This is a genomic window from Pseudomonas sp. LBUM1671 (assembly GCF_059695685.1).
Map to the genome: position 1 here is coordinate 4,856,949 of NZ_CP166782.1, position 56,587 is coordinate 4,913,535.

At 60.3% G+C, this 56,587-nt stretch carries 51 protein-coding genes and 1 pseudogene; 28 read left to right on the forward strand and 24 right to left on the reverse strand.

Features of this window, described 5'->3' with window-relative positions; translation table 11 throughout:
* Positions 1–97: 97 nt before the first annotated feature.
* Positions 98–1,528 (reverse strand): exodeoxyribonuclease I, encoded by a 1,431-nt coding sequence (gene sbcB, locus ACA060_RS22490; protein WP_497313265.1) that lies wholly within the window; start codon positions 1,526–1,528, stop codon positions 98–100.
* 182 nt (positions 1,529–1,710) lie between these two features.
* Here sbcB and ACA060_RS22495 point away from each other — a divergent pair, with 182 nt between their 5' ends.
* The 8 genes and pseudogenes from ACA060_RS22495 (at position 1,711) to ACA060_RS22530 (ending at position 9,596) form a co-directional block, all read left to right on the forward strand.
* Positions 1,711–2,436, forward strand: coding sequence for an RDD family protein (locus ACA060_RS22495; protein ID WP_497313267.1), 726 nt, complete (start codon positions 1,711–1,713; stop codon positions 2,434–2,436).
* On the forward strand, positions 2,433–3,410 hold the full coding sequence (locus ACA060_RS22500; protein ID WP_497313269.1) for a stage II sporulation protein M: 978 nt from the start codon (positions 2,433–2,435) through the stop codon (positions 3,408–3,410). The genes ACA060_RS22495 and ACA060_RS22500 overlap by 4 nt, the downstream gene beginning before the upstream one ends.
* Entirely contained in the window at positions 3,397–4,941 is a 1,545-nt protein-coding gene (locus ACA060_RS22505; protein ID WP_497313271.1) for a DUF4129 domain-containing protein, read from the forward strand. The genes ACA060_RS22500 and ACA060_RS22505 overlap by 14 nt, the downstream gene beginning before the upstream one ends.
* The gene (locus ACA060_RS22510; RefSeq protein ID WP_497313273.1) at positions 4,938–6,101 is read left to right on the forward strand and encodes a DUF4350 domain-containing protein; all 1,164 of its coding nucleotides are present in this window, start codon (positions 4,938–4,940) and stop codon (positions 6,099–6,101) included. Before ACA060_RS22505 ends, ACA060_RS22510 begins: the two co-directional genes overlap by 4 nt.
* Positions 6,098–7,099, forward strand: coding sequence for an AAA family ATPase (locus tag ACA060_RS22515; protein ID WP_109634332.1), 1,002 nt, complete (start codon positions 6,098–6,100; stop codon positions 7,097–7,099). Before ACA060_RS22510 ends, ACA060_RS22515 begins: the two co-directional genes overlap by 4 nt.
* Before the next feature lie 169 nt (positions 7,100–7,268).
* Entirely contained in the window at positions 7,269–8,600 is a 1,332-nt protein-coding gene (locus ACA060_RS22520; protein ID WP_497313275.1) for a DUF58 domain-containing protein, read from the forward strand.
* A 133-nt stretch (positions 8,601–8,733) separates the two neighbouring features.
* Positions 8,734–8,952 carry a hypothetical protein gene (locus ACA060_RS22525; protein WP_497313277.1) on the forward strand — a complete coding sequence of 73 codons (219 nt, stop codon included), beginning with the start codon at positions 8,734–8,736 and terminating at the stop codon, positions 8,950–8,952.
* Positions 8,953–9,212: 260 nt separating this feature from the next.
* Positions 9,213–9,596: pseudogene (locus ACA060_RS22530) on the forward strand (DUF6124 family protein).
* 154 nt (positions 9,597–9,750) lie between these two features.
* Here ACA060_RS22530 and ACA060_RS22535 read toward each other — a convergent pair.
* The 3 genes from ACA060_RS22535 to ACA060_RS22545 all read right to left on the reverse strand — a co-directional run bounded on the left by ACA060_RS22535 (position 9,751) and on the right by ACA060_RS22545 (position 11,148).
* Positions 9,751–10,110, reverse strand: coding sequence for a PilZ domain-containing protein (locus tag ACA060_RS22535; protein ID WP_109636196.1), 360 nt, complete (start codon positions 10,108–10,110; stop codon positions 9,751–9,753).
* Positions 10,111–10,347: 237 nt separating this feature from the next.
* On the reverse strand, positions 10,348–10,731 hold the full coding sequence (locus tag ACA060_RS22540; RefSeq protein WP_497313279.1) for a tetratricopeptide repeat protein: 384 nt from the start codon (positions 10,729–10,731) through the stop codon (positions 10,348–10,350).
* Between the two features lie 102 nt (positions 10,732–10,833).
* Positions 10,834–11,148 carry a hypothetical protein gene (locus ACA060_RS22545; protein WP_497313281.1) on the reverse strand — a complete coding sequence of 105 codons (315 nt, stop codon included), beginning with the start codon at positions 11,146–11,148 and terminating at the stop codon, positions 10,834–10,836.
* A 230-nt stretch (positions 11,149–11,378) separates the two neighbouring features.
* Between ACA060_RS22545 and pyk the strand changes: the two genes are divergently transcribed.
* Positions 11,379–12,830, forward strand: coding sequence for a pyruvate kinase (gene pyk, locus ACA060_RS22550; protein ID WP_109634346.1), 1,452 nt, complete (start codon positions 11,379–11,381; stop codon positions 12,828–12,830).
* Between the two features lie 137 nt (positions 12,831–12,967).
* Here pyk and ACA060_RS22555 read toward each other — a convergent pair whose 3' ends face one another.
* Genes ACA060_RS22555 through ACA060_RS22565 form a run of 3 tightly spaced genes read right to left on the reverse strand, consistent with a single transcriptional unit; the run spans position 12,968 to position 15,783 of the window.
* Complete coding sequence (locus tag ACA060_RS22555) at positions 12,968–13,717, reverse strand: enoyl-CoA hydratase-related protein (RefSeq protein WP_497313283.1); 750 nt, start codon at positions 13,715–13,717, stop codon at positions 12,968–12,970.
* 31 nt (positions 13,718–13,748) lie between these two features.
* Positions 13,749–14,684: an iron-sulfur-binding ferredoxin reductase gene (locus ACA060_RS22560; protein WP_109634349.1), complete on the reverse strand. Its 936-nt coding sequence runs from the start codon at positions 14,682–14,684 to the stop codon at positions 13,749–13,751.
* A complete protein-coding gene (locus ACA060_RS22565) occupies positions 14,677–15,783 on the reverse strand; it encodes a GGDEF domain-containing protein (RefSeq protein WP_497313285.1) in 1,107 nt (368 codons plus the stop codon). The genes ACA060_RS22560 and ACA060_RS22565 overlap by 8 nt, the downstream gene beginning before the upstream one ends.
* 493 nt (positions 15,784–16,276) lie before the next feature.
* On the opposite strand from ACA060_RS22565, the gene ACA060_RS22570 reads away from it, so the two are divergent.
* The 5 genes from ACA060_RS22570 to ACA060_RS22590 all read left to right on the forward strand — a co-directional run bounded on the left by ACA060_RS22570 (position 16,277) and on the right by ACA060_RS22590 (position 23,539).
* A complete protein-coding gene (locus tag ACA060_RS22570; RefSeq protein WP_109634353.1) occupies positions 16,277–17,800 on the forward strand; it encodes a fumarate hydratase in 1,524 nt (507 codons plus the stop codon).
* A 159-nt stretch (positions 17,801–17,959) separates the two neighbouring features.
* Complete coding sequence (locus ACA060_RS22575) at positions 17,960–19,726, forward strand: sensor histidine kinase (protein ID WP_497313288.1); 1,767 nt, start codon at positions 17,960–17,962, stop codon at positions 19,724–19,726.
* Positions 19,720–21,054 (forward strand): sigma-54-dependent transcriptional regulator, encoded by a 1,335-nt coding sequence (locus ACA060_RS22580; RefSeq protein ID WP_497313290.1) that lies wholly within the window; start codon positions 19,720–19,722, stop codon positions 21,052–21,054. The genes ACA060_RS22575 and ACA060_RS22580 overlap by 7 nt, the downstream gene beginning before the upstream one ends.
* A gap of 298 nt (positions 21,055–21,352) precedes the next feature.
* Positions 21,353–22,672, forward strand: coding sequence for an MFS transporter (locus ACA060_RS22585; protein WP_109634358.1), 1,320 nt, complete (start codon positions 21,353–21,355; stop codon positions 22,670–22,672).
* A 237-nt stretch (positions 22,673–22,909) separates the two neighbouring features.
* Positions 22,910–23,539 (forward strand): flavin reductase family protein, encoded by a 630-nt coding sequence (locus tag ACA060_RS22590; RefSeq protein ID WP_131063247.1) that lies wholly within the window; start codon positions 22,910–22,912, stop codon positions 23,537–23,539.
* Here ACA060_RS22590 and ACA060_RS22595 read toward each other — a convergent pair whose 3' ends face one another.
* Entirely contained in the window at positions 23,540–23,770 is a 231-nt protein-coding gene (locus tag ACA060_RS22595; RefSeq protein ID WP_109634362.1) for a hypothetical protein, read from the reverse strand.
* Between the two features lie 41 nt (positions 23,771–23,811).
* Positions 23,812–24,165, reverse strand: coding sequence for a putative quinol monooxygenase (locus ACA060_RS22600; protein WP_497313293.1), 354 nt, complete (start codon positions 24,163–24,165; stop codon positions 23,812–23,814).
* 335 nt (positions 24,166–24,500) lie between these two features.
* Between ACA060_RS22600 and ACA060_RS22605 the strand changes: the two genes are divergently transcribed.
* A complete protein-coding gene (locus ACA060_RS22605; RefSeq protein ID WP_497313295.1) occupies positions 24,501–25,430 on the forward strand; it encodes an AraC family transcriptional regulator in 930 nt (309 codons plus the stop codon).
* Between the two features lie 152 nt (positions 25,431–25,582).
* Here ACA060_RS22605 and ACA060_RS22610 read toward each other — a convergent pair whose 3' ends face one another.
* The 6 genes from ACA060_RS22610 to ACA060_RS22635 all read right to left on the reverse strand — a co-directional run bounded on the left by ACA060_RS22610 (position 25,583) and on the right by ACA060_RS22635 (position 32,998).
* Entirely contained in the window at positions 25,583–26,638 is a 1,056-nt protein-coding gene (locus ACA060_RS22610; protein ID WP_497313297.1) for an ABC transporter ATP-binding protein, read from the reverse strand.
* 15 nt (positions 26,639–26,653) lie between these two features.
* Positions 26,654–27,502 (reverse strand): ABC transporter permease, encoded by an 849-nt coding sequence (locus ACA060_RS22615; protein ID WP_094470951.1) that lies wholly within the window; start codon positions 27,500–27,502, stop codon positions 26,654–26,656.
* Positions 27,499–28,401 carry an ABC transporter permease gene (locus ACA060_RS22620; protein ID WP_497313299.1) on the reverse strand — a complete coding sequence of 301 codons (903 nt, stop codon included), beginning with the start codon at positions 28,399–28,401 and terminating at the stop codon, positions 27,499–27,501. Before ACA060_RS22620 ends, ACA060_RS22615 begins: the two co-directional genes overlap by 4 nt.
* A gap of 193 nt (positions 28,402–28,594) precedes the next feature.
* Positions 28,595–29,698 (reverse strand): extracellular solute-binding protein, encoded by a 1,104-nt coding sequence (locus ACA060_RS22625; protein ID WP_131063254.1) that lies wholly within the window; start codon positions 29,696–29,698, stop codon positions 28,595–28,597.
* Between the two features lie 217 nt (positions 29,699–29,915).
* Complete coding sequence (locus tag ACA060_RS22630) at positions 29,916–31,364, reverse strand: aldehyde dehydrogenase family protein (RefSeq protein ID WP_497313301.1); 1,449 nt, start codon at positions 31,362–31,364, stop codon at positions 29,916–29,918.
* Positions 31,361–32,998 carry a 5-guanidino-2-oxopentanoate decarboxylase gene (locus ACA060_RS22635; RefSeq protein ID WP_497313303.1) on the reverse strand — a complete coding sequence of 546 codons (1,638 nt, stop codon included), beginning with the start codon at positions 32,996–32,998 and terminating at the stop codon, positions 31,361–31,363. Before ACA060_RS22635 ends, ACA060_RS22630 begins: the two co-directional genes overlap by 4 nt.
* A 159-nt stretch (positions 32,999–33,157) precedes the next feature.
* Between ACA060_RS22635 and ACA060_RS22640 the strand changes: the two genes are divergently transcribed.
* Positions 33,158–34,039 carry a LysR substrate-binding domain-containing protein gene (locus ACA060_RS22640; RefSeq protein WP_109634376.1) on the forward strand — a complete coding sequence of 294 codons (882 nt, stop codon included), beginning with the start codon at positions 33,158–33,160 and terminating at the stop codon, positions 34,037–34,039.
* A 194-nt stretch (positions 34,040–34,233) separates the two neighbouring features.
* Here ACA060_RS22640 and ACA060_RS22645 read toward each other — a convergent pair whose 3' ends face one another.
* Together ACA060_RS22645 and ACA060_RS22650 are read right to left on the reverse strand one after the other, a co-directional pair.
* Positions 34,234–34,848 (reverse strand): NAD(P)-dependent oxidoreductase, encoded by a 615-nt coding sequence (locus ACA060_RS22645; protein WP_497313305.1) that lies wholly within the window; start codon positions 34,846–34,848, stop codon positions 34,234–34,236.
* A 221-nt stretch (positions 34,849–35,069) separates the two neighbouring features.
* Positions 35,070–35,957 carry an MBL fold metallo-hydrolase gene (locus tag ACA060_RS22650; protein ID WP_497313307.1) on the reverse strand — a complete coding sequence of 296 codons (888 nt, stop codon included), beginning with the start codon at positions 35,955–35,957 and terminating at the stop codon, positions 35,070–35,072.
* A 115-nt stretch (positions 35,958–36,072) separates the two neighbouring features.
* Here ACA060_RS22650 and ACA060_RS22655 point away from each other — a divergent pair, with 115 nt between their 5' ends.
* Positions 36,073–36,978, forward strand: a complete 906-nt coding sequence (locus ACA060_RS22655; protein ID WP_497313309.1) for a LysR family transcriptional regulator — start codon at positions 36,073–36,075, stop codon at positions 36,976–36,978.
* 219 nt (positions 36,979–37,197) lie between these two features.
* Positions 37,198–37,374 (forward strand): hypothetical protein, encoded by a 177-nt coding sequence (locus ACA060_RS22660; RefSeq protein WP_176457761.1) that lies wholly within the window; start codon positions 37,198–37,200, stop codon positions 37,372–37,374.
* A gap of 9 nt (positions 37,375–37,383) precedes the next feature.
* Here the strand turns inward: ACA060_RS22660 and ACA060_RS22665 are convergent, their stop codons facing one another.
* Positions 37,384–38,280 (reverse strand): helix-turn-helix domain-containing protein, encoded by an 897-nt coding sequence (locus ACA060_RS22665; RefSeq protein ID WP_497313311.1) that lies wholly within the window; start codon positions 38,278–38,280, stop codon positions 37,384–37,386.
* Between the two features lie 179 nt (positions 38,281–38,459).
* Here ACA060_RS22665 and pobA point away from each other — a divergent pair, with 179 nt between their 5' ends.
* Complete coding sequence (pobA, locus tag ACA060_RS22670) at positions 38,460–39,653, forward strand: 4-hydroxybenzoate 3-monooxygenase (RefSeq protein WP_497313313.1); 1,194 nt, start codon at positions 38,460–38,462, stop codon at positions 39,651–39,653.
* Between the two features lie 80 nt (positions 39,654–39,733).
* Positions 39,734–41,251, forward strand: a complete 1,518-nt coding sequence (locus ACA060_RS22675) for an MDR family MFS transporter (RefSeq protein ID WP_497313315.1) — start codon at positions 39,734–39,736, stop codon at positions 41,249–41,251.
* Positions 41,252–41,387: 136 nt separating this feature from the next.
* Here the strand turns inward: ACA060_RS22675 and ACA060_RS22680 are convergent, their stop codons facing one another.
* The 4 genes from ACA060_RS22680 to ACA060_RS22695 form a co-directional block, all read right to left on the reverse strand.
* Positions 41,388–42,236 carry a cache domain-containing protein gene (locus ACA060_RS22680; RefSeq protein ID WP_497313317.1) on the reverse strand — a complete coding sequence of 283 codons (849 nt, stop codon included), beginning with the start codon at positions 42,234–42,236 and terminating at the stop codon, positions 41,388–41,390.
* Between the two features lie 267 nt (positions 42,237–42,503).
* Positions 42,504–43,376, reverse strand: a complete 873-nt coding sequence (locus tag ACA060_RS22685; RefSeq protein ID WP_497313319.1) for an ATPase — start codon at positions 43,374–43,376, stop codon at positions 42,504–42,506.
* Between the two features lie 120 nt (positions 43,377–43,496).
* Complete coding sequence (locus tag ACA060_RS22690; RefSeq protein WP_497313321.1) at positions 43,497–44,489, reverse strand: NAD-dependent epimerase/dehydratase family protein; 993 nt, start codon at positions 44,487–44,489, stop codon at positions 43,497–43,499.
* Between the two features lie 54 nt (positions 44,490–44,543).
* Complete coding sequence (locus tag ACA060_RS22695) at positions 44,544–45,437, reverse strand: LysR family transcriptional regulator ArgP (RefSeq protein WP_109634394.1); 894 nt, start codon at positions 45,435–45,437, stop codon at positions 44,544–44,546.
* A 96-nt stretch (positions 45,438–45,533) separates the two neighbouring features.
* On the opposite strand from ACA060_RS22695, the gene ACA060_RS22700 reads away from it, so the two are divergent.
* The 3 genes from ACA060_RS22700 to ACA060_RS22710 all read left to right on the forward strand — a co-directional run bounded on the left by ACA060_RS22700 (position 45,534) and on the right by ACA060_RS22710 (position 47,317).
* Positions 45,534–45,935: an ACT domain-containing protein gene (locus ACA060_RS22700; RefSeq protein WP_497313323.1), complete on the forward strand. Its 402-nt coding sequence runs from the start codon at positions 45,534–45,536 to the stop codon at positions 45,933–45,935.
* A 6-nt stretch (positions 45,936–45,941) separates the two neighbouring features.
* Positions 45,942–46,544, forward strand: a complete 603-nt coding sequence (locus tag ACA060_RS22705; protein WP_109634398.1) for a LysE/ArgO family amino acid transporter — start codon at positions 45,942–45,944, stop codon at positions 46,542–46,544.
* A 176-nt stretch (positions 46,545–46,720) separates the two neighbouring features.
* Positions 46,721–47,317: a superoxide dismutase gene (locus ACA060_RS22710; RefSeq protein ID WP_010457614.1), complete on the forward strand. Its 597-nt coding sequence runs from the start codon at positions 46,721–46,723 to the stop codon at positions 47,315–47,317.
* Positions 47,318–47,374: 57 nt separating this feature from the next.
* On the opposite strand, the gene ACA060_RS22715 is transcribed toward ACA060_RS22710, so the two are convergent.
* The gene (locus ACA060_RS22715) at positions 47,375–47,749 is read right to left on the reverse strand and encodes a DUF6124 family protein (RefSeq protein WP_497313325.1); all 375 of its coding nucleotides are present in this window, start codon (positions 47,747–47,749) and stop codon (positions 47,375–47,377) included.
* An 864-nt stretch (positions 47,750–48,613) separates the two neighbouring features.
* Between ACA060_RS22715 and ACA060_RS22720 the strand changes: the two genes are divergently transcribed.
* The 3 genes from ACA060_RS22720 (at position 48,614) to ACA060_RS22730 (ending at position 52,613) form a co-directional block, all read left to right on the forward strand.
* A complete protein-coding gene (locus tag ACA060_RS22720; RefSeq protein WP_497313327.1) occupies positions 48,614–48,973 on the forward strand; it encodes a hypothetical protein in 360 nt (119 codons plus the stop codon).
* A 4-nt stretch (positions 48,974–48,977) separates the two neighbouring features.
* A complete protein-coding gene (locus ACA060_RS22725; RefSeq protein WP_497313329.1) occupies positions 48,978–51,029 on the forward strand; it encodes a putative bifunctional diguanylate cyclase/phosphodiesterase in 2,052 nt (683 codons plus the stop codon).
* A gap of 234 nt (positions 51,030–51,263) precedes the next feature.
* Positions 51,264–52,613, forward strand: coding sequence for an imelysin family protein (locus tag ACA060_RS22730; RefSeq protein WP_497313331.1), 1,350 nt, complete (start codon positions 51,264–51,266; stop codon positions 52,611–52,613).
* Between the two features lie 105 nt (positions 52,614–52,718).
* Here ACA060_RS22730 and ACA060_RS22735 read toward each other — a convergent pair whose 3' ends face one another.
* The gene (locus tag ACA060_RS22735) at positions 52,719–53,654 is read right to left on the reverse strand and encodes an IS110 family transposase (protein ID WP_497312732.1); all 936 of its coding nucleotides are present in this window, start codon (positions 53,652–53,654) and stop codon (positions 52,719–52,721) included.
* A gap of 407 nt (positions 53,655–54,061) precedes the next feature.
* Between ACA060_RS22735 and ACA060_RS22740 the strand changes: the two genes are divergently transcribed.
* Positions 54,062–55,489 carry a di-heme oxidoreductase family protein gene (locus ACA060_RS22740; RefSeq protein ID WP_497313333.1) on the forward strand — a complete coding sequence of 476 codons (1,428 nt, stop codon included), beginning with the start codon at positions 54,062–54,064 and terminating at the stop codon, positions 55,487–55,489.
* A gap of 26 nt (positions 55,490–55,515) precedes the next feature.
* The gene (locus ACA060_RS22745) at positions 55,516–56,580 is read left to right on the forward strand and encodes an imelysin family protein (protein ID WP_497313335.1); all 1,065 of its coding nucleotides are present in this window, start codon (positions 55,516–55,518) and stop codon (positions 56,578–56,580) included.
* The last annotated feature ends 7 nt before the right edge of the window (positions 56,581–56,587 follow it).

Here is a 56,587-nt window from a genome sequence, read left to right on the forward strand (position 1 = left end):
CCTAGAGGTCGTCAAAGAATTATCCGCGACAAAAAATAACGCCAGCTGATGCTGGCGTTTTTTTATGCCCGAAATACAGTCCGGGTATTTTTCGTTTTCAAAGACTCAAACGTTTGCGTAATCCCTGGACATAATTCTGCCATTCATTCAGCACCTCTCGCTGAAACGATGTAGCTGTAACGTTCAATTGGGCTGCGGCTTCTACGAAACTTTCAAGCGTATTGGGCGCCCCCCACTCAGGGGCCGACAAACGTTGCTGACAGAATAATCGCCAGCGCTCTTGCTCCTCGAAACTCAACGTATCGGGGAAGTTGCGCGCTCGATAACGAAACAATAATTCAGGTAAACGTTCGTCATCGAAAGGCCATTGCTGTTGTGATAATTGGGCAGGGTCGGCGGCCCTGACTTGCTCACATAGCCGACGATCCCGATCACCGATAAAACCATCGTATAACTGTTGTTCGGGATCCTGGCTCGGAGTGAAATCTTCGCCGGCATAAATTGCTAACACTTTATCCCGCCAAACTTGTTGTGCGTCACTTAGCCGCAGTACGCGATCCTGATAAAGCGCCATGTCCAGCCCCAGACGTTGCTGATCGTCAGGGCGAAGTACCGACAGCGGCGCCACCACCGGGCACTTGTTGATATGAATGAGTTTAAGCGGCACCGGTAGTTCGCCGTCGGCCAGGTCATCGCGGCGGGTGTACAGCCGCTGACGCAAGGTCTCCGCATCCAGATCAAGCAACCCCTGGGGATCCAGGTGCAGGTCACAGACAATCAACGCGTTCTTGTTACGCGGATGCCAGGCCAGTGGCAGCACGACCCCCACATAACTGCGAGCCGCCGAGAAACGCCCGGACACATGCACCATTGGCTGCAACAGCCGAATCTGATCCATCACCTTCTGTTTACTGCGCAACTGAAACAGCCAGTCATACAACTTCGGCTGCTTCTCGCGAATAAGACGTGCAAGGGCGATGGTGGCGCGAACGTCCGACAGCGCCTCGTGGGCATTGCCGTGGTCAATGCCATTGGCGGCGGTCAGCCGTTCGAGCTTGAGCGTCACCCGCCCTTCATCATCGGTTGGCCAGGCGAGGCCATCGGGACGCAAGGCATAGGCGGCACGCACCACATCAATCAGGTCCCAGCGGCTGTTGCCACCCTGCCACTCGCGGGCATACGGGTCGAAGAAGTTTCGGTACAGGCTGTAACGGGTCATCTCGTCATCGAAGCGCAGCGTGTTGTAACCCGCTCCGCAGGTGCCCGGCGCCGCCAGTTGAGCGTGCACCCGGGTCATGAAGTCGGCTTCGCTCAAACCGTGTTCGGCCAGTTGGCCCGGCGTAATGCCAGTGATCGCGCAGGCGGCCGGATGCGGCAGGATGTCGTCGCTGGGCTGGCAAAACAGGTTGACCGGCTCGTCTATTTCATTGAGATCGAAGTCGGTGCGAATCCCCGCTACTTGCAGCGGGCGGTCGCATCGGGGATTGATGCCAGTGGTTTCGTAGTCGTACCAGAAGATCGAGGTCACGGGCTGTTCCTGAACTGAAGATCGGCAAAGTCTAGGCGTTCACATCCCGCCCCGGCCAGTAACTTGTCATTCAATCACTTCTGGTTTCGCAACGTGCACTACATAGTTATGTCGTTTTCCCCCGAGAGGCTGCTAGCATCGGACGGACATCGAATCCCGAACAGGCCACATCAAGGTTGCCCATGCTCGAGACCACAGCACTGCCAAGGAAAGCGACGCTGTCCCCGCCACTGGACACGCGGTATCAAGTCGAAACGCCCGAAGGCATCGACTTGCCACTGCGCCCGGCCGGGTTGATGGTTCGTGCGCTGGCCTTTTCCATCGACCTCGGGTTACGCGGGCTGATACTCGGCGTTCTGTTTATCGTGTTGGCATTTCTCGGAAAACTCGGCGCCGGGCTGGGCTCGATCCTGCTGTTCGCGGTCAGCTGGTGGTACATGGTGCTGTTCGAGGTGCTCAATCAGGGCCGTTCGCCGGGCAAACAATGGATGGGGTTACGCGTGGTGCACGACGACGGCACGCCGATCGGCTGGTCCGCGTCGCTGTTGCGCAACCTGTTGCGATTCGTCGACCTGTTGCCATTTGGCTACTTCCTCGGCGCCATCAGTTGCCTGCAACACCCCTCCTTCAAACGCCTCGGCGACCTGGCCGCCGGCACGCTGGTGATCTACCGCGAACAACCGTTGACCCGACCGCAACTGCCCGACGTCCCGCCTCGGCGACCCGCCTTTGCCCTGACGCTGAGCGAGCAACGCGCCATCCTCGGGTTTGCCGAACGCCAAGGCGAACTGTCCGAAGCGCGAACCCATGAACTAGGGTCCATCCTTGCCCAACCGTTGCAGGTTCCCGCGCCACGCGCCGTGGCGGAACTCAACGGCATCGCCCGTGGCTTGTTGGGGCCCGCATGAAGCAAAGCCTTTTCGAAAATCGCCACAAGGCCGAATGGGAACAGTTTTCCCTGATGCTCGAACAACTGGAGCGAGGCAAGCACACCTCCCGGATCGCCAGTTTCCCGAAAGACTATCGGCGGCTCTGCCAACAACTGGCACTGGCGCAGGAACGCGGCTACAGCAGTTTCCTGATCGACTTTTTGCAGCAGCAAGCATTGCGCGGGCATCAACAGCTTTACCGGCATCGCAGTCGACTGGGCGCCAACCTACTGAGTTTCATCCTTGCCGGATTTCCGCGGCTGGTGCGCGAACAATGGCGCTTCGTGCTCGCTGCCGGCCTGATGTTTTTTGGCAGCCTGATCGGCTTCGCCCTGCTGGTGTATCTGTTCCCGGACCTGGTCTACAACCTGATTCCGGCCGAGCAAGTCAATGAAATGCAGAGCATGTACGACCCGGTCGCCGGTCACTTGGGGCGCTCGGCGGAACGCGCCGCCAGTGAAGACTGGGTGATGTTCGGTTACTACATCATGCACAACATCGGCATCGCCTTTCAGACCTTCGCCAGCGGTTTGCTGTTTGGTGTGGGCAGCGCGTTTTTCCTGTTGTTCAACGGTTTGATGATCGGTGCGGTAGCCGGGCACCTGACGCACATCGGTTTCGGCCAAACCTTCTGGTCGTTCGTGATCGGCCACGGTGCGTTTGAACTGAGCGCCATTGCCCTGGCCGGTGCCGCCGGCCTGCAACTGGGTTGGGCGTTGATCGCCCCGGGACGCCTGCCTCGCGCCGAAGCGTTGCGACTGGCGGCACGCAAAAGCGTGTTACTGATCTGCGGCGTCATGCTGTTTCTGCTGATTGCCGCGTTTATCGAAGCCTACTGGTCGTCGATGACCGCGCCGGCGCCCATGACCAAATACCTGGTCGGCGCGGCGCTCTGGTTGCTGGTGGCAACTTACTTGCTGTTTGCCGGACGAACCCGCCATGCGCCTGAGTGACGCCACGGTGGTGATTCGCCCGCGCACTTCCTGGGAAGCCATGGACCTGGGCGTGCTGTTGAGCCAGCGCCATCGACGGTTGCTGATGACCAGCTGGGCCATCATCACCTTGCCGATTTTCGCGCTGCTCAGCGTTTTCCTGTGGGATTCCCCCTCCCTCGCCGTGTTCATCTTCTGGTGGTTGAAACCGGCATTCGAGCGGCTGCCGCTGTACATCTTGTCCAAAGCCATGTTCGGTGAAACGCCCACCTTGAAACAGGCGCTGCGCGAATGGCCACGCCTGCTCAAGCCGCAATTGCTGGCCAGCCTGACCTGGCGACGCCTGAGCCTGAGCCGCAGTTTCCTGATGCCAGTGGTGCAACTCGAAGGCCTGGCGGGGGACGAACGACAGCAGCGCTTGCGGGTGCTGCTACAGCGCAATGCCGGCGCCGCGCAGTGGCTGACGATTATTGGCGTGCATCTGGAAAGCGCACTCTGGATCGGCCTGATGGTGCTGTTCTATATGTTCCTGCCACAGCAGATTGAACTCGACTGGAGCTGGCAGACCCTGATCACTGCCGCTACCCAGGACTGGCGTTGGCTGGAACACCTGACCAATGTCTTTTATGTGCTGGTGCTGATTGTCTGGGAACCGGTCTATGTAGCCTGCGGCTTCAGCCTTTATCTGAATCGGCGCACGGTGCTGGAAGCCTGGGACATCGAACTGGTGTTCCGCCGATTGCGCCAACGCCTCAACACCACGGCGGTCACGCTGTTGCTGGCGGCGATATTGCTGATGCCGACCACGCAAAACGTTTGGGCAGATGAGCCGGTCATTACCCCGGACAGCCCACGCCTGCTGGACCAACCGCTGACCAGCCAGGCCTCCAGGGACAGCATCAAAACAATCCTCGATCACCCCCCGTTCAAGAACAAGGAAACGGTGACCCGCTATCGATTTGGCGAAGACAAACCCGACACCCAAACCCCGGACGACGGAAAAACACCCGATTGGCTGAAAGCCCTGGCCAGTTTGCTCGACAGCCAGCGTTTCGGCGTTATCGCCAACCTGATTGAAGTGCTGCTGTGGGCCGCCGTGATGAGCGCCATCGGCGTGCTGATCTGGCGTTACCGCGACTGGCTGCTGGCGTTCGTCAGCCGTCGGCCGGTGTTAACCCGTAAAGTTTCACGTTCGTTACCACAGCAAGCGTTCGGTCTGGACCTGAGCCGTGAAACCCTGCCCGCGGACATTGCCGCCAGCGCCGAAAGCCTCTGGCAAACCAACCCGCGCGCCGCCCTCGGGTTGCTCTATCGCGCATTACTCAGCCACTTGCTGCACGACCACCACATGGCGCTCAAACCCGCCGACACTGAAGGCGAGGTGCTGCAACGCGTCGAGCAACTGCACCAACCGGCCTTGCTCGCCTTCAGCAAAACCCTGACCGGGCACTGGCAGAACATGGCCTACGGGCATCGCCTGCCACCTGCGCATTTGCAACAGGAACTCTGTGACGGCTGGCGAACATTGTTCGGCCCGGGAGCCGCCCGTTGAGCCGGCGCTTGTGGCTTTCGGTCGGCGTGTTCATCGCTGTGCTGGTGGGCGCGCTGAGTGTTTATCTGTACCTGAAGGCCACGCCTTATCAGGCCGAAATCGATCACGGCCCCACACCGGAAGCCCAGGCCAATCCCTATCTGGCCGCCGAGCATTTCCTGCGAAAACAGGGCCTGACCGTCGGCCATGCCAACAGCCTCGACGTGCTGCCCAGCCTCGATCCGCATCAGCACAGCCTGTTGTTGCTCGGCGACCGCTACAACATGACGCCGCGCCAGATTGATCAAGTGATGAACTGGACACGGGCCGGCGGACGCCTGCTGTTTGTCGCCCAGTCGCTGTGGGATGAAAAGACCGGCCAGAGTAATGACCTGCTGCTCGATCGCGTGCAGCTGCACCAGTCGCTGAGCAAAGACCTCAAGGAACCACCGCCGGACATCCTCGACGATCCATTCCCCAAATTGACCAAGTTGTACCTGGAGGACGAGAACGCGCCGGCCTACGCCAGTTTCGATACCGCGTTCCATCTCGAAGACCCGAAAAACCTCGCGCAAGCCTGGGCCAACAGCGGCAAGGCCACGCACATGATGCAGCTGAACCACGGGCTCGGTTCGATCATTGTGGTCACCGACGCCGACCTGTGGAAAACCCCGGCCATCGGCCAATATGACAACGCCTGGCTGCTCTGGTACCTGACCGCCGACACAAGCGTGACGTTGCTGTTCAACACCGATCACGACAGTCTGCTGACCTTGCTGCTGCGCAACTTCCCTCAGGCGCTGGTCGCTCTCATCGCCCTGATCGGTCTTGCGCTTTGGCATGTCGGAGTGCGCCATGGTCCGCTGCTGGAACCGGCGTCGAAAGGTCGCCGGCAACTTCAGGAACACCTGCGCGCCAGCGCCGATTTCATGCTCCGCCGCAGCGGTCAGCACACCCTGTTGCAAGCTTTGCAGCAAGACATTCTGCGCCGTGTTCGCCACCGTCATCCCGGTTTTGAACAACTCGGCGTCGCTGAACAATGGCTGGTGCTCGCACGCCTGACCGGCCAACCCACACGCGCCATCAGCCAGGCCATGAGCCCGCGACCAAAGCAGCGGCTGTCCAGCGCTGAATTCAGCCGTCAGGTCGCCCACCTGCAAACCTTGAGGAATACGCTATGAGTCAACAGATCGAGCCTGGCAGCGCGACCCACGCCGCCCAGCAACGCCAGCGCGCCAGTCAGTTGGCCCAGGCCGTGCGCAATGAGTTGCAGAAAGCCGTTATCGGCCAGAACAGCGTGATTGATGACGTCCTCACCGCGCTGATCGCCGGCGGTCATGTGCTGCTCGAAGGCGTGCCGGGGTTGGGCAAGACGTTGCTGGTGCGCGCCCTCGCCCGTTGCTTCGGCGGCGAGTTCGCGCGCATCCAGTTCACCCCGGACCTGATGCCCAGCGATGTCACCGGGCACGCGGTCTACGACCTGAACACCGAGCAGTTCAAACTGCGCAAAGGGCCGCTGTTCACCAACCTGCTGCTGGCCGATGAAATCAACCGCGCCCCGGCGAAAACCCAGGCCGCATTGCTCGAAGCCATGCAGGAACGCCAGGTCACCCTCGAAGGCCGCGCCCTGCCCATCGTGCAACCGTTCATGGTGCTCGCCACGCAAAACCCGATCGAACAGGAAGGCACGTATCCACTGCCCGAAGCCGAGCTCGACCGTTTCATGCTCAAGGTGCGCATGGACTACCCCGACGCCGAGCAAGAGCTGAACATGGTCCGCCAGGTCAGCCGCTCGACCCGCGCCGACATGCTCGACGTGCAACCGCTGCGCACCGTGTTGCAAGCCAAGGATGTGCTGGCCTTGCAACGCATTGCCAGCGATCTGCCGCTGGACGATCAGGTCCTCGATTACGCCGTGCGTCTGGCCCGCACCACCCGCACCTGGCCAGGCCTGACCCTCGGCGCGGGGCCACGCGCCTCCATTGCCCTGGTGCGTTGCGCCCGGGCCCGTGCGCTGCTGCGCGGTGGCGACTTCGTGATTCCCGATGACATCAAAGGCTGCGCCTTGGCGGTGCTGCGCCATCGCGTGCGGATTGCCCCGGAGCTGGACATCGAAGGGCTGGATGTTGATCAGGTGCTCAAGCAACTGCTCGATCAAGTGCCGGCGCCACGACTGTGAAAACGGTCATGCGGACACCCCCTGTGGCGAGGGAGCTTGCTCCCGTTCGGCTGCGCAGCAGTCGTAAACCAGAAAGACACGTTTTCTCTGACACTCTGCGCTGGATGGTTTTGGGGCTGCTTCGCAACCCAGCGGGAGCAAGCTCCCTCGCTACAAAAGGCGTACACCCATGAAACCGTCGCGCCTGCTGCTGATCTGGCTCGCCGTGCTGCTCGCCATCGGCGTCGTACTGGGCGCCTTGCGAGCTTTGGAGTTCGACGTGCCCTCCACCCTGCTGTCGATCAACTGGGGACTGCTCCTGGCATTGCTGGCTCTGGCCGTTCTCGACGCCCTTCGCCTCAAGCGCCTGCCATCACCGCGCATCCAGCGACAAATGCCCGGCAGCCTCGCGCTGGGTCGATGGAGCGAAGTGCGCCTGGAAGTCGCGCATGACTTTGCTTACTCACTGAACATTCAGATCTTCGACCACGTCCCTGACGGCCTGAGCTTCGAACACCTTCCCCTGTCGGCCGAATTGCAACCCGGCCAACAGAGCCAGATCGGCTACCGACTGCGCCCGCTCAAGCGCGGCCACTTCAGCTTCGAACACTGCGAAATCAACCTGCCGAGCCCCATGGGTCTGTGGTCCGACAAACGCCTGCTCAACCTGCTCGACCACACCCGCGTCTACCCCGACTTCGCCCGCCTCTACGGCGGCGAACTGCTGGCGGTGGACAACTGGCTCAGCCAGCTCGGCGTGCGCCAACGACAACGTCGCGGCCTGGGACTGGAATTCCATCAGCTACGCGAATTCCGTGAAGGCGACAGCCTGCGCCAGATCGACTGGAAAGCCACCGCCCGTCAACGCACGCCCATTGCCCGCGAATACCAGGACGAGCGCGACCAACAGATCATCTTCATGCTCGATTGCGGCCGCCGCATGCGCAGCCAGGACGGCGAACTCGCCCATTTCGATCACGCGCTCAATGCCTGCCTGTTGCTCAGCTACATCGCCTTGCGCCAGGGCGATGCGGTGGGCCTGAGTACCTTCGCCTGCGACCGACCGCACTACCTTGCCCCGGTCAAAGGCACCGGTCAGCTCAACGTATTGCTCAACACTGTCTACGATCTCGACAGCACACAACGCCCCGCTGACTATCAGGCTGCCGCCACGCAACTACTGGCCCGACAAAAACGCCGGGCGCTGGTGGTGCTGGTCACTAACCTGCGGGATGAAGACGATGAAGAGTTGCTGACTGCGGTCAAGCGCTTGAGCAAACTGCATAGGGTGTTGGTGGCGAGCTTGCGGGAAGACTTGCTCGACAATCTACGGCACGCCCCGGTGCAGACCTTGCCAGAGGCGCTGACTTACTGTGGGACGGTGGATTACTTGAATGACCGGGCGCAGCTCCATGAGCGGTTGAAGGCTCATGGAGTGTTGGTGGTGGATGCTCGGCCCCAAGAGCTGGGGGCCGAGTTGGTGACGCGGTATTTGGGGTGGAAGAAAGAAGGCGTTATGTAATAGCAATATCGTAAAAGCAGCCATTCCATAGCGATAAAAAGGTGGCGATGTCCGGCCTCAGCAATGCAGCAAAGCTGAAGTTAATGCTTTAAATGAAAATCCGAAATACCAAATAGCTAGCAAGGAATAACTCATGGACGATAAATATCTATACGCGTCAGTGCTAACCAAGATCAACGAAAACCAACTAGCGTTGAGTGCTGCTATAGATGAGCTCACTTCCTGGGCTGAGAAGCGTGGTGCGATCGATGTCGCAGGCCACATAAGAGACGCATTAGAAACACTGGATAAAAATCAAGAGTTTATCTCGTTGGCACTTCTCTCTGTGTCAACTGACTTCAATGGAGAATAGGTATCCCAATTTTTTAGTCCCTTTGCCCGAAGCGAAGAGTGATGCAGCGGAGAGACTCGCTTTGCTGTGGCCAATGCTCACGATCAACGGCTATGTCCACCCTGGTCCTACACGTATATACAAGAAGACGTACAACGGCTACATAACCAGGTGCTTCTGCCTACAACCTGTGGTGCCCCCGACTGACTGCGGGCGCGAGTCACCCCGATTAAGGTTCTCCTATCGCAATTCATCAGCGATCCAACAAGGAGTTAACCCAAATGTCGAAGGCTACACCTGACCTTTCCGAGCCTACGTGCTCACCCTATGCCACTTTCGATCCAAAAAAACTTCATGCCGCCGCCCAAAAAGCGCTGAACCATCATCTCGCTCAAAAAAACACCAAATCGAGCTTTGCTAACGAACGCACCACCGAGGAACGCGCCATGAAGATGTTCACCGTTATTCCTGATGCCAACCCTGATGCCTTGAACATCGAGACCTAGGAAACCTTTTCGACGGTCAGCATTTTGCTGCTCGACCTGGCGGAAAGCCTGGAGGACAAGCCACGGCATCTGGCGATGGCGATTTACCGGATGAGTGAGTTGGGGTTGATGCTGGTTGAGCGGTCGCTGGATAACGAGCAGGCGATCAAGACGACGTAGCCTTTACCCACTTTTTTTTGCTGTATGAACTGACGCCATCGCGAGCAGGCTCGCTCCCACAGGGTTATCTGGTGCTCACAAATGTTGTGTTCACCGAAGATCAAATGTGGGAGCGAGCCTGCTCGCGATGGCGGTGTTGAAGACACCGCAGATTTCAGGCAGACGCAGGCAACGGCTGAAAACTGAAATACTGCGTCAACGCCTCCATCAGCTGCCCATACTCCGGCGGTGCCCGTTGCAGGCTGAACCCGGCGTCGTAATGGTGGGGTGTTTCATCTTCATGGCACCACAGGCAACACGCCGTCAGGTCGATGACCTGCTGGCAGCCGTCGCTGGTGGGGATTTTCAATCGCAGGTCAAAGTCGACGCCCACCATCATGGGCAATTGGCTGATGAGCATCAGCCCGTCAGTGGACACATTGCCCAGAAAGCCGATGGGTTTGTCGGTGACACTGTTGAACACTTTCAGGAAATACGGCAGTTGATGCCGCTCGATCCGGCGGTCGGTAAACATGCGCAGTTGGCCCAGCAAGGCCCTTAAGCAGGGCCGCACTAATGCTTCGGAACGTGCCGGCTTCTTTATAAACCTGGGCGCGCTCTCCCCGATCCCGGTGCGTCAGTCCCTACATCGCTGACGCATACTCCTGCCGATCACAGGTATGACCTCGGTCTGGAGGCGAGGCTCTAAAACCGATCTCTTGGACTATAGCTCACCACCGCCGGGCGGCCAGCCTTTGCATGACAGCGGCTATCAGAACCGTGTCGGGCGCACGGCCGCCGCGCTGCGCGTCGGGTAATGGCCCAGGCTCTGCAAGGTTTCCAGGCGGGCGCGGGCGCGGTAGGCGTATTCGCTTTGCGGGTACGACGCCATGATGAATTGATACGTTTGGGCCGCATCGATGAACAGCTTCTGCCGTTCCAGGCACTGGCCGCGCATCATCGACACTTCCGGCCACACATAAGGCCGCGCACGGCTGGAGCGTTCGACTTTCGACAGTTCGAGCATGACTTGCTCGCAATTGCCGCGATCGTAAGCGCTGTAGGCGTTATTCAAATGATGGTTCATCGACCAACGGGCGCAGCCCGTCACACTGAGAACGCTAAGGGCAAGGGCGGCAATGGGCACGAATCGCATGGGGGATCTCCTGTCTTGAGCTCTGTATCGACCCGGTGCGCCAAATCTTCAGTGGATGATTGGAACCGAGCCGTGAAGGCTCGGTTGTTGATCTCATCTGGTTCACACCATCCAGAATGCTCGAGTACGTGATGGGGAAGTTTCGCTTGCGTCGGGCGTCGATTGTTTGACAAGCACTTGATGAGGGCCCGGGGAAAGGGTCAAAAAATAACGCCATTTACCGTCCTTGTCGGCCAACACCCCAAATATCGGGTTCGACTGATCGTGTACGGAGTACCCCCGAACCACATTGTTTGGGACAGCCGTCCCTTCCATGTATCGATTTTCTGGTGGCACTGAACCGTTTTCTTCCGGGCGGTCAATCTCCGGCGCTTCCAGTGCCATGGGCGTTTTGGAAGCCGTTGTATTTTCTGTCATGCGTCTATCTCCTGAGCTCGCTACCCATTAACGAGGCCCCTAAGCAATAGCCGCTCCATAAACAACCGCCTACCTGTTAGAAATAACAGTTCCGACAGACGGTGATCCGAGTTCGTCATTTTCAAGAATGTTCGTTTCAAGATAAAAACGAATAAGTAGTGCACATGAACAATGACTACACCCAAAGACCATAGTAGCCTCTGCTAGCGCTTGAACTCAGGAGTCTATGCATGTCCGTCCGTCGCACCAAAATCGTCGCTACCCTTGGCCCGGCCAGTAACTCGCCGGAAGTTCTCGAACAGCTGATTCTGGCTGGCCTGGACGTCGCCCGCCTGAATTTCTCCCACGGCACCCCCGACGAGCACAAGGCTCGCGCGAAGCTGGTGCGTGACCTCGCTGCCAAGCACGGCCGCTTCGTCGCCCTGCTGGGTGACCTGCAAGGCCCGAAAATCCGTATCGCCAAATTCGCCAACAAGAAGATCGAGCTGAAGATCGGTGATCAATTCACCTTCTCCACCAGCCATCCGTTGACCGAAGGCAATCAGCAAGTGGTCGGCATCGACTACCCGGATCTGGTCAAGGACTGCGGCGTGGGCGACGAGCTGTTGCTCGACGACGGCCGCGTGGTCATGCGCGTTGATACCGCCAATGCCACCGAGCTGAATTGCACCGTGCTGATCGGCGGCCCGCTGTCCGACCATAAAGGCATCAACCGTCGCGGCGGTGGCCTGACCGCACCGGCTCTGACCGAGAAAGACAAGGCCGACATCAAGCTCGCTGCCGAGATGGAAGTCGACTACCTCGCCGTGTCCTTCCCGCGTGACGCCGCCGACATGGAATACGCCCGTCAACTGCGCGACGAGGCCGGCGGTACTGCCTGGCTGGTGGCGAAGATCGAACGTGCCGAAGCGGTGGCCGACGACGACACTCTCGATGCGCTGATCAAAGCCTCCGACGCTGTGATGGTGGCTCGTGGTGACCTCGGTGTGGAAATCGGCGACGCCGAGCTGGTGGGCATCCAGAAGAAAATCATTCTGCACGCACGCCGCCACAACAAGGCTGTGATCGTGGCGACCCAGATGATGGAGTCGATGATCCAGAACCCGATGCCGACCCGCGCCGAAGTGTCCGACGTGGCTAACGCCGTGCTCGACTACACCGACGCCGTAATGCTGTCGGCGGAAAGTGCTGCGGGCCTGTATCCACTGGAAGCCGTGCAGGCGATGGCGCGCATCTGCGTCGGCGCTGAAAAGCACCCGACCAGCAAGACCTCCAGTCACCGCATCGGCAAGGTCTTCGAAAGCTGCGACCAGTCCATTGCCCTGGCGGCCATGTACACCGCCAACCACTTTCCGGGCGTGAAAGCGATCATCGCTCTGACCGAAAGTGGCTACACGCCGTTGATCATGTCGCGCATCCGATCTTCGGTGCCGATCTACGCGTTTTCCCCGCACCGCGAAACCCAGGCCCGCGCAGCCATGTTCCGTGGCGTCTACACCGTACCGTTCGACCCGGCATCGCTGCCGCCTGAGCAAGTCAGCCAGGCTGCGATCGACGAGTTGTTGAAACGCGGTGTTGTGGAGAAAGGCGACTGGGTCATCCTGACCAAGGGCGATAGCTACCACACCATCGGCGGCACCAACGGGATGAAAATCCTGCACGTTGGCGACCCGATGGTCTGAGTGACCGGTTGCTGAAAAACAAAAAGCCCTGCCATGTGAATGGCGGGGCTTTTTGGTTTCTGGTCCAGAAGAAGTGTTGTCAGGACTGACGCCTTCGCGGGCTTGCTCGCGAAGAGGCCCGCACAGTCACCGCAGAGTTAGTGCCGCTTGATAAACCCGGTCAACGCCGCCAACGCTTCCGGCGACCGCAACCGCTGGGTGAACAACGCACCCTCTTCTTCGATCACCTTGCGCAGCTGTTCCCGGTCCGGCGCTTTCATCAATTGCTTGCTGATGCGCACCGCTTCCGGCGGCAACGATTCGAAGCGCAACGCCATCTCCCGCGCCTTGGCCAACGCCGCGTCGCCACTGCCCAACGCCTCGGAGGCAATCCCCCACGCTGCCGCCTGCTCACCACTGAACCCTTCACCCAGCAGCAACAACTCCGCCGCTTTGGCATGCCCGAGCAATCGCGGCAGGATCAGGCTGGAACCAAACTCAGGACACAACCCGAGATTCACGAATGGCATCCGCAAACGCGCATCCCGACTGACATACACCAGATCGCAATGCAGCAACATCGTCGTGCCGATCCCCACCGCCGCGCCCGCCACAGCAGCGATCACCGGTTTGCGGCATTCCAGCAAGTTGAGCATGAAGTGGAACACCGGGCTGTCGAGGTTGCCCGGCGGTTGCTGGATGAAGTCGGCGATGTCGTTGCCGGCGGTGAAGCACTCGGCGCTGCCGGTGATCAGCACGGCGTTGATTTCAGGGTCGGTGTCGGCCTGTTTCAGCGCCTCGGCCAAGCGGCTGTACATGGCGCGGGTCAGGGCGTTTTTCTTCTCGGGGCGATTCAGGCGCAGGGTCAGCAAACCGCGTTCGCGTTCAACTTCAATGGCATTGGGCATGGCGAGTCTCGCGTCGTTAAACGATCAGCGCTCAACCACGGGGAACAAAGACATCCGCCAGCAGTTGGTTGCGCGGCAATCCGGCCAGGTACAAGCGCCGGGCAAAGGCGTCGACACTGTCTGGGGCTCCGCAGACTAAGGCCAGGGTTTGTCGGGAAACAAGCCGCAGTTGCGCCAACGCCTGCGGCAACTCGGCCGGGGTCCAGAATTCGACGCTGAGGTTTTCACGCACATCGCACATGGCTTGCAGGGGTTTGGCCAGGTAGTGCTCGCTGGCATCATGGGCGAGGTGAATGACGCGGATGGCGCCTTGATGATCTTGACGCAACGCTTCGCGCAGTACACCGAACAACGGCCCCAACCCCGTGCCGGCAGCCATCAGCCACAGCGGCCGGGTGTTCCAGTCCGGGTCGTATTGCAACGCCCCGCCGCGCAGTTCGCCGAGGCGAATCGGGTCGCCGATTTTCAGCTGACGGGCCGCGTCGCTGAATTCTCCCGGCTGGCGGCAATCGAGGTGGAATTCCAGAAAGCGGTCTTCTTCCGGCAGGCTGGCCAAAGAGTAAGGCCGTGCCACGTTGCCGGCCCACAACACCAGATGCTGCCCGGCGCTGTAACGCAACGGCCGCTCGGTGGTCAGGCGCAGACGCAACACGCTGGCGCTCAACCAATCGACCGCAGCGACTTGCGCGGGGCGGCCGTCGACTTGCGGGTCGAAGGTATGCACTTGCAGGTCTTCGATGATTTGACATTGGCAGGCCAGTCGCCAACCTTGTTGACGCTGATCAGCGCTCAAGGCATCGGGGCGGTTGTCGCCGGGCAATCCTTGGACGCATTGCACCAGGCAGGCATGGCAACTGCCGGCGCGGCAACTGTAGGGCACGGCCACGCCATTTTGATTCAGGGCGTCGAGCAGATTGCTGCCCGGCGCCACCGACCAGTGACGCTCGCCGACACGCAATTCAGGCATCGACATTCTCCCACGCCGCCGCGCAGCGATTGCGGCCGTCACGCTTGGCGCGGTACAGCGCCTGATCGGCCCGCTGCAAGGCGTCGTCGAGATCGTCGCCCAGCTCCAGCAAGGTCATGCCGGCGGACAAACTGAGGTGGGCGACGTTGAGGCCGATCAGTTCGACATCGGTGAAGGCTATACGCAGCCGCTCGCAACAGGATGTCAGGCGTTCGGCATTGCAGTCGGGCAATAGCACCACGAATTCTTCGCCTCCATAACGGGCCAACACATCGCCGTCGCGCAGGCAGGCCATGGCTACGGCGGCGAAGGCTTGCAATACCTGATCACCCGCGGCGTGGCCGTGAACGTCGTTGATGCGTTTGAAGTGGTCGAGGTCGATCAACGCCAGGCCATGCACCACGCCCGCCTCCATCGCGTTCAGCTCGCGGGAGGCCAGGCGCAGGAAATGCCGGCGGTTGAACAGCCCGGTGAGTTCGTCGGTGGCGACCAGGTCTTCGAGCTGGCGCATCATCCCGCGCAGGGTGTCCTGATGCGCCTGCAAGGCAAACCGGCGTTGACGCATGCGCTGGCGCGAGGCCTGGACATAACGGGCGTAGAGTTCCAGCCAGATCAGCACGATAAACAGCACGCACACCTGCAACGCAGCTAGCGCCGGGTCGTTCAACTCGAAGTGGTAACCCTCCCACAGCGTGATCGCGCTGAAACTGAAAAACACCAGCAACGTACAGCGCACAAACGCACGACGGGAAAGATGGAACAGCCCGAACAACATGATCAACAGGTAGAACACCAGGAACGCGCCGCGTGCCTCATCCAGATTGGCGATCAGCCATGTCTGCCAACCCAGGCCCATCAACACTTGCGCCTCGGTCAGGCTCGGGTCGGAAAACCGCAGGTTGCAGCCGCTGTAAAACACCGCGAACAACGCCCCCTGAGTGATCACCACCAGCGCACTGCCTATGGCCATGCTGGTCAGGGGTTCGTCGTAATGCCCGGTGAAAAATGCCAGCCACAGCAAGACCAGAGCCAGGGCGTACGTGCCGGCTGCGAGGGCAAAGCGTTTGAGTAAAAGCCGTTGGATGGCGTTATGGGTCAATCGTTGACTCACCGTGCGAAAGGAGACTGATCGAGTGTCCTACTCTACAGACCGAATGCCACTTTAGTGGGGTGTCTGCTAAATGACCATTCAAATTTCGGGGCAGAAAACTGGCGTCAAAAGCATGTCCGGTTTTTACCTGGATCCTGGTCCTTGCCACGGTCCTTGTAGCAGCTGGCGAAGCCTGCGTTCGGCTGCGTGGCAGTCGTGAAACCTGTGTTTATGGTCTGTCTGATACACCGAGGTGACCGATTTCACGACGGCTTCGCCGCCGAACGCAGGCTTCGCCATCTGCTACAGGGATCGCGGCGTTATAAGACCAACGATTGACTGTCGGCGGGTGTGCCCGCCATCGAGGCGCGGTATACTGCCGCGCCTTTTTAGCGTCGCGCCAGCAGCCCCGGCGTGCCTTGAAAGGTGCTTGCAACCGACCGATGCACCCAAGCTGCAAGCACCTTATTGAATGTTCCCGTCTTTTAGAGGAGCGCGACTCATGACCGTGATCAAGCAAGACGACCTGATTCAGAGCGTTGCCGACGCCCTGCAGTTCATTTCCTATTACCACCCCGTTGACTTCATCCAGGCGATGCACGAGGCCTACCTGCGCGAAGAATCGCCGGCAGCTCGCGACTCGATGGCGCAAATCCTGATCAACTCGCGCATGTGTGCCACCGGCCACCGCCCGATCTGCCAGGACACCGGCATCGTCACCGTGTTCGTGCGAGTAGGCATGGACGTACGTTGGGATGGCGCCACCATGGGCCTGGACGACATGATCAACGAAGGCGTGCGCCGGGCTTACAACCTGCCGGAAAACGTCCTGCGTGCCTCGATCCTCGCCGACCCGGCGGGCGCTCGTAAAAACACCAAGGACAACACCCCGGCCGTTATCCACTACTCCATCGTTCCGGGTAACACCGTGGAAGTGGACGTGGCAGCCAAGGGCGGCGGTTCCGAGAACAAGTCGAAAATGGCCATGCTCAACCCGTCCGACTCGATCGTCGACTGGGTGTTGAAGACCGTTCCGGAAATGGGCGCCGGCTGGTGCCCACCGGGCATGCTCGGCATCGGCATCGGCGGCACCGCCGAGAAAGCCGCCGTCATGGCCAAGGAAGTGTTGATGGAATCCATCGACATCCACGAGCTGAAAAAGCGCGGCCCGTCCAACCGTATCGAAGAAATGCGCCTGGAGCTGTTCGAGAAGGTCAACCAACTGGGCATCGGCGCCCAGGGCCTGGGTGGCCTGACCACCGTACTCGATGTGAAGATCATGGATTACCCGACCCACGCCGCTTCGTTGCCGGTGTGCATGATCCCGAACTGCGCCGCCACCCGTCACGCGCACTTCGTGCTCGACGGTTCCGGCCCGGCATCCTTGGAAGCGCCACCGCTGGACGCCTACCCGGAAATCGTCTGGGAAGCCGGCCCGTCGGCTCGTCGCGTCAACCTCGACACGCTGACCCCGGAAGACGTGCAGAGCTGGAAGCCGGGCGAAACCGTCCTGCTCAACGGCAAGATGCTCACCGGTCGCGACGCCGCGCACAAGCGCATGGTCGAGATGCTGAACAAGGGTGAAACCCTGCCGGTAGACCTCAAAGGTCGCTTCATCTACTACGTCGGCCCGGTTGATCCGGTGCGCGAAGAAGTGGTTGGCCCTGCCGGTCCGACCACCGCGACGCGGATGGACAAGTTCACCCGTCAGATCCTCGAGCAAACTGGCCTGCTGGGCATGATCGGCAAATCCGAGCGCGGCCCGACCGCAATCGAAGCGATCAAGGACCATAAGGCCGTTTACCTAATGGCAGTGGGCGGCGCGGCTTATCTGGTGGCGCAAGCGATCAAGAAATCCCGCGTGGTGGCGTTCGCCGAACTGGGGATGGAAGCGATCTACGAGTTCGACGTGAAAGACATGCCGGTGACTGTTGCAGTGGACAGCAAGGGCGAGTCGGTTCACATCACCGGTCCTGCCATCTGGCAGCAAAAGATCAGTGAAAGCTTGGCGGTCGAAGTGCAATAAGCGCATCGACGACGAAATAAAAGGCGACAGGAGCTATGCTCTTGCCGCCTTTTTTTGTTTTATATATCTATGTCTAAAAGGTGGTGGATTTCAGCGTGGGAATGCTCAACACCGTCGTGATATGGTTCGCGCCCTCCGCACACTTGTGTAATCCCCGGCATGCTTGAGTCTTCTCGCTCTTTGCGCATAACGCTATACACCCTCCTTATCCTTGCTGGTGCCGCATTGGCCGCCGGTTTTGCCCTGCGTCACACCGAACGCCAGGCACTGGTGGAAGACGCCGCCCGCGCCAACCAGCAATTGGCCTTGTACGCCAATTCGCTGCACACCCTGATCGATCGCTACCGCGCCCTGCCCGCCGTGTTGGCGCTGGACCCGGAGCTGCGCGGCGCGCTGAACGGTGAAGTGAGTCCCGAACAGCAGCTTGCGTTGAACCGCAAACTGGAAAAAATCAACGGTGCCGCGCAGTCCTCGACCCTGGAACTGCTCGACCGCACCGGCCTCGCCGTGGCCGCCAGCAATTGGCGTTTGCCCAGCAGTTACGTCGGCCACAACTACGGTTTTCGCCCCTACTTCAGCCAAACCCGCACCCAGGGCACCGGGCGTTTTTACGCAGTCGGCGTCACCAGCGGCATTCCGGGGTATTTCCTGTCCAGCGCGGTGACCAGCGACAGCGGCGAGTTTCTCGGCGCCATGGTGGTGAAACTCGAGTTCCCGGAACTGGAGCGCGAATGGCGTCAGGGCAGCGACACGCTGCTGGTCAGCGATGCGCGCGGGATTATCTTTATCGCCAACCAGCCGGGCTGGCGCTATCGCTTGTTGAAACCGTTGAACGACAGCGATCACGCCGAGCTCAAGGTCACCCGTCAATACGACAAACAACCGCTGACACCGCTGGACTATCAATCGCTGCAGCGCTTTGACGACAACAGCGATCTGGCGCGGGTCGTCGGTCCTGACGGCACGGCGAACTATCTGTGGGAATCCCTGCCGCTGAGCACGGAAGGCTGGACCTTGCACCTGCTGCGCCGCCCGCAAGTCGCCTTCGAAGACAGCCGCAACGCCGCGCTCGCCGCTGCCGGGTTGTGGCTGGCGCTGGTGTTTCTGCTGCTGTTCCTCAATCAGCGCTGGCGCCTCGCGAAGATGCGCCAGCGCAGCCGTGAAGAACTCGAACAATTGGTGGAAGAACGCACCCGCGACCTGCGCACCGCTCAGGACGGTCTGGTGCAATCGGCCAAACTCGCGGCCCTCGGGCAGATGTCGGCCGCCCTCGCCCATGAAATCAATCAACCGCTGACCGCCCAGCGCATGCAGCTTGCGACTCTGAGGCTGCTGCTCGATCACGGCCGGGTCGATGACGCTTACAAGGCGCTGAAACCGGTGGACGACATGCTCACGCGCATGGCCGCCCTCACCGGCCACCTGAAAACCTTCGCCCGTAAAAGCCCCAGCGGTTTGCGCGAACGCCTGGATCTGGCGGCCGTGGTCGACCAGTCGCTGCAGTTGCTCGACGCCCGTTTGCGTGACGAGCAGGTCAGCACCGTGTTGCACCTGACGCGTCCGGCGTGGGTGCGTGGCGATGCGATTCGCCTGGAACAGGTGCTGATCAATCTGCTGCGCAATGCCTTGGACGCGATGCAGGACAAACCCTGCAAACGCCTGGAAATCCGCCTCGAAGCCGACGAACAACTGTGGCGCCTGACCGTCACCGACAACGGTGGCGGCATCGCCGAAGAACATCTGCCGAATGTGTTTGACCCGTTCTTCACCACCAAACCGGTGGGCGATGGCCTGGGCCTTGGCTTGGCGGTATCGTTTGCCATCGTTCACGAATCGGGCGGACGCCTGAGCGCCGACAATCAAGCCAACGGCGCGGTGTTCACCGTGACTTTACCCATCGACCAGGAGGCCCACGGCCCATGCTGAACTCAGTGATGGTGGTCGACGACGAAAGCAGCATTCGCAGCGCCGTTGAACAATGGCTGAGCCTGTCGGGTTTCGAGGTGCAGCTGTTCAGCCGCGCCGATGAGTGCCTGGCGCAGTTGCCCAGTCATTTCCCCGGCGTGATCCTGAGCGACGTGCGCATGCCCGGCATGACCGGGCTGGAGTTGCTGGCTGAGGTTCAGCGCCGCGATGCCGACTTGCCGGTGATTCTGCTGACCGGCCACGGCGATGTGCCGATGGCGGTCGAAGCGATGCGCGACGGCGCCTATGACTTCCTGGAAAAACCCTTCAGCCCGGAAACGCTGATGAGCAGTTTGCGCCGCGCCTTGGACAAGCGCCGGCTGGTGCTGGAAAACCGCGCACTGCATGAGCTGGCCGATAACCGCGCCAAACTCGACGCGACACTGTTGGGCGTGTCCCGTGGTTTGCAGACCTTGCGCCGACAGGTGCTGGATCTGGCGGCGTTGCCGGTCAATGTGTTGATCCGGGGTGAAACCGGCAGTGGTAAAGAGCTGGTCGCCCGCTGCCTGCACGACTTCGGGCCGCGCGCGGACAAGCCGTTTGTGGCGCTCAATTGCGCGGCGATTCCCGAGCAGCTGTTCGAAGCTGAGCTGTTTGGTCATGAGAGCGGCGCGTTCACCGGGGCTTCGGGCAAACGTATCGGCAAACTCGAATACGCCGATGGCGGCACGCTGTTTCTCGATGAAATCGAAAGCATGCCGCTGGCCCAGCAAGTGAAATTGCTGCGGGTCTTGCAGGAGCAGAAGCTTGAGCGGTTGGGGTCGAATCAGAGCATTCGCGTGGATTTGCGGATCATCGCCGCGACCAAACCGGATCTGCTGGATGAAGCGCGGGCGGGGCGTTTTCGCGAGGATTTGGCCTATCGGTTGAACGTCGCTGAATTGCGCCTGCCGCCGTTGCGCGAACGGCGTGAAGACATTCCGTTGTTGTTCGAGTCGTTCGCGCAAAATGCCGCTGAGCGCCTGGGGCGGACTTTTCCACCGTTGAGCGGCCCGCAGTTGAGCCATCTGCTGAACCACGACTGGCCGGGCAATGTGCGTGAATTGGCGAACGTTGCCGAACGGCAGGTGCTGGGGCTGGGCGAGCCGACACCTGCGGGCATCGATCCCGGGCAGTCGCTGGCGGCGCAGGCGGAAGCGTTCGAAGCGCATTGCCTGCGAGCGGCGTTGACCCGGCATAAAGGCGATGTGAAAGCGGTGCTGGAAGAGCTGCAACTGCCGCGCCGGACCTTCAATGAAAAGCTGCAGCGGCATGGGCTGACGCGGGAGATGTTCCTGCAGGACAGCTGATTTTTGCAGTGCTTCTTCTGGCCTCATCGCGAGCAGGCTCGCTCCCACATTTGAACGGTGTACACCAGTCCCCTGTGGGAGCGAGCCTGCTCGCGATGAGGCATTCACGGACAACACATCTGACAACCAGTAAGCAATTTTCCGCTCAAACCCAATCCAGCATGAGCGGATTTCCGCTCACACAATCCCCGCAACCCCTCTAAACCAGCCCTCCTTGATCTGGCACACCTCCTGCTATAGCCCCAGCAGGCTGCGTTTCAACGCGCTCCACAAAAACAATTAAACGAAGGATCCTTCAATGGATAACTCCAACGCCCTGCCCCTTGGGTCGGCTGCCGTGCCCGCCAAAGAAAGAACCACCGCCAGTCGCATCAAGTCGATCTTCAGCGGCTCTGTCGGCAACATGGTCGAGTGGTACGACTGGTACGTCTACGCTGCCTTCTCCCTGTATTTCGCCAAAGCCTTCTTCCCCAAAGGCGACACCACCGCCCAACTGCTGAACACTGCCGCGATCTTCGCCGTGGGCTTCCTGATGCGCCCGATCGGTGGCTGGCTGATGGGCCTGTACGCCGACAAGGCCGGTCGCAAGAAAGCACTGATGGCTTCCGTGTATCTGATGTGTTTCGGCTCGCTGCTGATCGCACTGAGCCCGGGCTATGAAACCATCGGCATCGGCGCACCGATCCTGCTGATTTTCGCCCGCCTGCTGCAAGGCCTGTCGGTCGGTGGCGAGTACGGCACCTCGGCAACCTACCTCAGCGAAATGGCGACCAAGGACCGTCGCGGCTTCTACTCCAGCTTCCAGTACGTGACCCTGATCTCCGGCCAGCTCATCGCTTTGGCAGTGCTGATCGTGCTGCAACAGACCCTGACCACTGAAGAGCTGTACGCCTGGGGCTGGCGCATCCCGTTCGCCATCGGTGCGCTGTGTGCCGTGGTCGCGCTCTACCTGCGTCGTGGCATGGAAGAAACCGAGTCGTTCACCAAGAAAGAGAAAGCCAAGGAAAGCGCGATGCGCACCTTGATGCGCCATCCCAAGGAACTGATGACCGTGGTCGGCCTGACCATGGGCGGCACCCTGGCGTTCTACACCTACACCACCTACATGCAGAAATACCTGGTGAACACCGTCGGCATGAGCATCTCCGACTCCACCACCATTTCCGCCGCCACGCTGTTCCTGTTCATGTGCCTGCAACCGATCATCGGTGGGCTGTCGGATAAAGTCGGTCGTCGTCCGATCCTGATTGCCTTCGGTGTGCTCGGGACGCTGTTCACCGTGCCGATCCTGACCACCCTGCACACCATTCAATCCTGGTGGGGCGCGTTCTTCCTGATCATGGCAGCGCTGATCATCGTCAGCGGCTACACCTCGATCAACGCCGTGGTGAAAGCCGAACTGTTCCCGACCGAGATTCGTGCTCTGGGCGTCGGCCTGCCGTACGCACTGACCGTGTCGATCTTCGGCGGCACCGCTGAATACATCGCGCTGTGGTTCAAGAGCATCGGCATGGAAACCGGTTACTACTGGTACGTGACCGCGTGTATTGCCGTGTCGTTGCTGGTGTACATCACCATGAAAGACACCCGCAAGCATTCGCGGATCGAGACGGACTGATTCGGCTCGCGCAATAAAACAGGGGCAGACCTTAACGGGTCTGCCCCTTTTGTTTGCAACCGACACAAAACCCTGTGGGAGCGAGCCTGCTCGCGATAGCGGCGTATCAGCAACAAATTGGCTGACTGACACACCGCTATCGCGAGCAGGCTCGCTCCCACATTTGGATCTCATCACTGGAAATTATCCGTTCGTCCTTGCACCATGACGGCCTCCCGATCTCCCGGAATATATGCCATGCCCGACGACATCCACTTCTACGAACCCGCCAACGGCCACGGCTTGCCGCATGACCCGTTCAACGCCATCGTCGGCCCCCGCCCCATCGGCTGGATTTCCTCCCAGGACGCCAACGGCCGCTTGAACCTGGCGCCTTACAGCTTCTTCAACGCCTTCAACTACATTCCGCCGATCATTGGTTTTTCCAGCGTCGGGCGCAAAGACAGCCTGAACAACATCGAGCAGACCGGCGAATTTGCCTGGAACCTGGCGACGCGCCCGCTGGCCGAGCAGATGAACCAGAGCTGCGCGATGGTCCCGCCCGAGGTCAATGAGTTCGAACTGTCAGGCCTGACGCCGGTGGCTTCGAAAATCATTCAGGTGCCGCGCGTCGCCGAAAGCCCGGTGTCGTTCGAGTGCAAGGTCACGCAGATCATTCAGTTGCAGCGGGCGGACGGGAACGTGGTGCCGAGCTGGCTGATTCTGGGCGAAGTGGTCGCCGTGCATATCGCCAAGTGGCTGTTGAAGGACGGGGTGTACGACACCGCCGCGGCAGAGCCGATTCTGCGCGGCGGCGGGCCAGCGGATTACTTTCAGCTGGGGCCTGAGGCATTGTTCAAGATGTTCCGCCCGGGGGCGGTCAAGTAATTACCAGACGAGTTCGGCGTCGTCGCTGACATTCTTGAGGCTGGTCAGCTTCAGCGCAGCGGCTTCATCGGCGTCGTGGGCGGTCTTGAAGACCTGATCGTCGAGAATCTTGTGAAAACGCGGTGCACCTGAGCCACCCAGTGCTTTAACAGCGATTGCGGCGTGATAACCGCCTTCGGCCGGCACTACGGCGGATACGGCTTCGAAGGTTTCAAAGGCTTTACGTGCCATGTCGCGGATCCTGGCTGATTGAGAATGGAGCCATTAAACCCTCAACCCGCCATTTTGTGTACCCACGACCGAGACTGGCCCCGCGCCTGGTCGGCCGACACGTCCTTGAAGGTATGAAAATCCAGGCTGTTGACCACCAGTTCCTGCACCAGCTCGGCGAAAATCTCCATCGCCGGGGTACTGAAGTAGGCGGTCATCGCTTGTTGGTGGGTCCAGAAACCGGACACCAGCCACAACTCCGGATCGACTTGCGAATGCTGCAGGGAAAAACTCAGGCAACCCGGTGCGCTGCGGGATGGCTCGATCAAGGCGCTCAGGCGCGCACCGAGTTCCGCCGAACGCCCGGCGCGGGCACGGACAAAAGCCAAATGACTGACGGGGATCTGCGTAGACATGTTCAACCCTCCCAGGTACTCGAGTGGCAGCCGTGGGACGGGCTGCGACAGGATCAAAGGTTAAGCGCGCAGGGGGAAGTGCAGTTAGTCGATTCCTGCCGGCTTTTTGCACAATCCTGCGTGGCGTTTCGATGAACCTGTAACAACCTGTAAAACTCCTCAAAACGATGAAACACGGCTTTCAAGCAAGTTTCCCCGGGTTGTAGCAGCCATAGAGGCACCGCTGATCCACTCGATGCAGAATCAGGCAAGCTTGAGGCAGGATGTGTCTACCGCATCGTCTTGCACAAACTTAAGCTCGCCCCATTACCAACGCACCGCCGAGGATGCCTTGCATGTCGTCGCTCGATCACTTTCAAGCCCCGCTGGATGCCGACATGGAGAAACAGCGCGCGGAACTGGCCGCTATCATCCGTCGCAACACGATGGAAGATGGCACTTATGCCACTGCCGTCGGTTCGCTGTTCATGTCCAAACACAGCCAGTCCCATGACTTTGCCCCGGTGCTGGCCCAACCGGCGCTGTGCATCATGGCGCAGGGCCGTAAAGAGGTCAGGCTGGCCGACGAATACTTCAATTACGATCCGCTGAATTACCTGGTGGTGTCGGTCTCGATGCCCTTGAGCGGACGAGTGGTGAATGTCACGTCTGAAGAACCGATTCTCGCGGTGCGACTGGACATTGATCCAGCAGAAATCACTGCACTGATTGCCGACGCCGGCCCTCTCGGCGTCCCCACACGTCCAACCGGGCGCGGCTTGTATGTCGAACGGATCGATACGGCGATGCTCGACGCCGTGCTGCGTCTGGCGCGCCTGCTCGATGCGCCGAAAGACATCGCCATGCTCGCACCGCTGATTCGTCGGGAGATTCTTTATCGGTTGTTGCGCAGTCAGCAGGGGCATCGGTTATACGAAATCGCGATCGCCAACAGCCAGAGCCACCGCATCAGCCAGGCGATCAAGTGGCTCAACGGCAATTATGAGCAACCGCTGCGCATCGATGATCTGGCGAAGGAGGTGAACCTGAGCGTGTCGACGTTGCATCACCGGTTCAAGGCGATGACGGCGATGAGTCCGTTGCAGTATCAGAAACAGCTGCGCTTGCAGGAAGCGCGGCGGTTGATGCTGGCCGAAGGGTTGGAGGCATCGGCGGCGGGGTATCGGGTGGGGTATGAAAGTCCTTCGCAGTTCAGCCGGGAATATAGCCGGTTGTTTGGGGCGCCGCCGTTAAGGGATTTGGCGCGGTTGCGGTTGAGCGTCTGATTCAGCCTTGAGGGTGTAACTGATGGCCTCATCGCTGGCAGGCCAGCTCCCACAGGGATTGTGAGTGCTCACACAATCAAGTGAACACCGATGTAACCTGTGGGAGCTGGCCTGCCAGCGATGGGGCCAGTAAGGCCGACATCAAATCTGGATTAGGCGCCGAGTACTCGGCAAGCCTCGGCCGGCAATGTCACCGACACCGGATTGCCAATGCTCAACCCAAACCCCTGACACGGCGTACTCAACGCCGTAAACGACACCCCGGAACACTCCACCGTCGTTTCAATCGTCGCGCCGATATCGCGCACGAACGTCACCGTACCGAGCAACCGGTTTCCCGCCGTCGCCTGCGGATGCGACAGTTGCAGGTCCTCTGGGCGAATCAGCATCTTCACCTTCTCACCGACCACAATGCTTCTGCAGATCGGCACTTCCAGCGCATCGCCACCGGGCAGTCCCACCTTGCCGTTGCCCAGTGCGGTGGCCGGGAAGATGTTGCCCGAGCCGATAAAGTCCGCGACAAATTCATTGGCCGGGTGCCGATAAATTTCAATCGGCGTGCCCACTTGCTGCACCCGATGCTCACCCAGCACCACCACGATATCGGCCATGGTCATCGCCTCACGCTGATCGTGGGTCACCATGATCGTGGTGATGTTCAGGCGCTGTTGCAGCTGACGGATTTCCACCTGCATCGACTCACGCAGCTTGGCATCGAGCGCCGACAGCGGTTCATCCAGCAAGAGGATTTTCGGGTGGTTGGCAATCGCCCGGGCAATCGCCACGCGCTGGCGTTGACCGCCAGACAGCTTCGCCACCGGGCGATCAATCATCTCGCTCAGTTGAATCAGCTCCAGCAACTCCACCACCCGCGCCTGCTGTTCAGCCTTGCTGACCCCGCGCAGTTTCAGCGGATAAGCGATGTTCTCCCCCACCGTCATGTGCGGAAACAGCGCCAGCGACTGGAACACCATGCCGAAATTGCGCTGATGCGCCGGGGTGTGACCGATGTCTTCACCGTCCAGGCGAATCTCGCCGCCACTGAGAGTTTCGAGGCCGGCAATCATCCGCAGCAACGTGGTTTTGCCGCAGCCCGACGGGCCGAGGAAACACACCAGTTTGCCTTCCGGCAAATGCAGGTTCACATCCTTTACCGCGCAGGCCGAGCCGTAATGTTTCTCGACGTTTTCCAGAATCAGACCAGTCATGTTGCACCTCAAGAATCAGAACGAAACGCCACCTTCACCGACCAGCTTCTCCAGCGCCCAGATCAGGACGAAGTCGATCAGCACGATCAGCACGGCAAACGAAAATACGGTGGGGTCGAGCGAAGACACAGTGCGGCTGTACATCCAGATCGGCACGGTCATCACGTCGATGGTGTAGAGAAAATAGGTCACGGTGAATTCGTTGAACGAGACGATGAACGCCAGCAGCATGCCCGCCAGAATCCCCGACTTCATCAACGGCACCACCACATCGATAATCGCCCGCAGCGGTGAAGCGCCGAGCATTTGCGCGGCTTCTTCGACTTCGCTGCCGATGGAGAGCATCGCCGCGGTGCAGTTTTTCACCACGAACGGCAGCGCCAGGATCACGTGGGCAATCACCAGGCGCGAGGTGGTCATCTGGAACGGCAGGCTGTCGAACACCAGCAGCAACGCCAGGCCCAACACCACCATCGGAAACACCAGCGGCAGCGACATCAGTTGCAGCGCCACGGCTTTGCCGCGGAATTCGCAACGGGTCAGCGCGTACGCCGCCGGCACCGCCACAATCGTCGCGAAGACCATGGTCAGGCACGCCACCATCAGGCTGGTGGTCATGGCTTTGCCCAGGCTCAGCACATCGCTGGAATCCGGCGATACGAAGGTGTGCCAGGCGGCTTTGTACCATTGCAGGCTGTAGCTGCTCGGCGGGAAGTCGAGGTTCGACGCACCGCTGAACGACATGACGATCATGGTCAGGATCGGCAACACCGCCAGCAGCAGGATGAAGCCCGAGAGGATGCCGGCGAACTTGCCGGTCTCGCCGGGCAGCAGGCCATAACGCTTTTTGGTCAATGTGCTCATTGGGAAGCCTCCAGCATGCGCCGACGACGGCCAGTGATGAATTCGGACAAGGTCATGATCGCGAGCGTGGTGACGATCAGCACCACACCGGCAGCGGACGCGGCGGGCCAGTTCATCAGCGGCGCGATCTGGTCATGCACCATCACCGCCAGCATCGGCACGCGGCGGCCACCGAGCAGCAACGGCACCACAAAGCTGCTGGCGTTATAGGCGAACACCAGGGTCGCGCCGGTGATAATCCCCGGCATGCTCATCGGCAACACCACTTGGCGGAACACCTGGAAGCGACTCGCACCGAGGGTGGCGGCAGCTTCTTCGTAAGTCCGCGCAACGCCGCGCATGGCGCTGGCAATCGGCAGCACGGCCAGTGGGAAGGCGGTTTGCACCAGGCCCATCAATACGCCGTTCTGGTTGTACAGCAGCATGATCGGGCGCTTGATCAGGCCCATCAGTGCCTGATTGAGCATCCCGCCCGGGCCGAGAATCACCAGCCAGCCGTAGCTTTGCAGCAGCAGGTTGACCAGCAACGGCAGCAGCACCGCCGCGAGGAAGATCCGTCGCACGAACGGCGAGGTCAGGCGCGACATGGTGTAGGCCACCGGGATCGCCAGCACCACCGCGATCACTGCGCTGATCAGCGCCAGACGCAGGGTCAGCAGCAAGGATTTGAGGTAATAGGGTTCGAGCAATTGGGCGTAACTGGCCAGGCTGAACCCGGTCCACTCCGCGCCCTTGGTGCCCACGCTCATGCGCAGAACCAGGAGGCTGGCGGCAATCAATACGCCCAGAAACAGCATCGACGGCGAGAGGAAAAACCAGGCTCGCGTCGTCGGCGAAACACCCCGGTTGGCGCGCGCGGGAGCGGCGGCGACCGGATGAGTCAGAGGTTGGTGTTCCATAGCAAGGGTCTCGTCAATGGAAAGCAGCTGACAGACACAAGTCTCGAAATCACCTTGGCCCCTTGTGGGAGCTAGCCTGCTAGCGATAGCGATCCGTCAGTCGACATCAATGCTGAATGTCAGACCGCAATCGCTAGCAGGCTAGCTCCCACAGGGGCTTGCAGTGTTCTGAAGATTTGTGTTCGCCACTCGATCAGGAAGAAAAGATTTCCGTGTAGCGACGAATCCATTGGTCATGCACGGAGGCCAGGAAGGCGTTGTCGTGCATGATCGCTTTCTCGGCAATCTGCTCCGGCGTGAGGATGTACGGGCTCTTGCGCGCTTCGGCGGAGATGATCGCCTTGGCGTTGACCGGACCGTTGTAGATGTCCTCGGCCATCTTGCCCTGCACCAGCGGGTCCAGAGAGTGGTTGATGAAGGCGTAGACCAGATCGGTATCGCCTGGACGATTCTTCGGCATCACCGAGAGCATCAGGTCGGTGTAGAAACCTTCCTTCATCCCGAACGTGGCGCCCAGGCCGTAGGCCGGGTCGCGGATCTGTTTCGGGAAAAACGCTGGAGCGTACAAGCCGCCCATGTCCAGGGAGCCGGTGCGGAACAGCTCGGCGATTTGGTTCGGGTTTTCGCCCAGGGTCACCACACGATCTTTCAGCTCGGCGAGTTTCTTGAAGCCCGGCTCGATGTTGTGCTCGTCACCACCGGCCAGTTTGGCGGCGATGATGATCAGGTCCATCGCTTCGGTCCAGTTCGGCGGCGGCAGGAAGATGTTCGGCGACAGCTCGGCGTCCCACAGGGCGGCGTAACTGTCCGGGGCTTCCTTGATGGTGCGGGTGCTGTAGACGAGGCTGTTGCACCACAGCAGGTAACCGATGCCGTGACCATTGGCGCCGGTGCGGTATTTCTCCGGCACGTCGACCAGGTTGGGGATGCGGTTGAGGTCGGGTTTTTCCAGCAGATTGGCCGCGGCCAGGCCTTCGGCGCCGACGCCGGCCAGGGTGATGATGTCGTACTGCGGACGATCACCGGCTGCCTTGAGTTTGGCGACCATTTCCGAAGTACTGCCGGTGCGGTCAGCGATGACCTTGCAACCGTATTTGTCTTCGAAGGTGGCTGCGATGTTGCGCAGTGCCGCGAGGCCGGTGTCATCGGACCAGGTCAGCAGGCGCAGGGTCTTGCCCTGGAACCGCGTGTCGCTGGCATTGGCCTTGACGAAGGGCAAGCTCATGGCCGCCGCTGCAACCGAAGCCACGCCCACGGTTTTGATGAATTGACGTCTGTTCAGATCATGCTCGCCCATTACGGACTCCCTTTGTTTTTGTAGGTATAAGGCAGGTCGAAACTGTTGCATCCGCGCGGTTGGATCAGCGTTATCCCTCGTATTTTCGGGGGTTTGGCTGAACCAGAGAGTTCATCCTGAGGTCGTGCAAAACACCTGACTATCGATAAAAACTCATCGAAGCCATGACACCAGCGCATGCCTCGATACGAGGCATGCGCTCACCTTTTTCGTGCCGTCAGACGGCGCGAATCACGTGTTTGATTTCCTGGAAAGCCTGCAAGCCCCACGGCCCCAATTCGCGGCCGATGCTGCTCTGTTTGTAGCCACCCCAGGCGGTCTGCGGGAAGATCACTTGCGGCGCATTGATCCACACCAGCCCCGCCTGCAAGGCGTTGGCGACCCGGTCCGCCGCTTCGACGTCGCGAGTCACCACGCTGGCCACCAGGCCAAACTGGCTGTCGTTGGCCAGGGCAATCGCCTCGGCCTCGGAGGCAAAACTGCGCACGCAGATCACCGGCCCGAAAATCTCTTCACACCACAACGCACTGTCGAGGGGCACTTCAGTGAAAATCGTCGGCTGCAAAAAATAGCCGCGGGACAGGTCTGCCGGGCGATTGCCACCGCAAATCAACTTGGCGCCAGCACTCAGACCACGATCGATGTGGCCCAGCACACGCTGGTATTGCGCCTGATTGACCAGCGCACCCATTTCCACGTTCGGGTCGAACGGGTCGGCCACGCGAATGGCTTCGGCGCGAATTTTCAGTTTCGATAGAAATTCATCCGCCAGTTCATCGGCGACCAGCACGCGGCTGGTGGCGGAACACATTTGCCCGGCGTTGAAGAAACCGCCGCCGCACGCCACTTCCACGGCCAGTGAAATGTCGGCGTCCTCGAGTACCAGCAGCGAGGATTTGCCGCCCAGTTCCAGGCTAACGCCTTTCACAGTTTCCGCTGCGCGTTGCATCACCTGGACGCCGACCGCGTTGCTGCCGGTGAAGGAGATCTTGGCGATACGCGGATCGGCCGACAGCGGCGCGCCAACGGCCAGACCGGTGCCACAGACCAGGTTGAACACACCAGCAGGCAAGCCTGCTTCAGCGATGATCGCGGCCAGTTCCAGCTCCGACAGCGGCGTGACTTCGGACGGCTTGAGCACCACGCAGCAGCCGGCGGCCAGCGCCGGGGCGAGTTTCCAGGCAGTGGTGACCATCGGGAAATTCCACGGCACGATCAGGCCTACCACGCCGCACGGTTCACGGCGCACACGCGCGCTGAAATCGTCGGTGGGCAGCTCGACGTTGCTGTCTTGCTGGGCATCGAGGCGCTCGGCCAGACCGGCGTAATACTCGAACGTGGCGATCACGTCATCGACGTCGATGGCGGCTTCGAACAGCGGCTTGCCGTTGTTGCTCGACTGCAACTTCATCAAGTGCTCACGCCCGGCCTGCACGCCTGCAGCGATTCTGCGCAGGATCGCGCCACGCTCAGTGCCGGTGGTTTTCGACCATTCGCCGAAGGCCTTGGTGGCGGCAGTGACGGCTTGATCGACGGCTTTTTCATCGCCGCCATTCACGGTGGTCAACAAGGCTTCGGTGGCCGGGTTGATCACGCGCAAATGTTCGTTGCCGGCCGACCATTGGCCATTGATGTAGAGGCCGTCGAGAGTGGTAGGAAAATTCATTTCGACACCGCCTTCATCCACGAAGTCTGATCGATTTCAATCAGAGTCGGGCCCTGACGGTCGGCGGAGGTACGCAGTGCGCTGCGCAGCTGCTCGACACCGTTCACCGCTTCAGCCGCACAGCCCAGCGCCTTGGCCACACCGATGAAGTCCGGGGTGTAGATGTCCACGCCGACCGGTTCGATGGCGCGGTTGACCATGTATTTCTTGATCTCTTCGTAGCCCTGGTTATTCCACAGCAGGACGATCACCGGGGTGCGCGCTTCAACGGCGCTGGCCAGTTCCGGCAGGGTGAATTGCAGGCCGCCGTCACCGATCAGGCACACCACCGGAGGACGCGTGCCGTGTTCAACGCTGCCACCGAGCCAGGCGCCGATTGCCGCCGGCAAGGCGTAACCGAGGGTGCCGTAACCGGTGGACGAGTTGAACCAGCGACGCGGGCGTTCCGGGTTGAAGGTCAGATTGCCGGTGTACACCGGCTGGGTCGAATCGCCGACGAATACAGCGTCCGGCAGTTCATGCAAAACGGTTTCGAGGAAGCGGGTCTGGGCCAGGGTCGGGGCGTCCCAAGTGGCGGCGAGGTCTTCACGCAAACGCGCGGCACGGACCTGGCCCCAATCGTTGCGGCGCTCGGCCAGCGAGTGTTTGGACAGTTCACTGAGCAAGGCTTGCGCGGCGTTGCGCGAGTCAGCCACCAGGGCGACTTTCGGCGGGTAATTGCGCACGGTCTGGTCGGGATCGATATCGACACGCAGCAGCACGCCGGGGATCTCGAAACCGCCGGCGAAGGTGACGTCGTAATCGGTCTCGGCCAGTTCGGTGCCGATGGCCAACACCACGTCGGCCTCGGCCACCAAGGCACGGGTCGCGACCAGGCTTTGGGTCGAACCGATCAACAACGGGTGATTGGATTGGAGCATGCCTTTGGCATTGATGGTCAGGGCCACTGGCGCGTCCAGCAGTTCGGCCAGGTCCGTCAACTCGGTGGCGGCATCGATGGCACCGCCACCGGCCAGAATCAGTGGACGCTTGGCGCCGGCCAGCAGCGCGGTCATGCGGCTGATCGCACTCGGAGAAGCGCCGGCGCGGTCGATGTTCACTGGCAGACTGGCGAGCAGGTCATCGGCCTCTTCGACCAGCACGTCCAGTGGAATTTCGATATGCACAGGACGTGGACGGCCAGCCTGGAACAGTGCAAATGCACGGGCCAGCACGCCCGGCAATTCCGCTGCCGACATCAAGGTGTGGGAGAACGCCGCCACGCCGCCGACCAGCGCACTCTGGTTTGGCAGCTCGTGGAGCTTGCCACGACCGCCGCCCAACTGGCTGCGCGATTGCACGCTGGAGATCACCAGCATCGGGATCGAATCGGCGTAAGCCTGGCCCATGGCGGTGGTGATGTTGGTCATGCCCGGGCCGGTGATGATGAAGCACACACCCGGTTTGCCGCTGGTGCGCGCATAACCATCGGCCATGAAGCCGGCGCCCTGTTCGTGACGCGGCGTGACGTGGTTGATGCTCGAACGGGCCAGCCCGCGATACAGCTCCACGGTATGAACCCCGGGAATGCCGAACACCTGCTTGACCCCGTAATCTTCGAGTAACTTGACCAATACTTCGCCGCACGTCGCCATATCTTTGCCCTTTTTGTTCGTTTGAGACGCCGGGCCTGCGCAGTGTTTATGATGCGTGGGCAGGTCCAGGGATGGCCTCATTGGAACGGGCGACACATAGCCGCAACAATGGATAAAAAGTCATACTAGCCATGTCCTCACGTCATACCTTGGATCCCAATGAAACGATTGCCTCCCCTGCCGGCGCTGCACACTTTTCTGATCACCGCGCAGTGCTGCAACTTCACCCGGGCCGCCGAACAGCTGTACATCACCCAAGGCGCGGTGAGTCGGCAGATCGCCGGGCTGGAAGAACATCTGGGTTATGAACTGTTTATCCGCCAGGCCCGCGGCCTCGACTTGACCGCCGAAGGACGGGAGTGGCTGCCACGGGTGCAGCAGATTTTCGGCTTGATCGACGAGGCGGTGGAGCAGATCGGCGAGAAGCGCGAAACCCTGCAACTCAAGGCCCCGACCTGCGTGATGCGCTGGCTTTTGCCGCGCCTGGTGCAGTGGCAAAGGGAGCGGCCGGATGTGCCGGTGGAATTGACCACCACGGTGAAACACGGTGTGGATTTTCATCGCGAGCAGTTCGATGCGGCGGTGATTTATGGCGTACCGCCGGAGACGTCACTGGAGTCCCATCGGCTGTTCGATGAGCAACTGACGCCCGTCTGCTCGCGGCCGTATCTCGAAGGACCGGTGCCGTTGCAGGCGCCAGAGGATCTGGAACAACACATGCTGTTGCACCCGACCCGCGATGAGCGCGACTGGAAAGCCTGGCTGGCCAGCGCGGAAATTCGCTTGAGCAATGTCAGTAAGGGCCAGCACTTCGAAACCCTGGACCTGGCGATGTCGATGGCGTCCCAGGGGACCGGTGTGGCGATTGGGGATTGGTCGTTGATTGGCGATGACCTGAGCGCCGGGCGGCTGGTCATGCCGTTTGAACTGAAGGTGAAGACCGGGTTGGCGTATTACCTGGTGTTCCCGGAAAAACCCGGGCCTTCGCCAAAGTTGCGCGAATTGATGCGGTGGTTGGTGGAGCAGGCTCAATCGCGGTGAAAGTGGTGTGTCCTTTAGATCCACCCCTCACCCTGACCCTCTCCCCAGAGGGGCGAGGGGACTGACCGGGTTGTCTGGTCGAAATTTTGCGACCTGAGATATCGAGTCGAACTCAAGTTTTGAACAGCCCCGGATCTGCCCCCTTTCCCCTCTCCCCTCTGGGGAGAGGGCTGGGGTGAGGGGTGGTTTTCAGCTTAATACCCGACAGTGAACCGCTGCCGCGAATGCTTCGGCGCTTCGACTTCATCGATCAGCGCAATCGCGTAATCAGCAAATGTGATCAAGCTGCGCCCTGCACTGCTCACCAGCAAATCATCCTTGCCCAGCCGAAACGATCCCGTGCGCTCTCCTTCGACAAACTCCGCCGACGGCGACAGGAACGTCCAGTCCAGATCCTTTTCCTGACGCAGAGCCTCAAGGAACTCAGCCCCGGCACTGGCCTCAGCCTTGTACTCCTCCGGAAAGCCTTCGCTGTCGATCACCCGTGTGCCATCCGGCAGCAACAACGAACCCGCACCGCCCACCACCAGCAGGCGTTTCACCCCGGCCTCTTTCACCGGCCCGACCACGGCGCTGGCCGGCAGGGTCGCGAAGTGCGCCGCGCTGATCACCACGTCATGGCCTTCGACGGCGGCGTGCAACGCTTCGGCATCCAGGGCATCGACGTTTCTGGTGACCACCCCGGCACGCGGGCCGATCTTAGAAGTGTCCCGCGCAATGGCGGTGACGCTGTGACCACGACGCAGGGCTTCTTCCAGCAATTGGCTGCCGGCACGGCCGGTGGCACCGATGATTGCGATTTTGCTCATGACGTTCTCCAGTTGGCTTGGGTGAATCTGCGCAAAGTTGCGTGGCGAAAGGGCTTTTGTGGTGAGGGGATTTATCCCCGTTGGACTGCGCAGCAGTCCCCTGCAATTACTCAGTCAGGCTGCGTTTGTAGGTTTTGAGACTGCTTTGCAGCCGAACGGGGATAAATCCCCTCGCCACAGACAACCCCAACAGCCACAGTTAATCCCGTCACCCCATAAACTCATTCACCCCACTTCATCTCACCCTTGGCGACTTTCGCACTCAGCTCCAGCGAGCTGTCTTCGCCCAGGGTCGGGAAGCGTTTTTTCATCGCGCCGATCAGCGCGGCGGAATCCTTGGCCTTGGCGGTTTCTTCATCGAAGGCCTTGATGTAATCGGCGGTGAACTGCACGGCGGCCAGCGAACGGGCGCTCTCACCCAGGTAATGCCCCGGCACGATGGTTTTCGGTTTCAGGGTTTCGATGGCATGCAGCGTAGTCAACCAATCGGCATGGGATTGCGCGGTTTGGGTATCCGCCATCCACACATGAATGTTTTCGGCGACGACCACGCCACCGACCACGGCCTTGATCGACGGGATCCACACAAAGGTGCGGTCCGGCTGCTTGCCGTCCAGGCCCACCACCTGCAACTTTTGCCCCTCAAGCATCAGGCTGTCGCCCTTGAGTACACTGGGCACGATGGTTTTGGCCGGCACGTCGGCGCCCATTTTCGGGCCCCAGAACGCCAGTTTGCCGTCGACGGTGTGCTTGATGTGATCCACGGTGGGCTGCGAGGCCAGCACCTTGGCGTTCGGGAATGCCGCGGTCAGGGTGTCGAGGCCGAAGTAGTAATCAGGGTCGCCATGGCTGATGTAGATAGTGGTCAGTTGCTTGCCGCTGGCGCGGATCTTCTCGACCACCTGTTCGGCCTGGGATTTTCCGAATTGCGCGTCCACCAGAATCGCTTCTTTCTCGCCGCTGACCAGGACCGAGGTCACCGGGAAGATCGCCTTGTCGCCCGGGTTGTACACGTCCAGGGTCAGGGTCGATGCCGCCGCGGCGTGGGCCGCGAAGCCGAGGGTGGCGGTGGCCAGCAAAATGCGCTTGAGAGAGGTGAAGCCGATCATCTGTTGCTCCGTAATCCAAATGCCGTGTCTGGCGATGGGGACAGAGCTTAGTTGCCTGACTCAGTACAAAAAATGCGATGCTTGAACATAGTTTGTTTCTGAAAGCGGGCAAATCATGGATCGTCTACAAGCAATGCGGGTGTTTGTGTCAGTGGTCGACCTCGGCAGTCAGTCGGCCGCCGCCGATCATCTGGACCTGTCACGGCCGGTGGTTTCGCGTTATCTGGCGGAGCTGGAAGACTGGGTCGGCGCACGTCTGATGCACCGCACCACGCGAAAACTGAGCCTGACCGCCGCTGGCAGTGAAATCCTGCCCCGTTGTCGGCAGATGCTCGACCTGTCCACCGACATGCAAGCCGCCGTCAGCGAACCGGACGAGGCGCCACGCGGCCTGCTGCGCATCAGCGTCAGCACTTCGTTCGGCCAGGCGCAGCTGGCGGATGCCATGGCCGCGTACGTCAAACGCTATCCTGGCGTGAGCATCGACATGCAGATGCTCGACCGCACGGTGAACCTGGTGGATGAACGCATCGACCTGGCGATCCGCACCAGCAACGACCTGGACCCAAACCTGATCGCCCGGCGACTGACGGTCTGCCGCTCGGTGATCTGCGCCTCCCCGGCTTACCTGAGCGAACACCCGACACCGCAACGGGTCGAGGACTTGAGCCAGCACAACTGCCTGACTCACTCCTACTTCGGCAAAAGCCTGTGGCATTTCGAAGAGGACGGCGAGCCGGTGTCGGTGCCGGTGCAGGGCAACATCAGCGCCAACGAAGCCAGCACGCTGCTGCGCGCCACCCTCGCCGGGGCGGGTGTGGCGATGCTGCCCAGTTATCAGGCGGGCGTGCATCTCCACAGTGGCGAGCTAGTTCGCCTGCTGCCCCACGCCGAGCCCCGGCAGATGAGCGTGTACGCGGTGTATGCCTCACGCAAGCACATGCCGTCGGCGCTGCGCAGCATGCTGGATTTTCTGGTGCTCAGATTCCCCGAAGAACCGGCATGGGATATTGGTCTGTAACCGAATCCCCTTGTGGGAGCGGGCTTGCTCGCGAAGGCGGTCGGTCATTCAACAATGATGTCGACTGACACGGCCTCTTCGCGAGCAAGCCCGCTCCCACAGGGGTTAATCAATGTTCTGAATGGCGGGGTACATGCGCAGCCTCTGTCACTGGCAACTCACCCGCGCTGACCTATGCTGAAAGTAATACCGAAGGGTATTCGTTCAGAGGTCAACGCCATGAACACCAAAACAAGAAGATACCTCGCCATTTTCATCACCTGCGCGGCGACGCTGGCGCTGTATGGCACCGCTGCCTGGCGTGTCGAGCAGTTGCGGCAACTGCCCCGCGATTACGCGAGTTGCAACTTCGAGCGCTGCATTCCCCACAACGCGACCCTCAACGCCCTTCGGTAACGAAGGCGATCAGGCCTCGTTGTCCTGATCGGCCTTCAAGCGGTCGCGGAACGCCTTGGGCGATATCCCCACTCGACGCCGGAACAGGCGTGTGAAGTTGGTCGGATCGGAAAACCCCAACACGTCAGACATTTCGTAAATGGTCATGCTGGTGTAGGTCAGCAAGCGCTTGGCCTCCAGCAACTGACGTTCGTGCATGATCTGCAACGCCGGTTGCCCCGCCAGCTCACGGCAGGTGCCGTTGAGGTGCGACACGGAAATCCCCAGCCGATGCGCCAGGTCCTCGACCTTGACGTGCTGGCGGTAAGTCTCTTCCACCAACTGGATAAAACCGTTGAGGTATTCCCGGGCCCGTTGCGGACGCTGGCTGGCGGCACGACGCGTAATCACCTGACGACTCACCCACACCATGATCACGCTGACGAGCGAATGCATGAGCATCTCGCGCGCGGGCTGATGGCCGGTATATTCGTCTTGCAGCGCCGAAAACAGGCTGTTGAGATACTCGCTTTCCTTGCCCGCCGGGTAACTTTCGGCCTGGGCCAACGCGTTCACCGAGTTGCCCAGCTGCGCCTGAAGATGGGCAATCAGCGGCGCGGCGAGGGTCACGACGAACCCTTCGACGTCCTCGGAAAACCGGTAACCATGCACCGATAACGGCGGCAGGATTAGGATGGCCGGTTCTGTCAGTTGCGTGTGTTTGCCTTCGATTTCAAGCTCTGCCTGACCTTTGAATACGAAGAGCAACTGGCACAAATCGGCGTGACGGTGGGGTTTGATTTCCCATTGGTGTTCGCGGCTGCGTTTGGAAATGGTTTCACAGTGCAGCAAGTCGGGGGTCGGCCAGTCCAGGCTTTCACCGTAGAGCTTGAACACTGGAATCGAAGGCAGGTCAGGCTTGTTCATCACTTCAATCCAGGCCTCAAAGGGTTACGGGCGATAATCGCACCGATTGGCAGAATGTACAGGTATCGGCTCAGTTTTCACCTTCAATTGACAGACCCGCAAGGGAAAAATGCAAGCACTCGATCCATAAAAATCATTCACCGGCCTTGGTCGCGTGAAGCTTGCGAGTCATAAGAACAATGAAAATACTGAAAACCCAAATAGCCATCATTGGCGCCGGCCCCTCCGGTTTGCTGCTCGGCCAGTTGCTGCATAATGCCGGAATCGACACCTTGATCCTTGAACGCCAGACCCCGGACTATGTGCTCGGCCGAATCCGCGCCGGTGTCCTCGAACAAGGCATGGTAGAGCTGTTGCGACAGGCCGGGGTGGGTCATCGCATGGACACCGAAGGGCTGGTCCATGGCGGCTTCGAACTGGCCCTCGACGGACGTCGGGTACACATCGATCTGCACGCCCTGACCGGTGGCAAAACCGTGATGATCTATGGCCAGACCGAGGTCACCCGGGACCTGATGGCCGCTCGTCGGGAGGCAGGCGCGCAGACGATTTACCAGGCCGACAACGTCGTACCCCACGGGATGAAAACCGCAGAACCATTCGTGACGTTTGAGAAGAATGGCGAGACGTATCGCCTCGACTGCGACTACATCGCCGGGTGCGACGGCTTCCATGGCGTGGCGCGGCAGTCGATTCCTGCAGAGTGCGTGAAGGTTTTCGAGCGGGTCTATCCGTTTGGCTGGCTGGGGATTCTCGTCGATACGCCGCCGGTCCACGAGGAGTTGGTCTACGCCCGCCACGAGCGCGGTTTTGCCCTGTGCAGCATGCGCTCGGCAACTCGCACGCGTTATTACCTGCAGGTGCCGGTGGACGAGAAAGCCGAGGACTGGCCGGATCAGCGCTTCTGGGATGAGCTCAAATCGCGCCTGCCTGCTGCGTTGGCCGACTCCCTGGTGACCGGGCCGTCCATCGAAAAGAGCATCGCGCCGCTGCGCAGTTTTGTGGTCGAGCCGATGCAGTACGGGCGGATGTTCCTGGTCGGCGACGCCGCGCACATCGTCCCGCCCACCGGCGCCAAAGGCCTGAACCTGGCGGCCAGCGACGTCAGCACCTTGTTCACCATTTTGCAGAAGGTTTACAGCGAAGGGCGTGTGGACTTGCTGGAGAAATACTCTGAAATTTGCCTGCGCCGGGTCTGGAAAGCCGAACGGTTTTCCTGGTGGATGACCTCGATGCTGCACCGTTTCGACGACCACGACGCCTTCAGCCAGCGCATCAACGAGTCGGAACTGGACTACTTCGTGCACTCCGAGGCCGGTCGAAAAACCATTGCAGAAAATTACGTCGGTCTTCCTTATGAGGCTATCGAATAGCCTACTATCGACTTACACTGGCGAGCATCCCCGCTCGCCTTGCCACTTGCGGGTCAATCACTGCCCGCAGGTTTCCAGCCGTGACCAATCTCAACCAGCCTGAAACGCCCAAACCGGCCATTCGCAGCGTGTTGATCGCCCTGATGCTGGCGATCTTTCTTGGCGCGCTGGACCAGACCATCGTCGCCGTTTCAATGCCGGCCATCTCCGCGCAATTCAAGGACGTCAGCCTGCTGGCCTGGGTGATATCCGGCTACATGGTAGCGATGACTGTAGCGGTGCCGATCTACGGCAAACTCGGCGATCTGTACGGCCGACGCAAGTTGATGCTGTTCGGCATGGGGCTGTTCACCCTCGCCTCTTTGTTTTGTGGCATGGCCCAGAGCATGGAGCAACTGGTGCTGGCGCGGATCATTCAGGGCATCGGCGCGGGCGGGATGATTTCGGTCAGCCAGGCGATCATTGGCGACATCGTCCCGCCCCGGGAGCGCGGTCGCTATCAGGGTTATTTCAGCAGCATGTACGCGGTGGCCAGTGTCGCTGGCCCGGTGCTCGGCGGTTACATGACCGAATACCTGTCGTGGCGCTGGGTGTTTCTGATCAACTTGCCGCTAGGCCTCGGTGCCTGGCTGGTGGCCAATCGCACGCTGGTGGGTTTGCCAGTGCCGCAACGCCAACCAATCATCGATTACCTCGGCACGCTCCTGATGATCATCGGTTTGACCGCTTTGCTGCTGGGCATCACCGAAGTCGGTCAGGGTCATTCGTGGCGCAGCGCCGAAGTGCTGGGTTTGCTCGGGTGTGCGGTGTTGGTGCTGGCGCTGTTCGTCTGGCATGAGCGCCGGGCGCGGGAGCCGCTGCTGCCGATGCACCTGTTCGCCAACCGCAACGCAATCCTGTGCTGGTGCACGATTTTCTTCACCAGTTTCCAGGCTATCTCGCTGATTGTGTTGATGCCGCTGCGCTTCCAGAGCGTCACCGGCGCCGGGGCCGACAGCGCCGCACTGCACTTGTTGCCGCTGGCCATGGGCTTGCCGATCGGGGCTTATTTCGCCGGCCGCCGCACGTCGGTGACCGGGCGCTACAAACCGATGATCCTGACGGGGGCGGTGCTGATGCCGATCTCGATTCTCGGCATGGCGTTAAGTCCGCCCCAGGCCTTCTTGTTCAGCAGTCTGTTTATGTTGCTCAGCGGAATCGCCAGTGGCATGCAATTTCCGACGTCCCTGGTCGGCACGCAGAATTCGGTGGAACAACGGGATATCGGCGTCGCCACCAGCACCACCAACCTGTTCCGCTCGCTGGGTGGCGCGGTGGGAGTGGCGTTGATGTCGGCGCTGTTGCTGGCGTTGTTGCAGGATTCGAGCTTCGCCCACCTGGCCGGTTCGTCCGTGATTGCCGAGGGCCGTTCGGGGAATGTGTTGCTGGATGGCTTGAACGCTGCGCCGGGGGAGGCGCAGAACGCCCTGCGCGCTGAGTTGCTGCTGACCTTTCGGCATTTGCTGATGGTCAGTGCGGCGGTGTCGTTGCTGGGGTTGGCGGCGGCGGTTGCGATGCCGAACAGGGTGTTGCGGGGGCGAGAAGATAAGGTTCGGTAGATAGACCGAGTTGCCCGCCATCGCGAGCAGGCTCGCTCCCACAATGGATCTTTGTCGTCCACAAATGCTGTGAACACTGGAGATCTACTGTGGGAGCGAGCCTGCTCGCGATGGCGTCCTCACAGACACCAAAGAATCAAGGGCTGTAATAACCCACCGCCACCAGAAAATGCCCGACCTTTTTCAGGTAGGCATGCTTGTCTTCCACCTTGCCGGTCACCGGGTTTTTCCAGCGGTATTCGTATTCGCCGTAATCCTGTTTGGCAATCAACGCCAGGATTGGCTCGCCCACCGGTTTGCCTTCCGGGTCCTTGATCTTGCCGAAGTCGGTGTTGATCAGCCGCAAGTTGGTGCCGTGGGCCACGTATCGCTGGGTGTCCAGGTCGACGACGAACACGTACAGGTCATCCTGCAAGTAGCCGCCCTTGAGGGAATTGATCGCGGTCAGCGTGCCCTTCTCGTCCTTGGCCAGGTCGGTCGCCGCTTTGTTCAGCAAGGCCATTGCCTGCTCCGCCGATGCCCGTGGCAGGTAGTAACCCACGGCGAGAATCCGCTGGCCAACGCGCTGATAGAACACATGCTTGCGCTCGACCTTGCCGTCGGACCAGTTCTGCCAGCGATATTCGGCTTGCTGGATGCCATTGCCCTCCGGCACTTTCAAGGCGTCCTTGAAGGCTTTCTGCAAATCCGGCCCCAGGGTTTCAGACACATCACGCCCGATCAACGCCGAAGACGGTCCGCCGCTGGCGAGCATCACGCCTTTGGTATCGACCACGAAGACGTAACGATCCTTGTCAACAAACTCGCCCTGACGGCTGAACGCCGCGAAGGCCTTGTCGCCGTTGTCGTGGTAGTAAGCCAGGGCTTTTTCCAGCAAGGCCCTGGCGGCCTGGCTGTCGTCCTTTTCCGCCGTTGCAGCCTGAACCTGCCCCACGCAAAGCAACAGCATCCCGCCCAGCACGGCCAACTTGTGCAGAACCCCCATAGCGCATCCCCTCGTTCTTGTCGGTGTTTCAAGAGCGTAGACGGGTTGGGGATATGTACGAATATTCAGCAAAGCGCAGAACACGTAGCCGCTACCGAAGAACTCCTCCGGCTCCGTAGCAGCTGTCGAGCCTGCGAGGCTGCGTTCGGCGGCGAAGCCGTCGTAAACCCTGAGAACGCGGTTTACCAGAAAAAACACATCGCCTGATTTCACGACGGCTTCGCCGCCGAACGCAGCCTCGCAGGCTCGACAGCTGCTACACAGGACTTACTGCCTGGCGCGCAGTTGTTGCTGCAGATTCTGGATCTGCGCCTGAAGGGTGTTGATGTTGCGGGTGGTCTGGCCGCGGAAGGCGTCGAACTCGGCGGTATTGGTGACGCCTTGCGCAGCCGCCGGGCGGTTGTCCTGCTGGCTTTTGAGCACGATCATGTCTTGCTCCAGACGCTCGATGGCGGCGCTCGGGTTGCCTTGTTTCTTCAGCGCGACGATGTCGGCGCCGAGGCTTTTGAGCTGGGCGTCGAATTTGCTGGTGTCTTCCGGGGCATTTTTAAGCGCGGTCAACTCGGTGCTCAAGGCTTTGACCTGCGCCTGCAACTGCGTGCTGGCGGTCTGGTGTTCAGTGTTCTGGGCGGTCACTTGCGCCAGGCGTTTATCCAGATCGGAGGTTTGCGCGGTCATTTGGGCCAGACGCTTGTCCAGATCGCTGGTCTGGCCGACAACGCCTTGCTGCTGTTTGCTTTGATCCTGCAGCTGGTTTTCCAGCTGCTTGATTTGCAGCTTCAGCGCTTCGCTGTCGCTGGTGACGTTGGTCTGGCTGGCGACCACCTTTCCGGAAATGTCCTGCAAGCGCCCCGCCGCGTCCTCACTGATACGCGCGAAACTTTCCTGGGTCGCCACCAGTTGCTGCTCCATCAGCGATATCTGCTGAAAGCTCCACCAGGCAAGGCCGGCGAACGCAAAGAACAAGGCGCCGACCAAGGCCCACAGAGGCCCGGTGCTGGCGCTTTTGACCTTGACCACCGGCGCTGTCCGCGAATGCACGGAGGTGCGAGTCGTGGTCGGAAAATCATCGTCATCGGGGACGTCTGCGCGCAGGCTCGGTAAATCGAAGTCGTCGTTGGCATCGTTACGCATGGACATTGAGTCAACCTTTGTGGAACGCGGTGATGGCTATAGGCGGCGAGTATAAACCCCACTGCCGCACCGATTGACCCTCAACGCCAAACTCGGTTCAGTGCTGGCAGGTTTGTCACCGCAAAGTCAGCGGATGTCCTGAGCCTTCCACCAGCCGCAGAATTCATCAAGGGCTGTCCAGAGACTGACTTTCGGATCGTAATCCAGATAATGCCGGGCGCGGCTGATGTCCAGGGTGAAATTTTTGTTCATCACCTGCATGCCCAGTCGCGACAGCGTCGGCTCGGGACGCCCCGGCCACACTTTGCACACCCCTTCGTTGAGCGCGGCAACGCTGTAGGCCAGACCGTAGGAACGGTAGCGCGTCACTTGTGGGACTTCCATCTTGCGCATCACGTAATTGACCACATCCCACAACGGCACCGGCGTGCCGTTACTGATGTTGTAGGCCTTGCCCAAGGCCGAGCCACTGGCCAGCAAACTGCTCAGCAACGCTTCATTGAGGTTCTGCACGCTGGTGAAATCGACTTTGTTCAGGCCGTTGCCAATGATCGACAGGCGGCCCTTGCGCTGCATGTTCAGCAGACGCGGGAAGATGCTCATGTCACCGGCCCCGGTCACGAAACGCGGGCGCAGGGCCAGGGTTTCGAGGCCGAATTCCTGTGCACCGAAGACCTTTTGCTCGGCGAGGAACTTGGTGGCGGCGTAAGGATGCTTGAAACGTTTCGGCACCTGCTCTTCGGTCAGCCCCAGATGATCCCGGCCATCGAAGTAGATCGACGGTGACGACAAATGCACCAGGCGCCGGACGCGCTGCTTCAGGCAGGCCTCGACCACGTTTTCGGTGACCTGCACGTTGCCTAGATGAAAGTCCTGATAACGCCCCCACAAACCCACCGCGCCGGCGCAATGCACCACCGCTTCGACATCGGAACACAGCTCGCGCGCCAGCTCCGGGTCGCTCAAGTCGCCCGGGATAAACTCGGCACCACGGCGCACCAGGTGTTCGACGCTTTCGGCCCGGCGACCGTTGACCCGCACGTCCAGGCCCTGCTCCAGGGCAAAACGCGCAAAGCGTCCGCCAATGAAGCCGCTTGCGCCGGTGACCAGAATTTTCATGTAGAGCTCCGATGTCTTTCGTTTTGCGTAATGCGTGAGTCTTGACGCTGCCCGTCAGTCCAACGGCACCAGCCATTGCTTCGACGAACGCACCAATTGATCAGTCAGCAACCCCAACAACTGACCGCCATTGCGCCAATGATGCCAGTACAGCGGCACATCGATGGGCTTATCTGGCAAAAGCTCCTGCAACACACCCCGCTCCAGTTGCTCGCGCACCTGCAACTCAGGCACCAGGCCCCAGCCAAGTCCAGCCTCGGTCAGGCGAATGAAGCCTTCAGACGATGGGCATAAATGGTGTTCGAAACCGCCATCGACACCGAGGGACGCGAGGTAGCGATGCTGTAGGAAATCGTCCGGGCCAAACACCAGCGCCGGGGTTTTCGCCAGCAGGTCAGCGCGCACGCCTTCAGGAAAATGCCGGGCGATGAACGCCGGGCTGGCCAGCGCTCGATAACGCATGGCGCCCAATAACACGCTGCGCGCGCCCGCCACCGGACGCTCGCTGGCACAGATGCACGCAGCCACTTCGCCTGCGCGCATGCGTTTGAGGCCCACCGTCTGGTCTTCGACGACCAGATCCAGCAGCAAGTGTTGCTCGGCGCAGAAATCACTGACGGCTGCGGCCCACCAGGTGGCAAGGCTGTCGGCGTTCAGGGCGATGCGCAGGCGTTCCGGCAGGCCTTCTTCGTCCAGCGCCGGGACCAGCGTCTGAAGATCCCGCTCAAGTAAACGCACTTGCTGGACATGGTTGAGCAGCCGCCGACCAATCTCGGTAGGCGCCGGCGGCGTGACCCGCACCAACACTGGCTGGCCGACCCGAGCCTCCAGCAGCTTTATGCGCTGGGAAATCGCCGATTGCGACAAGCCCAGCACCTGCGCGGCGCGTTCAAACCCGGCCTGCTCGACCACCGCGGCCAGTGCAGAAAGCAATTTATAGTCGAACATCAGTTTTCCTAATGAGCGATCAGCATGATTGGTTTTTCTTATACAGCGTTGCACCGGAGAATGGCCAGCAAGAACTCTTGAACAAGGATCACCAACATGGCTGGCGAAACTTCATTGGCAACGCTTCTTCGCAGCATGAGCCCGCAGCTCAACGACGGCGAATACGTGTTCTGCACCCTGCGCGACGGTAAGTTGCCCGCCGGCCTTGAGATCGTCGGCAGCTTTCGCGAGCAGGAAGGTCTGACCGTGATTCTGGAACGTTCCCACGCGGAACAGGCCGGTTTCACCTTCGACTATGTCGCGGCCTGGATCACCTTGAACGTGCACTCGGCCCTTGAAGCCGTCGGCCTGACCGCCGAGTTCGCCACGGCATTGGGCCAGGCCGGCATCAGCTGCAACGTGATCGCTGGTTACTACCACGACCATTTATTCGTCGGTCAGGCCGATGCCCAGCGCGCCCTTCAAGTGCTGCGGGACCTGGCGGCCAACGCGGAGTAAAACCTTATGTGGCAAAGTTATGTGAACGGCCTGTTGGTGGCCGCCGGGCTGATCATGGCGATCGGCACGCAAAATGCGTTTGTGCTGGCGCAAAGCCTTCGGCGCGAACATCACCTGCCGGTGGCGGCGCTGTGCGTGACCTGCGATGCCCTATTAGTCGCCGCCGGCGTCTTCGGCCTGGCGACGGTGCTGGCGCAAAACCCGACCCTGTTGGCGGTCGCCCGCTGGGGTGGCGCGGTATTTCTGATTTGGTATGGCAGTCAGGCGTTACGTCGGGCTTGCTCGAAACAAAGTCTGCAACAAGGTGAAAACCAGACCGTGCGCTCGCTGCGCGCGGTGATGCTCAGCGCCTTGGCCGTGACCCTGCTCAACCCGCACGTTTACCTGGATACGGTGTTGTTGATCGGCTCACTCGGAGCCCAACAAACCGAGCCCGGCGCGTATGTGGTGGGCGCCGCGAGCGCGTCGTTGTTGTGGTTTTTCACCCTGGCACTCGGTGCCGCATGGTTGGCGCCGTGGCTGGCACGGCCGAGCACCTGGCGGATTCTCGATCTGCTGGTGGCGGTGATGATGTTTGCCGTCGCGTTTCAATTAATCGTCGCACCCTGATTATTCCAAAAGGCTCTGGAACCTCTATTCCACACAGTTGTTGCGTGGTTATGCCGCACCCCCGGTGCTATGATCCGATCCGATGCGCCGCAAAGAGTACAAACTCCCCGGCGCTTGTCTGGCCGCCCGTGATCGGCCTTGCGCTCACCGCAACTGACCTGATTAGGAGAATCATCATGGCTTTCGAATTGCCGCCGCTGCCCTACGCACACGATGCCCTGCAGCCGCACATTTCCAAGGAAACCCTGGAATACCACCACGACAAGCACCACAACACCTACGTCGTGAACCTGAACAACCTGGTGCCAGGCACCGAGTTCGAAGGCAAGACCCTGGAAGAAATCGTCAAGTCTTCCTCGGGCGGCATCTTCAACAACGCCGCTCAGGTCTGGAACCACACTTTCTACTGGAACTGCCTGGCGCCAAACGCCGGCGGTCAACCAACCGGCGCGCTGGCTGAAGCCATCAACGCTTCCTTCGGTTCGTTCGACAAGTTCAAAGAAGAATTCAGCAAAACCTCCATCGGCACCTTCGGTTCCGGTTGGGGCTGGCTGGTGAAAAAGGCTGACGGTTCCCTGGCCCTGGCCAGCACCATCGGCGCCGGCAACCCGCTGACCAGCGGCGACACCCCGCTGCTGACCTGCGACGTCTGGGAACACGCTTACTACATCGACTACCGCAACGTTCGTCCAAAATACGTCGAAGCGTTCTGGAACCTGGTCAACTGGAAATTCGTGGCTGAGCAATTTGAAGGCAAAACCTTCAAGGCTTAAGCTCGATGCCAGACAGAAAACCCGGCTATATGCCGGGTTTTTTATGGCCTGGAGAAATCAGGCTGCTTGCGGATCGACGTTATCCAAGGCGCGGTTCACCGCCAACTCCGCCAGCATGATGATCTGCTGAATCGCCAACACCTTATTGCGCTGCGGGCCGATCAGGTTCGCGGCGAAATCGCTCGCCATGACGCTCGCCGAAGCCAGGGACTCGCAGGCTTGAGCCAGGAGGCTTTCGGTGTCCATGTTGGGGGTGATCATGAACATCGTGCTCGGGCGACGGGGTTTTTCGAGGTATTGGTCTGGCGGATCAAGGTAGTAATCGAGGGCGCGTTTTATGGCTTCGCGGTCTCGCAGGAGTGCTTCGGATTGGGTGTCTTCGGCGTCTGGGGTGGTGGTGTTGAAGGGTGGGTCGGGAATCAATTTGTCCATTGTATTTCTCCAGCGTTGGAGCCTCCAATTGCCGCTTCTCACACGGCGAAGAGGTGGCAGCTATGTGCGAGGTGAGAAGACCGGTTATGGACACCCGGCCGGACCGAAGTCCGCCCGCACACAGCCGCCATAACGCAAATACTGGCAGCGAGTAAGCTGGCGGCGATTATGCGTGTACAGACACTGGATGACCATAAGTTGCCGGGCTCTCACACCCGGTCGCTGAGTTTTTCAGCGACAGCCAGAGGTTAGAGGCAGTGCTTCCTACCCGGCAACCTGAAAAATGCGTGGGAAATCGCTGTGTTTCTTACACATCTTTCAACACACAAAATGGAACGCGGAGCGTCCCGGGCGGCATTCCCACGCGGAGCATGGGAACAATCAATCGGGGGCAGGAGAAAGAGATTGGTCGGCTGTCAGGCCGCCATCGCTGGCAAGCCAGCTCCCACAGGGTTTGGTGTACATCGGCTAGAGGCTGGTCGGCTGTCAGGCCGCCATCGCTGGCAAGCCAGCTCCCACAGGAATCGGCGTGTACCGCTCGCTTCTCACCACTCATTAGGCCGAGCGTTAGCTCGCCTGCTTTTGATCTTGATCTGCCCGCCCCTTTCGGGAGGCTGAGTGGAGGTGTTCATCCGGGGAGTGGCGCGCAGCGCCGTTCGACGCAGTCGAACACGCTGCATGTAGGTCGTCGCGAAGCAGACCGGAGGGCAGTGTCCCCGGATGGATACCGGAGCGAAGGTACGCCGAGCCCAGGCGAGGGGCCGGACGCTTGGGGCGAGCCTTTTTGGGTACTTTTTTGGCGTTTGAAAAAAGTGCCTCGCCGTCAGGGCGAAACCGCCAGCTGCCGTTACCGCAGGAATGGATATGTACACCAGCAAGAGACTGGTCGGCTGTCAGGCCGCCATCGCGAGCAGGCTCACTCCCACATTTGAAACGTGTACACCAGCAGAAACCAAGCCAATCTCCGACAATGAAACCAGCATTCGGCCCCTTGCCCCCACGCCACAGCAGGCTAACATCAACAAATGGAAAAATAGTCCCAATCCCCCTCAAGTTGAAGGACCCAACTACCGACACAGTACTAATAGGGCAAATACTCAAAACAACAGCATTTCGGCCAAGCTGCTGGCAAAAAACCCTGAGGTTGATTGTCCCTTTGACTGCCATCACGGGATTGCCAATACTCATGGCAACTTGATGCTACCCGCACGGAACAAGGAATAACCCTTTGAAGCTGGAACTCAAGAACAGCTTGTCGGTGAAGTTGCTCCGGGTCGTGCTCCTGTCGGCATTGATCGTCGGCGTAGTCTTGAGCTGCGCGCAGATCGTCTTCGATGCCTATAAAACACGCCAGGCCGTGGCCAATGATGCCGAGCGCATCCTCGACATGTTCCGCGACCCTTCGACCCAGGCCGTCTACAGCCTGGACCGGGAAATGGGCATGCAGGTGATTGAAGGCCTGTTCCAGGACGACGCCGTGCGCCAGGCCTCCATCGGCCATCCCAACGAAGCCATGCTCGCGCAAAAATCCCGTGAGTTGCAGCATTCAAACAGCCGCTGGCTGACCGACCTCATTCTTGGCAAGGAACGCACCTTCACCACCCAACTGGTCGGTCGAGGTCCGTATAGTGAATATTACGGCGACCTCAGCATCACCCTCGACACCGCCACCTACGGGCAAGGCTTCATCGTCAGTTCGGTGATCATCTTCATTTCCGGCGTGTTGCGCGCCCTGGCCATGGGCCTGGTGCTGTACCTGGTCTACCACTGGCTGCTGACCAAACCGCTGTCGCGCATCATCGAACACCTGACCGAAATCAATCCGGACCGCCCCAGCGAACACAAGATTCCGCAACTCAAGGGCCACGAAAAGAACGAACTGGGGATCTGGATCAACACCGCCAACCAGTTGCTCGAATCCATCGAACGCAACACCCACCTGCGCCACGAAGCGGAAAACAGCCTACTGCGCATGGCCCAGTACGACTTCCTCACCGGCCTACCGAACCGTCAGCAATTACAGCAACAACTGGACAAGATCCTGGTCGACGCCGGCAAATTGCAACGTCGGGTCGCAGTGTTGGTGGTGGGTCTGGACGACTTCAAAGGCATCAACGAACAGTTCAGCTATCAGACTGGCGACCAATTGCTGCTGGCCCTGGCCGATCGCCTGCGTGCTCACAGCGGTCGCCTCGGCGCCCTCGCCCGTCTCGGTGGCGATCAGTTCGCCCTGGTCCAGGCCGACATCGAACAACCTTACGAAGCCGCCGAACTGGCGCAAAGCATCCTCGATGACCTGGAAGCGGCGTTTGCCCTCGATCATCAGGAAATCCGCCTGCGCGCGACCATCGGCATCACCCTGTTTCCCGAGGACGGCGACAGCACCGAGAAACTGCTGCAAAAAGCCGAACAGACCATGACGCTGGCGAAAACCCGCTCGCGCAACCGCTATCAGTTCTACATCGCCAGCGTCGACACCGAGATGCGCCGCCGCCGGGAACTGGAAAAAGACCTGCGCGACGCCCTGCGCCGGGACCAGTTCTACCTCGTCTACCAACCGCAGATCAGCTACCGCGATCACCGGGTTGTGGGGGTCGAGGCGCTGATTCGCTGGCAGCATCCCGAACACGGCCTGGTGCCGCCCGACCTGTTCATCCCGCTGGCCGAGCAGAACGGCACCATCATTGCCATCGGCGAATGGGTGCTGGATCAGGCCTGCAAACAACTGCGCGAATGGCATGACCAGGGGTTCATCGACCTGCGCATGGCGGTGAACCTGTCCACGGTGCAACTGCACCACGCCGAGCTGCCGCGGGTGGTCAACAACCTGTTGCAGATGTACCGCCTGCCACCGCGCAGCCTGGAGCTGGAAGTCACTGAAACCGGCCTGATGGAAGACATCAGCACCGCCGCCCAGCATCTGTTGAGCCTGCGCCGCTCCGGCGCACTGATTGCGATCGACGATTTCGGCACCGGTTATTCGTCCTTGAGCTACCTGAAAAGCCTGCCGCTGGACAAGATCAAGATCGACAAGAGCTTTGTGCAGGACCTGCTCGATGACGACGACGATGCCACCATCGTTCGGGCGATCATCCAGCTGGGCAAGAGCCTGGGCATGCAGGTGATTGCCGAAGGCGTGGAAACCGCCGAGCAAGAGGCCTACATCATCTCCGAAGGCTGCCACGAAGGTCAGGGCTACCACTACAGCAAACCACTGCCGGCACGTGAATTGGGCGCTTACCTGAAACAGGCGCAGCGCAGCAACGCAGCTATTTTGTAGAGATCAAAAGATCGCAGCCTCGTTTCACTCGACAGCTGCTACGGGCCCATGTGCTTCTGTAGCAGCTGTCGAGTGAAACGAGGCTGCGTTCTCTTGATCTACGACACAAACCCCGCCTGAATAAGAAATATTTCCAGCCACAACCCTTTACAGATAATGCGAAAGATTTGCATTATGTCGCAGTTTTGCGCACTTGCTGCGCCATACCACCCCTCTCGAAGCAGGATGTTCGCCATGATTCGTATGCCTCTGGCTACCGCCAGTCTGTTGGCCATCGCTATTTCCCTCGCCGGTTGTGGCGAAGGCAAAGACAAAGCTGCAGCTCCAGCGCCTACACCGGCCGCCAGCACGACCGCGCCGGCGCCAGCCACCGCCCCTGCCGCTACCAGCAAAGTCGACGAAGCCGCTGCCAAAGCCGTTGTCGCGCATTACGCTGACATCGTCTACGCCGTTTACAGCGATGCCGAATCTACCGCGAAGACCCTGCAAACCGCCGTTGACGCTTTCCTCGCCAAGCCGAACGCCGACACCCTGAAAGCCGCCAAGGCTGCCTGGGTTGCTGCCCGCGTTCCTTACTTGCAGAGCGAAGTGTTCCGCTTCGGCAACACCATCATCGACGACTGGGAAGGTCAGGTGAACGCCTGGCCACTGGACGAAGGCCTGATCGACTACGTCGACAAATCCTACGAACACGCACTGGGTAACCCGGGCGCCACGGCCAACATCATCGCCAACACCCAGGTTCAGGTCGGCGAAGACAAGATCGACGTCAAAGACATCACCCCGGAAAAACTCGCCAGCCTGAACGAGCTGGGCGGTTCCGAGGCCAACGTCGCCACCGGCTACCACGCCATCGAATTCCTGCTCTGGGGCCAGGACCTGAACGGCACCGGCCCTGGCGCCGGCAACCGTCCAGCCTCCGACTACCTGGAAGGCAAAGGCGCCACTGGCGGTCACAACGATCGTCGTCGCGCTTACCTGAAGTCCGTGACCCAGCTGCTAGTCAGCGACCTGGAAGAAATGGTCGGTAACTGGAAGCCGAACGTGGCCGACAACTACCGCGCCACCCTGGAAGCCGAACCGGTTGATTCCGGCCTGCGCAAAATGCTGTTCGGCATGGGCAGCCTGTCCCTGGGCGAACTGGCGGGCGAGCGCATGAAGGTTTCCCTGGAAGCCAACTCCCCTGAAGACGAACACGATTGCTTCAGCGACAACACCCACAACTCGCAGTTCTACGATGCCAAGGGTGTGCGCAACGTCTACCTGGGCGAATACACCCGCGTCGACGGCACCAAAATGACCGGCGCCAGCCTGTCGTCCCTGGTGGCCAAAGCCGACCCGGCTGCAGACACCGCGGTGAAAGCCGACCTGGCCGCAACCGAAGCCAAAATGCAGGTCATCGTCGATCACGCCAACAAGGGTGAGCACTACGACCAGCTGATCGCCGCCGGCAACACCGCTGGCAACCAGATCGTTCGCGACGCGATCGCCGCCCTGGTCAAGCAGACCGGCTCGATCGAAGCCGCCGCTGGCAAACTGGGCATCACCGACCTGAACCCGGACAACGCTGATCACGAGTTCTGATCAACGCTGGCTGAATAAAAAGGCGACCTTCGGGTCGCCTTTTTCATGCCTGCCTAAACACAATCTCCTGTGGGAGATTCTATGTTGCCCGGCAACCCTGAATTCTCAGGCTGACAGGTATTCGCTCTGATTTTTCATCAGGGCAAATGCCACTCGACAGAGCTTTCGGGCCAAGGCAACCAAGGCCTGGGTTTTCGAGAAGCCTCTAGCCAGGTATGCCTCGTAAAACGGCTTCCATTTAGGCGAGCGACACGCCGCCATTGCGGCGTTGTACGCCAAACGACGAACCTCCGGATCTCCTTTTTTGGTCAGGTACCGCTGCCCATTCTTCTTGCCGGAGTCTTCGACTGCCAAGTCCATTCCCAGGAATGCGATGAACGCATCGCTGTTCGCAAAATCGCCCCGCATAAAGGTCGTCGCCAACCCGGTTGCGGTCAGTTCCCCAACGCCTTCGATGGCTTTGCAGCGATCAATATTCGCCTCAATTCCCGCCTCTTTGCTGACCTTGCGCAGCAGTTTCTGAATCGCCTGATCCGCTTGCTTGAACGCCTTCTGCTGAGCGACCTGCACTTTCTTCAACAAGGGTTCATTGGCCCAACTCAACATCAGCCCAGCATGGTTCTGGATCAGCGTTGCACGTCTGTGAAGCAGGCTTTTCAGCGAGCTGTAGGCCTTGGGTGGCGGGCTCCAGACCCGCAGTTTGCTTTGTTCATTCTCCAGGTAACGCGCCAGCAAACGCGCATCGCAGGGATCGTTCTTGGCTCGTTGACCAACGCCACGGCGGTAATGACTCACGCGATAAGCATCCACCACGTAGACCTGATGACCCATCTCATGGGCCAGCTCTACCGTGTCCAAGTGGTAGATGTTGGTGGCTTCAACGGCGATAGCGCTTTGGGCAGGCAGGGTTTTAAGCCAACGCTTGAGGGCGGTTCGATCGTTCTTGATGTCTTGAATGATTTGCAGGTCGGTGCGATAGACAGCAATTTGGGCCTTGGCGATATCGATACCAACAACCGTCTGCGAAGTAAGGATTGTCATGACGAATCCTCGGAGCTAGGGTTTAAGTGCTTGTTGGGGTCTACCGTTGCGCTGGCTTGTCTCTATCGTCGGTTTACCGATGAATTCCTTATCGGCGCTTTGGGTAGAAGGGGCGGGACGAGAAGTCTCCCACAGTCTGTACTGGTCAGAGTCAGAATCGAGTCTGTAGTCCCACCCACCCCTTCAAGTCTAAACATACAAGCGAGCCTGCTCGCGATGAGGCAGTGTCAGTCAACATAGATGCTGAATGTAAGACCGTCATCGCGAGCAGGCTCGCTCCCACAGGGGGAATGCGGTTTTCCAGCCGAACACTGCCCCACATCAACCAAACGATAATTCCTCTTATTCAATCTCCCTTGCCCTGTTAGACTTTGCGCCCTTGTTTTGCTCGTCTTGCAGGATGTCTGATGCCCTCGCTGCTTCTTCGCTTGTCCGCACTGTTTCTGGCCCTGGGCCTGAGTGCCTGCGATGACGCCCCGCGTTTTACCAAGGCCGAACCCGGTGAAGCCCGGTCCGGTGGCGCAGCGACCGTGCGCAAGACCGATCAGAACGCTTTCTCCCTGCCCTCCGCGAACCTGTCGCCATCACGGCGCGTGGATTTCAGCGTCGGCAACAGTTTCTTTCGCAACCCTTGGGTGATCGCTCCCTCGACCACCACCGCCCGGGACGGACTCGGTCCGCTGTTCAATACCAACGCCTGTCAGGGCTGCCACATCAAGGACGGTCGCGGTCATCCGCCGACGCCTGATGCGGCGAACGCGGTATCGATGCTGGTGCGCCTGTCGATCCCGGACGCGCCGGCGTATGCCAAAGTCATCGAGCAGCTCGGTGTGGTCCCGGAGCCGGTCTACGGCGGCCAGTTCCAGGACATGGCCGTGCCCGGCGTCACCCCGGAAGGCAAAGTGCGGGTCGATTACACCCCCGTTGCGGTCCGCTTCAAGGACGGCACCGAAATCGAGTTGCGCAAACCCAGCCTGAACATCACCCAGTTGGGTTACGGCCCGATGCACCCCGACACCCGATTCTCGGCCCGCGTTGCCCCGCCGATGATTGGCTTGGGCTTGCTCGAAGCCATCCCCGACGAGGCGATCCTCGCCAACGCCGAGGCGCAGGCCAAGGACAAAAACGGCATTGCCGGACGCCCGAACCGGGTCTGGGACGACGTGCAACAGAAAACCGTCCTGGGCCGATTCGGCTGGAAAGCCGGGCAACCGAACCTCAATCAGCAGAACGTCCACGCGTTTTCCGGCGACATGGGCCTGACCACCACTCTGCGCCCCTTCGACGACTGCACCGATGCGCAAACCGTCTGCAAACAGGCACCCAATGGCAACGGCCCGAATGGCGAGCCGGAAGTCAGCGATAACATTCTGCGCCTGGTGCTGTTCTACAGCCGCAACCTCGCTGTGCCGGCCCGTCGCGACGTCAACGCGCCCGAAGTGCTGGCCGGCAAGAACCTGTTTTTCCAGGCTGGGTGCCAGTCCTGTCACACACCGAAATACACCACCGCCGCCAACGCCGCTGAACCTGAACTGGCCAATCAAGTGATTCGCCCTTACAGCGATCTGCTGCTGCACGACATGGGCGACGGTCTAGCCGACAACCGTACCGAATTCCAGGCCAGCGGCCGCGACTGGCGCACCCCGCCGTTGTGGGGCATCGGCCTGACGCAGGCGGTCAGTGGCCACACCCAGTTCCTGCATGACGGCCGCGCCCGCAATCTGCTTGAAGCCGTGCTCTGGCATGGCGGCGAAGCGAAAGCGGCCCAGCAACAGGTTTTGTCTTTCAATGCCGAGCAGCGCGCTGCGTTGCTGGCGTTCTTGAATTCCCTTTAAACCGTATTCCATAACGGGAGCCCGACATGTTCCGTCCCAAATTGTTGTTCACCAGCCTTGCAGCACTCGCCCTCGGCGCTTGCTCGCCACAGGACCCGCAAGCCGTCACCTCGGCCGCCATCGCCAAATCGGTGATCCTGCCGACGTACACCCGCTGGGTTGAAGCCGATCGCCAATTGGCCGTCAGCGCCCTCGCCTATTGCGAAGGCAAAGAAAACCTCGACACCGCCCGCGCCGACTTCCTGCACGCGCAGAAAGCCTGGGCCGAGTTGCAACCGCTGCTGATCGGACCGCTGGCCGAAGGCAATCGCGCCTGGCAGGTGCAATTCTGGCCGGACAAGAAAAACCTGGTCGGCCGTCAGGTCGAGCAACTGGTCACCGCGCAGCCGCAGATCGATGCCGCCGCGTTGGCCAAGTCCAGCGTCGTGGTGCAAGGCCTCTCGGCTTACGAATACATTCTGTTCGACAGCAAGCCGGACGTGGCCAACGACGCACAGAAAGCCAAGTACTGCCCACTGCTGAAAGCGATTGGCGAGCGTCAGAAACTGCTGGCCGAAGAGATTCTGCAAAGCTGGAACAACACCGACGGCATGCTCGCGCAGATGAGCAAATTCCCGAACCAGCGCTACGCCGATTCCCACGAAGCCATCGCTGATTTGCTGCGTGTTCAGGTCACCGCCCTCGACACCCTGAAGAAAAAACTCGGCACGCCGATGGGCCGCCAGAGCAAAGGCGTGCCGCAACCGTTCCAGGCCGATGCCTGGCGCAGCCAGTCGTCCTTGGCCGGCCTTGAAGCCAGCCTCGCCGCAGCCAAAACCGTGTGGGAAGGCGTCGACAACAAAGGCCTGCGCGGCCTGTTGCCGAGCGAGCAGAAACCGTTGGCCGACAAGATCGATGCCGCTTACGCCGCGTCCCTGAAACTGTTCGCCAGCAATCAGCGTCCGTTGGCCGACATGCTCAACGACGATGCCGGCCGCCAGCAACTCAACGATATCTACGACAGCCTCAACGTTGTCCATCGCCTGCACGAAGGCGAACTGGCCAAGGCGCTGGGCATCCAACTGGGCTTCAACGCCAACGACGGTGACTGATGAGGGC

What these genes read in the sequence shown, in the direction of transcription:
- ACA060_RS22495 (WP_497313267.1), top strand. Translation starts at nt 1,711, where the DNA reads ATGCTCGAGACCACAGCACTGCCAAGGAAAGCGACGCTGTCCCCGCCA.
- ACA060_RS22500 (WP_497313269.1), top strand. Translation starts at nt 2,433, where the DNA reads ATGAAGCAAAGCCTTTTCGAAAATCGCCACAAGGCCGAATGGGAACAG.
- ACA060_RS22505 (WP_497313271.1), top strand. Translation starts at nt 3,397, where the DNA reads ATGCGCCTGAGTGACGCCACGGTGGTGATTCGCCCGCGCACTTCCTGG.
- ACA060_RS22515 (WP_109634332.1), top strand. Translation starts at nt 6,098, where the DNA reads ATGAGTCAACAGATCGAGCCTGGCAGCGCGACCCACGCCGCCCAGCAA.
- ACA060_RS22520 (WP_497313275.1), top strand. Translation starts at nt 7,269, where the DNA reads ATGAAACCGTCGCGCCTGCTGCTGATCTGGCTCGCCGTGCTGCTCGCC.
- ACA060_RS22525 (WP_497313277.1), top strand. Translation starts at nt 8,734, where the DNA reads ATGGACGATAAATATCTATACGCGTCAGTGCTAACCAAGATCAACGAA.
- ACA060_RS22535 (WP_109636196.1), bottom strand. Translation starts at nt 10,110, where the DNA reads ATGTTTACCGACCGCCGGATCGAGCGGCATCAACTGCCGTATTTCCTG.
- ACA060_RS22540 (WP_497313279.1), bottom strand. Translation starts at nt 10,731, where the DNA reads ATGCGATTCGTGCCCATTGCCGCCCTTGCCCTTAGCGTTCTCAGTGTG.
- ACA060_RS22545 (WP_497313281.1), bottom strand. Translation starts at nt 11,148, where the DNA reads ATGACAGAAAATACAACGGCTTCCAAAACGCCCATGGCACTGGAAGCG.
- pyk (WP_109634346.1), top strand. Translation starts at nt 11,379, where the DNA reads ATGTCCGTCCGTCGCACCAAAATCGTCGCTACCCTTGGCCCGGCCAGT.
- ACA060_RS22555 (WP_497313283.1), bottom strand. Translation starts at nt 13,717, where the DNA reads ATGCCCAATGCCATTGAAGTTGAACGCGAACGCGGTTTGCTGACCCTG.
- ACA060_RS22560 (WP_109634349.1), bottom strand. Translation starts at nt 14,684, where the DNA reads ATGCCTGAATTGCGTGTCGGCGAGCGTCACTGGTCGGTGGCGCCGGGC.
- ACA060_RS22570 (WP_109634353.1), top strand. Translation starts at nt 16,277, where the DNA reads ATGACCGTGATCAAGCAAGACGACCTGATTCAGAGCGTTGCCGACGCC.
- ACA060_RS22575 (WP_497313288.1), top strand. Translation starts at nt 17,960, where the DNA reads ATGCTTGAGTCTTCTCGCTCTTTGCGCATAACGCTATACACCCTCCTT.
- ACA060_RS22580 (WP_497313290.1), top strand. Translation starts at nt 19,720, where the DNA reads ATGCTGAACTCAGTGATGGTGGTCGACGACGAAAGCAGCATTCGCAGC.
- ACA060_RS22585 (WP_109634358.1), top strand. Translation starts at nt 21,353, where the DNA reads ATGGATAACTCCAACGCCCTGCCCCTTGGGTCGGCTGCCGTGCCCGCC.
- ACA060_RS22590 (WP_131063247.1), top strand. Translation starts at nt 22,910, where the DNA reads ATGCCCGACGACATCCACTTCTACGAACCCGCCAACGGCCACGGCTTG.
- ACA060_RS22595 (WP_109634362.1), bottom strand. Translation starts at nt 23,770, where the DNA reads ATGGCACGTAAAGCCTTTGAAACCTTCGAAGCCGTATCCGCCGTAGTG.
- ACA060_RS22600 (WP_497313293.1), bottom strand. Translation starts at nt 24,165, where the DNA reads ATGTCTACGCAGATCCCCGTCAGTCATTTGGCTTTTGTCCGTGCCCGC.
- ACA060_RS22605 (WP_497313295.1), top strand. Translation starts at nt 24,501, where the DNA reads ATGTCGTCGCTCGATCACTTTCAAGCCCCGCTGGATGCCGACATGGAG.
- ACA060_RS22610 (WP_497313297.1), bottom strand. Translation starts at nt 26,638, where the DNA reads ATGACTGGTCTGATTCTGGAAAACGTCGAGAAACATTACGGCTCGGCC.
- ACA060_RS22615 (WP_094470951.1), bottom strand. Translation starts at nt 27,502, where the DNA reads ATGAGCACATTGACCAAAAAGCGTTATGGCCTGCTGCCCGGCGAGACC.
- ACA060_RS22620 (WP_497313299.1), bottom strand. Translation starts at nt 28,401, where the DNA reads ATGGAACACCAACCTCTGACTCATCCGGTCGCCGCCGCTCCCGCGCGC.
- ACA060_RS22625 (WP_131063254.1), bottom strand. Translation starts at nt 29,698, where the DNA reads ATGGGCGAGCATGATCTGAACAGACGTCAATTCATCAAAACCGTGGGC.
- ACA060_RS22630 (WP_497313301.1), bottom strand. Translation starts at nt 31,364, where the DNA reads ATGAATTTTCCTACCACTCTCGACGGCCTCTACATCAATGGCCAATGG.
- ACA060_RS22635 (WP_497313303.1), bottom strand. Translation starts at nt 32,998, where the DNA reads ATGGCGACGTGCGGCGAAGTATTGGTCAAGTTACTCGAAGATTACGGG.
- ACA060_RS22640 (WP_109634376.1), top strand. Translation starts at nt 33,158, where the DNA reads ATGAAACGATTGCCTCCCCTGCCGGCGCTGCACACTTTTCTGATCACC.
- ACA060_RS22645 (WP_497313305.1), bottom strand. Translation starts at nt 34,848, where the DNA reads ATGAGCAAAATCGCAATCATCGGTGCCACCGGCCGTGCCGGCAGCCAA.
- ACA060_RS22650 (WP_497313307.1), bottom strand. Translation starts at nt 35,957, where the DNA reads ATGATCGGCTTCACCTCTCTCAAGCGCATTTTGCTGGCCACCGCCACC.
- ACA060_RS22655 (WP_497313309.1), top strand. Translation starts at nt 36,073, where the DNA reads ATGGATCGTCTACAAGCAATGCGGGTGTTTGTGTCAGTGGTCGACCTC.
- ACA060_RS22660 (WP_176457761.1), top strand. Translation starts at nt 37,198, where the DNA reads ATGAACACCAAAACAAGAAGATACCTCGCCATTTTCATCACCTGCGCG.
- ACA060_RS22665 (WP_497313311.1), bottom strand. Translation starts at nt 38,280, where the DNA reads ATGAACAAGCCTGACCTGCCTTCGATTCCAGTGTTCAAGCTCTACGGT.
- pobA (WP_497313313.1), top strand. Translation starts at nt 38,460, where the DNA reads ATGAAAATACTGAAAACCCAAATAGCCATCATTGGCGCCGGCCCCTCC.
- ACA060_RS22680 (WP_497313317.1), bottom strand. Translation starts at nt 42,236, where the DNA reads ATGGGGGTTCTGCACAAGTTGGCCGTGCTGGGCGGGATGCTGTTGCTT.
- ACA060_RS22685 (WP_497313319.1), bottom strand. Translation starts at nt 43,376, where the DNA reads ATGTCCATGCGTAACGATGCCAACGACGACTTCGATTTACCGAGCCTG.
- ACA060_RS22690 (WP_497313321.1), bottom strand. Translation starts at nt 44,489, where the DNA reads ATGAAAATTCTGGTCACCGGCGCAAGCGGCTTCATTGGCGGACGCTTT.
- ACA060_RS22695 (WP_109634394.1), bottom strand. Translation starts at nt 45,437, where the DNA reads ATGTTCGACTATAAATTGCTTTCTGCACTGGCCGCGGTGGTCGAGCAG.
- ACA060_RS22700 (WP_497313323.1), top strand. Translation starts at nt 45,534, where the DNA reads ATGGCTGGCGAAACTTCATTGGCAACGCTTCTTCGCAGCATGAGCCCG.
- ACA060_RS22705 (WP_109634398.1), top strand. Translation starts at nt 45,942, where the DNA reads ATGTGGCAAAGTTATGTGAACGGCCTGTTGGTGGCCGCCGGGCTGATC.
- ACA060_RS22710 (WP_010457614.1), top strand. Translation starts at nt 46,721, where the DNA reads ATGGCTTTCGAATTGCCGCCGCTGCCCTACGCACACGATGCCCTGCAG.
- ACA060_RS22715 (WP_497313325.1), bottom strand. Translation starts at nt 47,749, where the DNA reads ATGGACAAATTGATTCCCGACCCACCCTTCAACACCACCACCCCAGAC.
- ACA060_RS22720 (WP_497313327.1), top strand. Translation starts at nt 48,614, where the DNA reads ATGTACACCAGCAAGAGACTGGTCGGCTGTCAGGCCGCCATCGCGAGC.
- ACA060_RS22730 (WP_497313331.1), top strand. Translation starts at nt 51,264, where the DNA reads ATGATTCGTATGCCTCTGGCTACCGCCAGTCTGTTGGCCATCGCTATT.
- ACA060_RS22735 (WP_497312732.1), bottom strand. Translation starts at nt 53,654, where the DNA reads ATGACAATCCTTACTTCGCAGACGGTTGTTGGTATCGATATCGCCAAG.
- ACA060_RS22740 (WP_497313333.1), top strand. Translation starts at nt 54,062, where the DNA reads ATGCCCTCGCTGCTTCTTCGCTTGTCCGCACTGTTTCTGGCCCTGGGC.
- ACA060_RS22745 (WP_497313335.1), top strand. Translation starts at nt 55,516, where the DNA reads ATGTTCCGTCCCAAATTGTTGTTCACCAGCCTTGCAGCACTCGCCCTC.